Origin of the sequence: Flavobacterium sp. ARAG 55.4, from assembly GCF_051846875.1 — a bacterium.
Classification (GTDB): Bacteria; Bacteroidota; Bacteroidia; order Flavobacteriales; family Flavobacteriaceae; genus Flavobacterium; species Flavobacterium plantiphilum.
On the sequence record NZ_JBPYCT010000004.1, the window covers coordinates 230,686 to 288,356 of the forward strand.

The following is a 57,671-nucleotide window of genomic DNA, read 5'->3' on the forward strand; positions in this document are numbered from 1 at the left end:
GAATGATTAAATAAAATGACCGCAAATTCGCAAATTAAATTATTCAATAAAAATTTGCGAATTTGCGATAAATAACCTGGCTCCTTAATTATTCTTAGAAATGCCTTTCGAATAAAAATTCACAAAACTTTAGCATAATACCAGCTAAACTATCCTCTGGAAAACTTTCGGATTCCTTGAATTTCAAATACTTTTGTAGAGAACCTAAACAGATTAAAAATGGATAAAAAAACAACTGCTACAGCAGCGGTCTTCGGAATGATTGCTATTATTTTAGGCGCTTTTGGTGCTCATGCGCTAAAAAAGGTACTCAGCATTGAACAACTGGCCACATTTGAAACAGGAGTGCGCTACCAGATGTATCATGCTCTTTTTTTATTGTTCATCGGACTTATCCCTGTCTTAACTTCGAAAGCAAAAAAAATTATTTATAATCTGGTGCTTTTTGGCGTGCTGTTGTTTTCAGGTTCAATTTACTTATTGGCTACTAATGAGCTTACACCGTTTTTCGACTTCAAAATCATTGGATTTGTCACACCGATTGGCGGATTGCTGTTAATCAGTGCATGGACTGTTTTGCTCTGTAATATCGCAAAAAAAAACCGCTAAAAATCAGGGATTCAAAACAGGAAGTCAATTTTATGTTTTATCTTTATAAAAAGGCTAAAAAGTCAATAAATTCAGTTGCTCATGAATACGAATCACATACTTTTTCTTGAAAATATCGGAATTAAAAATGCCAACATACATTCTCAGTTAACTCCCGGACAATTACACGATCTGACGCTGCAGCGTCGTGAGGGAACAGAAACTTCCACCGGAGCTTTGGCTATCAACACGGGGAAGTTTTCCGGTCGGTCACCGCAGGATCGCTTTATTGTCAAAGACAGCATAACTGAAAATGAAGTGTGGTGGGGTGATGTCAACATTCCTTTTGAAGCGGCTAAATTTGATGCATTATTCAACAAACTAACCGAATACTTATCCAACAAGGAACTTTTTGTCAGAGATGCCTACGTTTGTGCCGACCCTAATTATAGATTAAATGTTCGCGTGATTACTGAAACACCCTGGGAAAACTTATTTGCCTACAACATGTTTCTGAGACCCGAAGAAAAAGAATTAGCTAATTTCATTGCCGACTGGACTTTAATTTGCGCACCCAGTTTCCAAGCCGATTCTAAAACAGATGGAACCCGTCAGGAAAATTTTGCCATCTTAAATTTCACTCGAAAAACCATTATCATTGGCGGAACAGCTTATACGGGCGAAATGAAAAAAGGCGTTTTTTCGGCTTTAAATTTTATACTGCCTGTTTTTAAAAATGCTTTATCCATGCATTGCAGTGCCAATGTGGGTGAAAATGGTGAAACCGCCATTTTCTTTGGACTTTCCGGGACCGGAAAAACAACACTTTCTGCCGATCCCGACCGAAAATTGATTGGCGATGACGAACACGGATGGACTGCTGAAAACACCGTTTTTAATTTTGAAGGAGGTTGTTATGCCAAGGTCGTTAACTTGAGCGAAGAGAACGAACCTGATATTTTTAATGCCGTAAAAAGAGGCGCACTCTTAGAAAATATTGTTTTTAAAAAAGGTACTAACGAAGTAGATTATACCGATATTTCTGTTACTCCAAATACACGGGTAAGCTATCCAATTGACCACATTCATAACATTCAGCCGGGTTCAATTGGCAGCAATCCTAAAAACATTTTTTTCCTGACAGCGGATTCTTTTGGAATCCTGCCTCCTATTGCCCGATTGACACCTGGTCAGGCGGCTTACCACTTCATTTCGGGATATACGGCAAAGATTGCCGGAACCGAAGCCGGAGTAACCGAACCTCAACCGAATTTCTCTGCTTGTTTTGGAGCGCCATTTATGCCTTTGCATCCTACCAGATATGCCGAAATGCTGAGTCAAAAAATGAAAGATGCCGATGTAAAAGTGTGGCTAATCAACACCGGATGGACCGGAGGCGCTTATGGCACCGGAAGCCGAATGAAATTAAAATATACCCGTGCCATGATTACGGCTGCTTTAAACGGAGAACTGGACAACGTAAACTATCACAATCATGCTGTTTTTAAAATGGCTATTCCGGAAACCTGCCCGGAAGTACCAAGCGAAATTTTGAATCCAAGAAACACCTGGGAAGACAAAGAGCTTTACGACACAAAAGCAATTGAACTAGCAAATAAATTCAAAGCAAATTTTGCACAATTTGAGTCTTATGCTAATGAGGAAATTATGGCTGGCGCTCCGGAAGTGTAAAATCCATTTTTTTATAAATGCAAAACCCGACAATTGATAGTTGTCGGGTTTTGTGTTTAGTATGATTTACCAGGAGCGAACGCGAAAGGATTCGCGCACGAGCAGGGAGACAAACTGTTAATGAATATTAGACCGTAACCACTTAATATGCCTTGCTATACCATCAATATCGGGATAAATACTTCCAGGATGAATCCCAAATCTATTCAAAGCTTTTTTAATTTCTTTTCTAACATCTTTATGGATCAATATTTGAGATAGGTTTTCGTTTTCCCAAGGTTCATATGGATTATTATGCACCGTGAATAACCCACCTTGAGCAATTATTCTCTGATCCCAATGTTTGGGAATATAACGGACAACTTCCGTTACACTAAAAGGATCTAGCACATAATCAAGTTTTACTTTTTTTGAATCTTGATAAATATGAACACAGCTAAAGACATTTTTATCTTTCTCTTCTGTCGAAAATTCTTCTTCGACTGCAAAATACAGAGCCACTAATGGATTTTTTGTCCAATCTAAAAGACGAGTTGGTAATCCATGATGTTGACCAATTGCAAGAATTTCTAAAGCATCATCTTTATAATCCTTTATAAATGGATAAGCTCTGTGTTTAAATACTTTAAGTAATAATTTTTCTTTTACTAAATCTAATTCATAACCGTCCTTATCATAAATTCTACCCAATGATGGCACAAGTTTATAAGATGAATTTTTAACTCCTCGGAAAACAACATTTTCTGGATTTTCTGTTATTTCCCCGAGTATTTTATAAAAATCTTGAAGTGTATTTATCGTCATTTTAAATGCGCTTTAGTAATTATACTAATTATTTTTGAATCCAAAATCAATATTTTCAATTGTGTTTTTAGAATTTTCAATTTTTATTTCTTTTATGTAAATTGAATTATCATAACCATTTTTTATATTGAGTTTGCCTTTGACATCGTTTGGAAATTGTTGAATTATAGAAGAAAAACGACTATTTAACTCTTCATTATTTTTCTCAAATTCTAAAGGTTCATTAGCACTTAATTCAGTTAAAAGTTTTAAGTTTCCAAGTTGATCTACTTGATTAGAATAAACTCGAATATTGAAGTTTAAAAATTCTAATTCTTTTTCATGCGCCTGTAAATTATCAAATATTGTTCTTGGCGATGAAAAAGTATTTTTTGAATTTGCTACAATTATATAAGAGCCTGAACTTATATTGTCTAATTTATAGTTTCCGTCGATATCTGTTGTAATTGAATAGCGTGATTCATTAGACTTATTCTTTACATCGTAAAGTTTTATTATTGTTCCAGCATCAGGCTTATTACCTATGATATCATTATACTTCCAATAAACATTTCCAGATAAACTCCCAGTAGATTCTGCACATGATACCACGAAAAAAAGCACAGTAAATATTAAACTTAATTTCTTTAAATTCATAATTTCCATTTGATGTTAAGATTTTCTAGAATAACCACCAATACTTAAATATATGTAGTTTTATTTCGCATTCTAATTTTACCAAATATATAAATAAATCTTACAAAATTTAAAGTTTTTTATTAATTGCGTCTGGCTTTAGCCAGATGATTATAATTTGCAAAACAAAAAAGGCTTTAGCCGAAATCTAAATCAAGATTTGGCTAAAGCCTTGTTGTAATCGTAATTTTAAAAATGGCTTAAAAGTCATTTCTATTGATTTTATAGAAGCGGATATTCTCTTTTATTTACTTTATACTAGCAATCTATTCTATTTTCCTAAAAAACTAGTGCTAAACACTAATACTATTGGTTCGAACTAGGCGGTCTATTGGTTCGAAGTACATATACTATTGGTTCAAACTGTGTGGTCTATTGGTTCGACCTATCAATACTATTAGTACTTCGTACCAATAAAGCAGGTGTTAAACAGTAATACCGGCAGGGATAACAAAAAAAATCGCCTTTTTATTGCTAAAAGAGGCGATTTAAAGATTTCCAGAACCCTATCGGGGTTTTAAACCCTGATAGGGTTGATTAAACATATTATTTTTTAGCTGCATCAATCAATTGCTGAATACTGTCCCAATTGTAATAATGAAACGTCATTCCGTTGCTCATGGCTACAAAAAGTCCGTTTTGAAACTGACCACCAAGATTTACACTGGTCACGTCAGCTCCATCACACTCAATAGTTGACGTTGGAATTTCTGCTAATAATGGGTATTCATTTGGGTTGCCATTCGCTCCTTCTCTTGGATACACCATAAAGGTATTCGCCTGCTGGTTGGAAACTAAGATATAACCTTCGGTAGCTGATTTTTTATAAATAGCAATTCCTTCGTTATCAGCTTTAAAGTCTTTTTGACCAAAAAGAGCTAATTCATTATCATTTTTAGCGGCCGGATCAGCCACGTATTTTCGGATTCCAAATTGTTCGTCGCAATATAAAATAGTTCCTAACTCATTATCCACCGCAATGGCTTCGATTTCTTTTTTACCGCTGTAATTTCCAAATTTACGGATTACTTTTGCACCGGCTTTTCCGTTACCTGCATCGGTCAGTTCATACTGCCATAAATAACTTCCCGAAGGTCCTTCTTTTCTGCCTACGACAGCAAAAATCTTATGGTCGCTGGCTCTGGTATACAATGCAATTCCCATTGGGGCACGCAATTCTTCACCTTCAAAAACCGGAATTCCGCCATTATCAATAGGCTCTAAATCAGGCAGACTAAAAATACGAATGCTGTTCGTTTCACGCTCCGTTGTTACAGCCACGTCAACTTTTTTCCCATTCAGCACTAATCCGTAAGCAATATCAACATTATTAGGTCTTTGCAACGGAATCGATTTTTTAATGATTTCACCCTCTAAATCAAAAGCATACAATCCACCGTCAGTATCTTTATCAGTACCCACAATAATGCTTTTTGAAGCATCATTGGGGTTAATCCAAATAGACGGATCATCAGTGTCATGAGGCAAAGTCTGGGTAATTATTGTTGGTTTTAAAGCATCTTTTCTAACAGCTGCTAATTTACTTCCACAAGAGACTGCTGCGAATCCTAAAACGGCAATGGCTATATATTTTGTTTTCATCTTATTTCTTTTAAACGAAAAAGTGACAGGATCTAATAATCCTGTCCACTTTATCTTAAATTATTTATTTGTTATCCGTTGGGTGTAATTAGTTTTTGATGATAATTTTTCGTCAGTTCGAGTGATTTTCGATAGAAAATCGTATCGAGAACAAGAAAAATTTCTTTAAAAACGGTTCTCGATACATTTTTTGTTCCGTTATACTCCACAAAAAACACTCGAACTGACGTTTTTAATAATTATATCCAATGTGTTATTTGTTTCTAAAAATCAAATTTTAAACCAAAGTTAAAACGTGCCTGATAGTATTCCACCTGTTTTGTGTTGGCTTCCACACCCTGATAATAACGTAACGGCTGATTGGTTAAGTTATTCGCTTCCGCAAAAAGACGAATGTTCGGAGTGATTTTGTAAGCAGCGTTTGCGTCCAGAAAAAATTGCTTGTCATAATAGCTATCCTGATACCCGTCAGCTCCTAATTCATCTAAATAATCGGCAGCAAAATTAGTAGAAACCCTTGCTGAGAAACGACTATTTTCCCATGATAATGAACCGTTAAACATGTGTGGTGCTGTTCCCGGAAGGCTGATATTTGTTCTTTCATTCCCGTCTTCATCAGCTATTCCTTTGGCTTCCGATTTTGTATAAGTATAGTTCAGATAAACTCCAAATCCTCTTAAAAATTTACTATCAAAGAAATCTAACTGACGTTGTAAAGCTACTTCAAATCCGTAAACATCTACACTTTTACCGTTTCTGGACTGTACAAAAGACCAGTTTTCTCCTGCCGGAACCGGGTTAACCTGATTTGGAAAATCGGCAGCAAATTTTTCGGTTGTATATTGATTGTCACTATAATTATAGATAAAATCATTCAATCTCTTGTAGAAAACACCTCCAGAAATCAAACCTACTGATTTGAAATAATTCTCGGCCATGAAATCATAATTATAAGAATAGGTAACATCCAGATCCGGATTTCCGGCAGTAATCTCCTTATCGGCTGCAATGTTGTTTACATAAGGTGCTAAAGCATAATAATTAGGTCTTGCCAAAGCGGTAGTTGCAGCAGCTCTTAAAATTAAATCTTTAGTAGCATTATATTGAAATGAAATACTTGGCAATACATTGGTATACGTATTGGTAGTCGTGATTTCACCTTCTAATTCTTCTTCGTCTAATACGCGGTTTCCGGTATAATCGATATAAGTAGTTTCTGAACGTAATCCTAAAACCATCGATAATTTATCATTAAAATCCTGATCCCATCTTACATAAGCCGCATAAATATTTTCTTTAGCACTATAATTTACTGCCAGATACTCAGCCGGATCTGCTTCTTTATCAAATAAGGCGGCATTGTTCAGATCTAAATTAGCTAAATAATTAGCAGAAGCAAAAGTTCCGGCTACGTATTTTTCTCCCGGATTAAATCCTTTTCCATCAAAAAAGCTCGTTGGAACATCCGACAGCAAAGCCATATCATCATTAACAGGCTCGTAAGCATAGAAAATATTGTTTCTCGATTTTTCTTTCATGCGCAATCTAAGACCTGTTCTTAATCTTCCCTTTTCAGACGGAATAATAGTAAAAGGCACACGAATGTTTATTTTAGCTCCAAATTCACTCTCGGAAGTATCATCCGTATTTTCAGTAACGGAATCAAATTCCAGTTGATCCAGTTCTTCACCTGATGAAGTCACTAAAGGAAATTTGTTTTCTGAAAAATCCTGAAAAATATCCAGTCCTTTTTGACGGTACTCGATATAACGCTCTCCCGGACGGTATTCTCTTGCCTTAGAATAGTTAGCTGACCAGTCTAAATCCAGTTTAGAATTGATTAAATGTTCTCCGCGAAGGGAATAATTTTGAACTCTTTGATCTTCTAACCTTCTTCCTTTGTTTCGATTATTATCTACTCCGCCTTTAGTCTGACGCTTTACACGACCTTCAAAACCAATGATGTCTTCACCATCATAAATCGCTTCAATATCATCATAAGTAGTTCTGAAACGGTTCTCTCTGTCGTCTCTCCAGTTGTAAATAGCATTCGCAAAAATGGTATTGTTTTCATTGAATTTATAATCCATAGCGACAGAAGCACTACGACGGATACGTTGTACATCATACTTTCTGATTTCGGCAGCCTGTAAAAACTCGTTTCCAAATTCGTCTTTTACCCATTCATTTTCTACGTTATCTGAACCGTAATCCACATTGTTATAAGAACCACTAATTACGGCTCCAAATTTATTATTAAAAAAACGGTTTCCATAAACCAGACCCGCTGTATAAGATGCTTTTTCACGAATAGGCAGATAACCTCCTGCTACTGTAGCCGAAATTCTCTCTCCGTTTGGAGTGGCTCTGGTCACTAAGTTTACCGATCCCCCGATAGCATCAGCATCCATATCAGAAGTCAGGGTTTTATTAACTTCAATAGTCGAAATCATATCAGATGGAATCAGGTCCATTTGTACATTTCTGTTATCTCCTTCAGCAGATGGAATTCGGTCGCCATTCAGAGTAACAGAGTTTAAGGACGGTGCCAAACCTCTGATAATAATATTTCTGGCCTCACCCTGATCATTTTGCATGGTAACACTAGGAACACGTTTTAAAGCGTCTCCGATATTAGCATCCGGAAAACGTCCCACCTGATCTGAGGAAATTACGTTTCCAATATTTTTATTGTGTTTTTGCTGGTTTAAAGCTTTCGCCTGCCCTTTTAAAATATCTCCAACAACAACTTCGTTTAATTGTGTACCAGCAGTTTTTAAAGAAAAATTATAAACAGCATTTGCACCTTTAGTTACGGTAAGAGAAGCTGAACCAGCTTCATATCCTATATAAGTTACTTTTACAGAATAAGAACCTTCTTGTACATTTAAGAATTCATAACGTCCATTATAGTCAGAAATAGTATACTTATTCATACCCTCTAATTGCAGCATTGCTCCGGGTAACGGCATTTTGTCATCAGCATCAAGCACTTTTCCGGATATCACTCCTTTTTGAGCATAACCTGCCAGTGCAAGTAAAAAAAACAGCACGACTAAATAATTTTTCTTCATTGTTCTTGTTTTAATTAATTTTGACGCAAAACTAGATGTCCACCATTAACTAAAACACTGAAAAAAATTAAGCTATTGTTATCAATTTTGACTTTGAAAGGAAATTTAATTACGATAAAATAACATTGGGAATTAAATCATACAAAAATCGACTGACAGAAAATCCAAATAAAGAATATCAAAAAAATCCCAGTATAACAGATAGATTTTTGCACCCAGATTAATTTTTCTAAAACTTGCCGGTGTAAATCCGTAGAAAAATTTAAACGCAGCCGAAAAGTGAGACACATCTTTATACCCGCATTTGTAAGCTACTTCGCTCACATTAGAAACTTCATTTTTAAACAATTTTTTAGCATATTCCATTCTCAGTTGCGTAACATAACTTTTTATGGTCGTTTTAAAATGAGTTTTAAACCCTTTCTTTAGTTTAAATTCATTTAGAGAAATTAATCGGGAAAGCTCCGAAAGAGAAGGAGCATTTGTGAAATTTTTTTCTAAAATTAATTTAGCCTTCAACAACTTACTTAAATATTCTTCATCTGTTATTTGTTCGATTTCATTATTAGGTTTTTCTATTAACGAATCCAATTGAAAAATCAGCAATTCTTTAATCTTAGCTTCTAAGTACATTTTCTTCATGGATTCATTATAGGTACAGTTTTTAATTTCATGAATAACCCATTGTATCCCCGACGTAAAAGGGGCAAACTTAGGTGTCAGATATCCTGTCTTTTTTTGATTAATATTTTTAGAAAACTTTTTATGAAGTCCCCAGTCTTCATGAATTAATTTAGAATAGAAATCAGGAGTTAAAATAATGGAAAAATAATTTATTTCTGTTAAAGCGGGAATTCTGTAAGTAGCTTTCAATTGAGAAGCATACAGGATATTATGGGTATTTTCTATAGAAAACTGTTCTCCTTCCAGTGAATCAATGCAGGTTCCAAGATTATTCGAATAAATAAAATTCATTACGATAGACTCGCCCCGCATTTCTGTCTGAATGATCTGCTCCTTTGAAAAAAACATTTTGATATCCAGAATCATAATTCCTTCAGTGATTTGATTATGAATGGTGATTTCATCAATTTCATCAATTTTCAAAGTGCTTTTATCTTCCGAAAACTGACTTTTCTGATGATAGGCATCCCCCGTTTCAATTGCAATGAAAGGTTGCAGATGTCCTAAAATTTTCGATTTGAATTCCATAATAATAATCCGTTTTTACAAAGTAATAATCCGTTTTTCCCTAACTCTTTTGTTTGTGTTGCGTGTACTTTTGCGCAAATTTATTTATAATAAATCTAATTAAGAATAGTTTTTGAAAAAAAAGCATATTAATCACATAATGAACATAAAATACTTTTTAAATATCATATTTTTCTTCTTTTTAACTGCTGCGTTTGCTCAGGACAGTATTTCTTTGGTAACGGAAGGAAAGAAAGAGAAAGAAGAAAAAACAACTAAAAAAGAAAAAAAAATCAGCACAAAAACTGAAGAAGCCGAAGAATTACACGCTGTAAGTATTCGAGGAAAATCAAAAAAGCAAAAAACAGAAACTTCCGGTTTTGCTGTCGCTATTATTGAAACTAAAGAAGCCTCTTTAAGAAACTTAACCACCAATGAATTACTGGACAGATCTGTTGGTGTACGTGTAAGACAAAATGGAGGAATCGGTTCTAATGTAGAATATAACTTAAATGGAATGTCAGGAAATACAATAGGTATTTTTATTGACGGAATAGAAGCTTCAACCTATGGTTCTTCTTTCAATTTAAATAATATACCTCCTGCGATGATTGAACGCATTGAGGTTTACAAAGGAGTTTTGCCATCACATTTAACTGGTGATTATGTAGGTGGAGCTATCAATGTGGTGTTGAAAAAAGATGTTTCCAAAAATAGCTTAAACATGGCTGCTTCTTATGGTTCGTTCAATACTTTTCAATCAGATTTCGGAGGAACTTATCGAGACAAAAAAACAGGATTATCTGTTAGAGGTTCCGGATTTTATACTTATACCGATAACAGTTATGAAACCTGGGGAAAATCCAGTACTTACGTAAATCCTGGCATGGATATAGTCCGATATTATCGAGCGAAACGTTTTAACAATACCTATAAAAATATTGGTGGGCGAATTGAAGCAGGATTTACCGATACCAAATGGGCTGATCAGTTTTTTATAGGCTATAATGGATCCAGTAATTACACCGAAATTCCGCATGGAATAACAATGTCAACTCCTTATGTAGGCAGATTTAGTAAAACGAAATCAAATGTGCTACTTTTAAATTATAACAAGAAAAATTTCTTAGTAAAGAATTTAGCTTTAAATGTTAATGGTACACGAAGCTACCGTAGTACGTATCTTCAGGATACTGTAGGCTATGCTTACAACTGGGATGGGAAAATTAGACAAACACCAACTTCTGTATTTCTTTATGACGAAAATGGAAATAAAGTACCAAAAAGAGATGCAAATGGTAATATTATTTATAGACCTGGGGAATCAGTTCCTGACTATGAAACAAAAGATATATTTATACCTTTAAAAACACTAAGAGGAGGTCAACAAGGAGTAAAAGTCATATCTAATACCGATAGAAAAATTACTAATATCCGTTATAATTTAGGATACATGATTACCGATGGTCACCGCCTCTCATTCAATCACAAACTAGAAGCCACTGATAGAAAAGATGAAGATTTATTAAATCAATCTATAACGGATTTAGCTACCATTAGCAAGATTACAAAGAATATTTATTCGATGAATTATGAGGCTGAAACCTTCAACAGAAAACTTCGAACTAATATTCTAGGTAAGTACACTAAAAACAGAACCGATCAAACAAAATACGAAATAGCTACTGTCAACGGAACAAACTCCATTGTAAAAAATAAAACCACTTCGATTGAAAATAGTGTTGGATACGGTGCTACAATTTCTTATAATCTGCTATCTAATTTGTATCTAATAGGATCTACTGAAAATTCACCTATCATGCCGTCTGATGAGCAATTTTTTGGAGCTCCTGAACGAAATATTTTGCCAAATCTTGCTTTAAAACCTGAAAAATATATTAACTACAATTTAGGTTTCCGCTGGGGGCCATCTGACTTTGGTAAACACAGAGTTTCATTATATGCCAATGCTTTTTGGCGTAATGGCTACGACAAAATAGTATCACAACCTCTACCAGAAATTGAAGCTGAAAATCCGGAAGACTCTAATCTTCAGGTAACTCAATATATTAATCTAGATCAAACACAGGCCAAAGGTTTTGAAGCCGAGATTATTTACATCTATAATAACCGTTGGAATACATCTTTTAATTTCTCAAAATTCAACAACCTTGATAAAAGCAAATTAAATAGTGATGGTGAATCAAATGATTATTATGGACATCAGGTTCCCAACGAACCTTTCTTTACGATGAATTTGAATACCCAATATAGTTTTAAAGATCTATTTCAAAAAGGCTCGATACTGAATGCTTACTACACCATAGGATTTGTAGGCGAATATTATATTGCCAGAGGACAGGCGGAATGGTCAAAAACTCCCAACCAACTTCCTCAGGATTTAGGACTAAGCTATCGTTTTCCTTCAAAGAAACTGGTTACCAGCTTAGATATAAAAAATGTTTTCAATGCCGAGGTCTATGATAATTTTCAAATTCAAAAACCAGGTCGTGGCATCTATTTCAAATTGAATTACACTTTAAATAATTTTTAATAATCAAATAAATCAATATCATGAAAAAAAATCTATTCAAAATAGGATTGTTTAGTATGGCCTTAGCAGCTCTTACATTAGGAAGCTGTAGCAATGATGACAATAACAACAACGATTCAGGCAATAATTCTGGAGATGACGGAAAACGTTGGATTTCTCTAACAGGATCATTTCCAGATGAAAATGGATCTGCAGGTGATGGTGGTACGCGTGCTTATGCCATTTCTGAAGAAAACGCAGCTGATCCCAACTATGTTGTTGAATTATTTAAAATGGAAAATCAAAAATATGTAAATGGTTTTGCATTAAAATCACAACGTACTGCCCGTGTACAAGCATCAGCTGATGGAAAATATTTATATAACATTCAATACGTTGGAACTGATGGTGGTGTTTTCAACAAATACCAGGTTAATGGTGAAGGAGACTACAAAGAAGTAGGTTCTGAAGTAAACACAGCTACAATCCTTGGCACAGCTCCTCGTTGGGTAAAAGCTGCCGAAGGGATTGGAGTAGGAGTTTATGCTAGTGCTGGCGATATAGAATACGAAGGAACTGCTCCAAATTTTGTTTTCAAAAAGCGAGAAAGTGAAATTAAAATTGCAACAATCAATTTAGATGACACCTATATTGCTAATACAGCTGTATTCAATTTCCCTTTCACCGATGCAGAAAAAGCTGCTGGTTATTATGTAGGACGCGTTGATGTTCCTGTATTGAACGCTGCTAAAGACAGAATCTACATCGGATGTAATGTAAGTAAATATAATCCTGCTGGAACACCTACAATAAATACTTCAGGAATTCCTTCATGGCCAAGTGATGCTGCTAATATTGATGGTACAAAAACATTGGTAGTAGATTATCCTTCTCTAAGAAACCCAAGAGTTCTTACTTCTACCTTAACAAAGGCTAACAATCATGGATATCGTACTATGACACAACATGTGGGAACTGATGGTCATGTTTATCAGGCAACTGCTACTTCCGGTGCTGATATCTTACGTATTAGTAAAACTACCTATGACTATGATGCAAATTACCATTTTAACTTAAACACTGCTTTAGGAATAACTGGTGCTCAAATTAGAGCCTGGAAATATGTTAAAGATGGTATTGCGGTAGTACTTTATACTATTTCAGGAACTGAAGGTGGTTATATTGCTTTAATCAACTTAAATGATAAAACAGCTACTAAATTAGCTACAGAAATTGAAACAAATGCTGGTTTAAATACTACTTTAGGTCAATACCAAAATATTGGTGTAATTGGCGACAATGTATATCTTCCTTTAACTCCTGCAGGTGCAGATGGTAACATTTACATAGTAGATACAAAGGCTAAAACAATCAAAAAAGGAGCTCAGTTAAAAACAGCTACTGGTAGTTTTTATTTAGGTGCTTACTAAAAAATAAATATTTTTTCCAAATACAAAACCCCGACAAGTTTATATTTATCGGGGTTTCGTATTTTAAAAAATGTCCATTTCAACTACATCAAACTCAAAATTTCTTTTTTCAGGGCATCATATTCGCCTTGTAAAATTAATCCGTTATCAAGGAGTTTTTTGTAATTCTGTAGTTTTGCAAAAAGTTCATCCTGAGTCAATTCACTCGTTGTCTTTTCTGTAGTAGGCGTATGATCCTGAACAGCTTCTGCAGAATTAGAAACTGCCGGCATAATCTCAGCATAATGAGTAACCTCTTCAGTTTCTATTTCTTCTACTTCTTCTCCACTATCATTCTTAGCAGTTGTTGCTGTGTTATGAACAGTGTTGTTTTTTAAAAAATCCAATTGCTCTTTAGCATACGTAAATATCTTTCTGGCCTGAGTTTTCGGAATATAATCAATCGATACTGTCATATCTGTTTTTGTAGAAAAGGAAAATTCAGAACCTAAAATATTTTCTTTTACAAAAGTGCCTTCGATCTGATCCCAGGTATAATCGATAAAATCCATTGAAAGTCCTAAATTTTTAGGCTGACAAATAATGATTCGTTTATTGGTCAAAACAATACTGTCGGGAAAAACCGTAAGTGCCGGTTTTTTCTGTACACCTATATAGCCTATTTCTTCATTCTTCATCAATAAATCATTCAGCTTTGAAGTAATTTTTTCGATAGCTTTAGGATCCTGCTCTTCGTTTAAAAATTTTTTGATCTGATCTTTCATGTGAGACTTCTTTTATTTTGCTTTTTATTGAATAGTTAATTTAATTCCTTACAAAAGTAACATCTAATTTCATAAAAATGAGTTAATTATTCAGACTTTAGTTTGTCATTTTATTTGATAAAAATACACAAAAAAGCCTTAGTTTTTTTAAGACAAACTAAGGCTATATATTTTTTTGAAAGAACCGAATTAAATCAATCCTTTTCTTTTTTTCTCTAAATAACCATAATAGGTCAGATTAGTAGGAACATCTGTCTTTGGAAAGAAATAGCTTGCAATCCAGCCTGTAAAAAACAATACAAAATGGCTGTAAACTCCTAACATGTATTTGTGCTGCGTAAAATTATAAGCTCCCATATCCAAAATCAGCTTTTTATCTTCACCTGATCCTGTCGAAGTAGAAGTTAACAAAGCAAAACCGGTAAATAAAATACAGGCAACAATACCCACATTCAAGCCTTGTCTGTTGGCTCTGTTTACAAAAAGCCCCAGCAATAACATACCTGCAATCCCCCCTGAAAAAATAGCATACAACATAAAAACAGTAGATAAGATCCCCTCGTTTTCACCAGAATAAACATATACTGTAGCAACTAAAACAGCTGCTAATCCGGCTAATACTACCAGAATTTTTCCCATCCTAAGCTGATCCATTCCCGAACTGTGAGGTCTGATTCTTTTATAATAATCATCTACTCCAACTGCTGCTAAACAATTCAAATCCGCATCCAAACTCGATATGGCTGCTGCAATCAAAGCCGATAAAATTAAACCTACCAAACCGGGTGGCAATTGTGTGGTAATAAAGTAAGGAAAAACAGCGTCAGAACTAATGCCTGCCGGTAATTCTAGTGGATTTAACGCATAAAAAGAGAATAATGCTGTCCCTATAAACATAAACACAGTCCACACAGGCACTGTAATTGCAATCCCCATTATTGAGGCCCGGATAGCATCTTTATCCGATTTAGCGGTCAGATACCGCTGAACAATCGTTTGATCCGCTCCGTATTTTTGAATAGCATAAAAAATACCATTGATAACCATAACCCAAAAAGTAAGGTTAACAAAATCAAAATCATAAGGACCAAAACCTATTTTGTCATGCGCCACCGCATAACTTACTATTTCGCCAAAACCACCATCTGTTTTAAAAATAATGACAGCTATAGCTACTATACCACCTAAAATTAATAAAAATCCCTGAATAACATCTAACCAGATAACGGCTTCCATCCCGCCAAAAAGTGTGATAAAAATGATTGCTATACCTATTACCCAAATAATCGTTAAGGCATCGAATCCGGTCATGGAAGATAAGGCTAATGCCAATAAAAACAGTACAGAACCCATTTTAGAAAAATGAGCAAATATAAATCCTAAGGAACCATAGACTCTGGCGAGATATCCAAATCGTTTTTCGAAATATTCATAAGCACTTAAACCAATGACATTGCGGTACAAAGGCACAATAAAACGAATAGAAAACAGCAAAACTACAGGAACCATAAATCCCTGAACCAGCAAAATCCAGTTTGATTTAAATCCTTCTCCCGGATAAGCCAGAAAGGTTACACTACTGATTAATGTTGCAAAAATAGACATTCCAACTGCCCAGGCAGGGATATTTCCACTGGCGGCAAAATATTGCTCTGTATTGGTGTTTTTTTTAGAAAATTTAACTCCAACCCAAAAAGTTGCAATCAGAGATAAGACGATAATCAGATAATCAATAAAATGTAACGAAGCTTGATTCATAATTTATTAAAATTAAAATTTCCAGACAGACTCAGTCCATTGATAACTTCCTGGTTTTAGGGTTAAATGCATTTCTTTTTCCTGCTCTATTCTCATTCGTATTACTCCTTGTGCTAATTCCTGTTCCGGGTAAAACTTTTTATATTCTAATTTTTCAATTATAGAATAGGCTGTAGCACCACCTTCTATCAATAATTCTTCCACTTTTACCCTGGCAAGCACTTTTTTTATTACAGTTGAAAAAATTTCCTTAATTCGAGACGGAATATTATCAACATCATCACAATCCAGAGTATCAATAGCAATAATTACTTTATCATTTTTCATTACAGCAAGAATGATTTCGTTTGCCCAGTTTTCAATCGTTTCCTGATAATCCTCTTTACAGAAAATCGTTTTGGGCATATATAAAACGCTTCCTCCGTTTTCTTTCAATTTCCTAACCACTTCTCTGCTTGGCAAATGATTGCTTCCACAAACATACAAAGCTTTTTTCCCAAACAATAATGCCGGTTTTTCTACCTCTTTTTCTTTTTTTATTTTTCCCAGAATAGCATTAAAAAAACTGGCACCACCTGCCGGCAACATGGTATCATCCATTACATTTGCCCATCCCATCAAATCTTCATTAGTGGGTGTATTACCAATTATAAAACCTTCATGAGGAATTTTTTGTCCCAATGAAACAGAAAACGACTGATCTTTATAATCATCGCCAATCATGTCTAAAACATTTGAAGTAGTTCCTTTATCAAATTCATCACCAAAAAAATCAGACTCCATCAATGGAATATTATTGATATAATAAATCCCGTTTACAATAGTCCTGTTCATAGAAGGATTAGCTGGAACTAACAATACTTTTTTCTTTCCGGAAATAGCTAATTGTACTTCCAGTTCGTCTCCAATTTTTCCCCTCAATAAAGAATCAGTCTTTTTATAAATAAAATCGGGACCTAATTTAAGTAATTCTTTTGTAACGTCTTTAATTTGTTTTTGAGCTTCAATTTTACATAAAGACCTCGTATTAGTTGCAATCACTAAAACATCACAGTTATAATCTTTATTCACGCAAGTATCTATCGTAACAGAAAATCCGTTGCGAAGTGCGATTCCGCCGATTTCGGCAGCACCTGTAAAATCATCTGATATAACCGCTATCATCTTCTATTGATTGTCTTGTTTATTTTTATGAAGTTTAGCTGCATATTCGATAGCAAGAACCATAGCATCCGGGCTGGCAATGCCTCTTCCTGCAATTTCCATAGCCGTACCGTGATCTACCGAAGTTCTGATTATGGGTAAACCTAATGTGATATTTACACCTCTTACACTCTTCATTTGTCCTTTAGACTGATCCCAGTTGAATCCAACTGTTTTAAATGGAATATGTCCCTGATCGTGATACATCGCCACACAGCCATCATAAACACCTCCAATAGCTTTTGGAAACAAGGTATCGGCAGGAATTGGACCTTCTACATTAAAACCTCTTTTTAGCGCTTCCTGAACTGCCGGGAGAATTTCCTGTTCTTCTTCCCAACCAAAAAGCCCTCCGTCACTGGCATGCGGATTCAAACCTGCTACTCCAATTTTAGGATTTATAACTCCTAATTTTTTACAGGCATGATCAATAAGCGAAATGGTATCCAGAATTCGGTCTTTTTTAACCAGATCGCAAGCTTGTCGCAATGAAACATGCGTTGAAACGTGAATCACTCTTAAATTTTCTTCTACCAATAACATTCCGTATTTTTTAGTATTGGTAAAATGTGCATAGATTTCGGTATGCCCGGCAAAAACGTGTCCTGCTTTTTGGATGGATTCTTTATTGATTGGTCCTGTAACGGTTCCGTCAATTTCTCCGGCTAAGGCCAATTCGATATTTTTAACTACCGTCCTAAAAGCTACGTCTCCGGCTTCAGCTGTGATTTCGCCCATTTTTAAATCGGCGATATTCATATAATTCAAATCAAAAACATCCGCTATACCTTTTTCGAATTTGGCGTCGGCAATTTTTGATATTCTGTTTATTTTTAAATCCAAACCACAAAAAGCAATCGCCTGTTCAAAAACATCAGCTTCACCTACTAAAACGGGGTTACAAACTTCATAAACTTTAGAATCTAATAAAGCTTTTACAGCTACTTCAGGTCCTATACTTGCGGGATCTCCCATTGTTACCCCTAATACTGGCTTTCTATTCTCCATTATTCAATACTGTTTAAGCTTTTTAAATCGTTTCCGTAGTGGTTTATTTTTTCTGTGGCTATCTTTTCTTCTTCTTCATTTAGGTTTATCATTGGCAGCAAAACTTCTTTTGAACATAGATTATATTTAGCCAATAAAAACTTCAAAATCGGTATAGCATTGCACAAAATTTGGTTTTCCTGATACACTTTAGAAATAGCATCGCTTTTTTCCTGTGCTTTTTGTGCTGCTTCATTATTTCCTGAAAGAACACTTTCGTAAATAGTGCTGTACAATTGCGGGGTTAAATTTCCTGTACTTGGTACTAAACCATCCGCTCCAAGCAACATTCCTTCATATGATTTAGCTGCCCAGCCTAAGAGATAAGAGAAATCTTCGCGATCTTTCCAAAGTCCGATGGCTTTTTCCATACGTTCTTCACCTCTTTCTGACTCTTTGTAACCTACAATGTTTGGGTGCTCACTCAAAACATCTGCAGTTTCTAAATCAATAGACATATTAGTAGTCATAGGCATATTATACACAATTAACGGCAAGGAAACAGCCGAGGCTAACTGCTGATAATAATTTAAAATATGATTTTGATTTAACGGATAATAATAAGGTACATGAGCGACTAAAACATCAACACCTAATGCTGTATATTGATCTGCCTGCTCTAGTGATTCCTGAAAAGAATTCCCTGAAATCCCGGCATATATCATTGCTTTTCCTTTAGCAACTTCAACTGTTTTTTTTACTAATGCTACTTTATTTTCGAAAGTAACTGAACTGGATTCCCCGGTAGTACCTAAAACAAAAGGGTGGCATCCGCCCTGAATTAAGTGATTAACCAAAGTACTTACGGCATCCAAATCAATATTCTTATCTGCGCGCAATGGCGTTACCATTGGCACAACTACTCCACTATATTTTTTACTCTTTTTCATTCTTTATTTTACTAAAAAGCAGCTTTGTAAATGGCTATTGCATCATCAACCGCAATTTCTCTAATATTATTTTTTAATAATCGTTGTACTTTAACAGCTCCTTCGGCTAATTGAGGAATCGATTCTTCTTTAACTCCTGCCTCGCTCAAAGTTAACGGCAGACCACAATCTATAATTAATTGCTTCATGATTTTTACTCCTTCTAAGGCTGTTTCCTTTGAAGAAGCTTTTCTTTCGGCTCCTAAAACCTCCGCAATTCTTTCATATTTACTACAATCAGCTTCTATGTTATATTCCATCACATACGGCAATAGTAAAGCATTCGATAATCCGTGCGGAATATGATATTCTACTCCTAATGGATATGACAAAGCGTGTACAGCAGCCGTATTTACAGGACCAAGACACATTCCTCCATACATACTTCCTAAAGCAACCTGTGTTCTGGCTTCTAAGTCTGTTCCATCGTCACAGGCTCTTTTCAGGTATTTTGCAATAAGCCTGACACCTTCCAAAGCATACAAATCCACAAAGGGATGTGCAAATTTATTGGTATATGCTTCTAAACAATGCGTTAAGGCATCAATTCCTGTTGCAGCTGTTATTTTTTTAGGCAATAAAACTGTCAATACAGGATCGATATAAGCTGCGTCGGGAACTAAATACGGACTAATAACACCTACTTTTTCTCCTTGATTGTTTACAAAAATAGCGTTAGGTGAAACTTCACTTCCTGTTCCGGAAGTTGTAGGAATACAAGCGACATAAGTTTGTCTTTCCTTTAGGTTTCCATTTCCTTTAACTTCTTCTAAGGTTTGAGAATTCTTCAATTGTGCTGCCACTAATTTAGCAACATCCAACACACTTCCTCCACCGATACCTACCACGCTGTCAGCATCAAAATCTTTCGCTTTTAGCAGAATTTTGTCAAAATCATCAAATGTGGGTTCCCCAACAATAGTTTCATCTACATAAACATCAACTCCGTGTGCTTGTAATTGCTGTATAAAAGGAGCCAGAGTGTTATTAAGTTCTGCTATACTTAACAGAAACATTTTTTTAAAGCCCTTTTCAACAAAATCACTAACAAACCGCTGCATACTTCCCTCCCCGAAAACAACGCGATTAGGATTTAAAATTACAATTTCTTTCATTCTTTCTTTTTTAACGCACTCCATTCTCAACACTGCAAAATCCTTTATCATTAAAAATGTAAACGTTTACATTTTTAATGATAAAAAAACTACTCCAATCGAGTAGTTGACTTTCTTAGTATTAATTCTGTTTTTAATATAATATTTTCTTTGTTTTTTTCAGGATTCAAAATTCTTTCATAAATCATTTCAGCAGCTTTTCTTCCCATATCAAAACCCGGCTGACGTACCGCTGATAACGGCGGATTTAGTGAAATAGACCATGGCATATCATCAAAACCGATTATTGAAATTTCTTCCGGTATCTTAATATTATTTGCATGAATAGCCTCTAAAGCTCCCAAAGTCAACAAATTATTTCCGGAAAAAATAGCTGTAGGTCTTTCTTTTAATTCTAAAATCTTATTCGCAATTTCAAATCCACTTTTATAATCGGTGTCTCTGGAAAAAATTAATTTTTCATCAAAAGCTACCCCATAATCACTTAAGGCTCTTTTATACCCGGCCAGACGCTCTATATAAGTAGGAATTTTAAAATTTCCCGAAATAAATGCTATTTTTCTATGACCAATGCTTAACAAATGATCAATTGCATTAAAAGCACCTTGTTCATTATCCACTTTTACTACATCAACATCAATCTCCGTTAGCCCCCTGTCAATACAAACTACAGGAATATTCTTCTTCACCAGATTTTCAACTCCTTTATCTTTTCCGTGAATAGGAGCCACTATAAGACCGTCAATATTTTCAGACTGAAGAATATCCAAATACAACTTTTCTTTCTTTTCATCCTGTCCAAAATTACCTATCATAACTGCAAAATTGTTCTGATATGCATAATCTTCAACACCTCTGACAACATCTACAAAAAAAGGATTTTGGATATCGGGAATAACCAGACCTAACAATTTAGTTTTGTTATTGGTACTTCTTAAACGTTGTGCCACACGATTAGGCTTGTATTCTAAGGCCTCAATGGAAGCCATAACTTTAAGCATAGTAGCTTTGCTTACCTTAGGATCATTGTTGATTACCCTAGATACTGTGGCTATAGAAACCTTAGAATGCTTTGCTACTGACTTTAAATTTGACACAATGTAAACGTTTACATGACAAATATGTAAATTTTAATCTTAAAAAACAAATTTTATAAACTTTTGTTTTTTTATTATCTTAAAAGAATAATAAAACTTCTGATCAACATCTAAAAACCCTAATCAACTCAGCAATTCCTTTTGAATATTCTTCGTTAAACTACTAAAAACCAAACCGTAAGAATGATCTATCATTTCTTTTAAAAATGAATCCGAAACATCGGTATTGATAGCCACTGTATTCCAGTGCTTTTTATTCATATGAAAACCGGGTTCAACCGCTTCAAACTGCAATCTCCACTCGACAGCAACCTCAGGATCACATTTCAAATTAACTGACGGCTGCCCTGACTCCCATTGTTTTAACGACGAAAGGGCAAACATCTTTCCTCCCACCTTAAAAACCAAAGTATCCTGATCAAAAGGAAAATGCTCCGTAACCCCTTTTTTGGAAAGACAATATTCATAAAAAGTTTCTAAATTCATAGTATTATTTTTTCCATTAATTTCTCCGGATGTGCCAATAATTTGAATCCAAATTTCTCATATAAAAAATGAGCATCCGTAGTAGCTAATCGCCAGATTTTTATGTTTTGCAATTCCGGTTCGTTCATCATAGCATCTATTAAAAGTGACGAATAGCCATTTCCCCTATGTTTTTCATCAATAAAAACATCCATCAAATAAGCAAAAACTACATAATCCGTAATCACTCGTGCAAAACCTATTTGTTGATTGTCTGAATAAATCCCAAAACAAAAAGAGTTTTCGACACAAACTTTAATCTCTTCTATAGTCCTTGGTGCTGACCAGTAAATATCCTTCAAAAAATCATGAATAAAAGGAATATCTAATTTATTTTTATCGGTACAAACGGTAATCATATTTTGTATAAAACAGGTTTACTAGGACTGGCATCATTTTCAAAAGAAGCGATTTGCAAATTCAACAAATAACTTCCGTCTTGCACCTCATCAGGCACAAAAATCATTTCCGTAATAGTACAATTCAATCGGGCATCAACATTCAGATTATCCACATCTTTCACATTCCAAAATGCTTTATGCGCCAATAATTTTCCTTCGTCATGCTCTTTGTCCACACTGGGTAAATCAATCAAAAGATGTTGAATTCCGCTTTCGCGAATGAAAACCGCTGCTTCTTCGGACAAATAAGACGGATTGCTATTGGAATAATTTTTATGTTTTTTAAGTCCAGAATTGGGTAAGGTTCGAATAATCAATGCTTCAGTCGTTTTCCCTTTCAAAAGATGCTCAAGCTGATTTTTAGCAATTACCAAATCATCTCCGTGAATTTCCGGTTGAACAGAAATCAATTCACCAAAAAAGAAAAACGTTTTCAAACATTGGTTAATACTAAAAAAATCTTTAGTAATATGACCCAAACACTCGGTATGTGTACCGTGGGCATGCGGATTAAAGAAGATATTATTAAAGTTGGTCGAAGCACCATCTTTCACACTTCCAATCCATTCTCCAAAAAAAACAGGTTTAATTTCCGGTTTATCCAGATACCAGGCAATAGGGTTCTCATCCGTATTCGTTAACGGAATGGAAATATCTATAGGTTTTGATAAATCGACTTGGAAATTATTTATTGTTGCTATCATTTATGCTGAGTTTATTTCAGCATCTCTTATGAGATACATTTATAAACTCAAATATAAATCTTTTAATTCTGGATTTACTAATTTTATCAAATTCAATTTCCAGTCTTTATGCCAGTTTTTTAATCGTTTTTCTCTTTTGAAAGCATCTGAATAATCATCAAACTCTTCAAAATAAACCAATATTATTCGTCAAAATATATACATATCCTTTTTCCATAATCATAGTATTAAAATGCTAAGATCCTGAAATTAATTCAGGATAAACAAATCACTTGCAATCCCATCCGTCAAAAACTTTCCCTTTGAAGTAGGTCTCAAAATATCATTTTCAATAAAAAGCAACTCATCATTCAGGAATTTTTGGGATTGTTTTACCAAATAATCCAAATAATCTTGTCCAAATTCATTCTGAATTCTGTCTAATGAAACGCCCCAAATCGTTCGCAATCCCGTCATAATATATTCGTTATAACGGTCTTCCACAGATAACTTTTCGGTTTCATTGGGCAATTGATTTTCCAAAATAGATTTTATATAAAGCGAATTATTAGCAATATTCCAACTTCTGGAAATCCCATCGTAACTATGTGCCGAAGGACCAATTCCGATGTATTTTTTACCCAACCAATAAGCCGAATTGTTCTTTGAAAAATAATCTGGCTTGCCAAAATTGGACAATTCATAATGCACAAATCCGTTTCGCTCTAATGTTTCTACCAAAAGCATAAAATGTTCCGAGGCTACTTCGTCTTTTGGTTCGTCAATTTTACCGTTTTTAATCAGTTTATTCAAGGCCGTTTTAGGTTCTACTGTCAAAGCATAACTAGAAATGTGTGGAATTCCAAAACCCAAAGCCGTTTCTATATTTTGCAACCATTTTTCGTTACTCATTCCCGGAATTCCATAAATCAAATCCAGAGAAATATTATCGAAATATTGAGTGGCTAGTTCCAGGCATTTTTTCGCTTCTGCCGCATTATGCGCGCGATTCATCATTTTCAAATCCTCTTCATAGAAAGATTGAATCCCAATAGACAGACGATTAATCCCTAATTGTTTCAATGCTACCAAATATTCTTCCGTTAAATCATCCGGGTTGGCTTCTAATGTTATTTCAGGAGTATCGCAAACAGTATAATTCTCATAAATCGAATCCATCAGCAATCTCAAATCTTCAATTTGCAACCTGCTTGGCGTTCCTCCTCCAAAATAAATGGTTTCAATAAGCTCATCTTTGTCACTTCGAGCGCAGTCGAGAAGCTCATTTTTCCGCATTTGAATTTCTTTAGCTAAAGCCAAAACCATTTCATTCTTCTTTTTCATCGAAGTCGAAAAATGGAAGTCACAATAATGACAAGCCTGCTTGCAAAAAGGGATATGGATGTAGATTCCGCTCATTATTATAGTAGTCAGTGGTCAGTAGTCAGTAATCAGTTCTGCAAACTGAATACCGAATACTGAACACTATTTCTTAATTCGTTCTTCGTTTTGTTTTACAAAAGCATCCCAACCGGAATAACTTTTGCCAGCCACCATTTTTCCGGAATTGAAAAAATGACAAACTGCAGCTGCTAATCCATCGGTGGAATCCAGATTTTTAGGTAACTCTTTCAGTCCTAAAAGCTGTTGCAGCATTTTAGCCACCTGTTCTTTACTGGCGTTTCCATTTCCGGTAATCGCCATTTTTATCTTCTTCGGTTCGTATTCTGTAATGGGAATCCCTCTCGAAAGTCCTGCTGCCATAGCCACACCTTGTGCACGACCTAATTTCAGCATCGATTGTACATTTTTACCAAAGAAAGGAGCTTCAATAGCAATTTCGTCCGGACAATGGGTTTCAATTAACTCGATGGTACGCTCAAATATGATTTTTAGTTTTTGATAATGATTGTCATATTTAGATAATTGTAATTCGTTAAGCTGAACGAATTCCATTTTTTTATTGATCACACGTATCAAACCGAAACCCATAATGGTTGTTCCGGGGTCAATTCCTAATATGATGCGTTCGTTAGCCAAAAGATTTATTTAAAGATTAAAGAACAAAAATTAAAGTTTTCGTTTCTTTGCAACAATGATTTCAATTCCTCACAAAACTAAGCAATTCCTCGTACTTCTAATCAAAATTCTGATTATAGGTGGCGCCTTTTATTTTATTTACAACCAACTGGCGAATAACGACCAACTGGACTGGCAAAAATTCATCATTTTATTCAAAAAAAATCAATCGGTTTCAGGGATTCTTTTTATTCTGTCACTGAGTGTTTTGAATCGCTATTTTGAAATTCTAAAATGGCAAAATCTGGCACAGTACATTCGTAAAATTTCAGTATCCGAATCCACTCAGCAAGTGCTGGCAGCCTTAACTGCAGGATTATTTACGCCCAACGGCGTGGGTGAATATGCCGGAAAAGCATTGTTTTTCAAAAAATCAGAGGCTAAAAAAATAGTTTTCCTGAACTTGATTTGCAACGGAATCCAAATGGTTTTAACCGTAATTTTTGGATTATTTGGTTTACTATATTTTAATTCCCTTTTTAATGTGATTACTCCAAGAACTGTTGTGCTACTTTTTGGAATATTGCTTGCTGTTATCGCTTTGCTTTTTTCGATAAAAAAAATAACAATTAAAGGCTATTCGATAGAAAAACTCATTCATAAAATTAACGAAATTCCGAAAAGCATTCATCAAAAAAACACCCTTCTAGGGACTTGCCGCTATCTTGTTTTTTCGCATCAATACTATTTCCTGTTTTTAGCTTTTGATGTTCATTTGCCTTATCTCACGCTTATAGCTACCATTGCCAGCGTTTACTTTTTAGCTTCCTCTTTGCCTACTTTTCAGTTTTTAGACTTTGCCGTAAAAGGAAGTGTTGCGATTTATTTCTTTGGAATTTTAGGAGTAAACGAATGGATAGTGGTTTTTATTTCCACCTTGATGTGGTTTCTTAATGTCGTTATTCCTGTTATTATTGGGAGTTACTATGTATTGAATTTCAAATCCGAAAAAATTGCATGATGTTTCTGCTAACCATCATATTGAGTGTATATCTAGCGAGCATTTTGCTTTTAATTTATGGTTTTACCAAAGTAAAAAACTATGATACTATTAGTTTAAAACCAAAAACCACTTTTACAATTGTAGTTCCTTTCCGGAATGAGGCTGAGAATTTACCCCTACTCTTAGAAAGTATTTCGAGACTGAATTATCCAATGGATTTGTTTGAAGTGGTTTTAGTAGATGATGATTCAGATTTCAGCTTTCAGCTTTCAGACTTCAAATTTCAGATTTCCATAATCGACAATATTCGAGTTTCCAATTCTCCTAAAAAAGATGCTATAACAACAGCCATGCAAATTGCTAAAAACGAATGGATTATTACCACCGATGCAGATTGTGTAGTTCCCGAAAACTGGCTTTTAAGCTTAGACAATTACATACAAACGCATCAAGTTGCTATGATTGCTGGAGCGGTGACTTATGAATGCAATAATTCTTTTTTACATCATTTTCAGCAACTAGACTTAGCTAGTTTGCAAGGAGCAACTATTGGCAGTTTTGGGATAGGAAAAGCTTTTATGTGTAATGGGGCTAATCTTGCTTACACCAAATCACTATTTAAAGCCCTTAACGGTTTTGAAGGAAACAACAACATTGCCAGCGGAGATGATGTTTTTCTGCTTCAAAAAGCTATTAAACAATTTCCGGAAAAAGTGCATTATCTAAAATCTGAAAATAATATTGTGAGTACAAAACCTTTGGATGATTGGAAATCTTTATTTTACCAAAGAATCCGTTGGGCTTCTAAAACGAGTTCATATCAGAGTAATTTCGGAATTACTTTAGGGTTAGTTGTATTTACAGGGAATTTTATTTTGGTTTTGAGTTATGCGTTATGGTTTATGGGTTTTATTCCATTTCTTAATATTTTTATATTATTCTGTTTAAAATTTACTGTTGATAGTATTTTGATTTATAAAACCCATCAATTTTTAACACAAAAGAAAATGCACTATTTGGTTTTAAGCAGTTTGTTGTATCCTTTTTTTAGTGCCGGAGTCGCTTTGTACTCCTTATTTGGAAAATATGAATGGAAAGGAAGACGGTTTTAGCCCTGATGGGAAACGGCATCCTTTTATGCCGGTGTTCGGTATAAAAGATACAGTGGACAGCAGGAATAGCTTCTAAAACAACTATTCTACTTTAATAATAACAGGAAGAATAAATTGGGTTTTTACAGGAATCCCTTGTTTGATAGCCGGATTTACTTTAGGAAAATCTACTAATTTCACGTGCAAAATGCTGTCAATTTTTATCGTATCATAAGCAGCAGAATCTTTAGGAAACTGTGGTTCAAATTGCATTCTGGAATCCGGAAAAACAGTTACTTTGACTTCAATTGTATCCAATTCAGGATACAAAACAGAAAGTGTGTCTACTTGTAATTTTTCCTGTATTAATTGAGTCAAATATTCAAAAAAACATTGTTTGCGTTGTATTTTATCTTCTAATTTATCGCAATCTGCAAATGAAGGGTACTCATCTACTTCTTTCCAATTAATGGCTTTCAGTTCCTTTTGCAATAATTCTTTTTCTGACGGCACTTGCTTCTCGAAGTATTGACAGGAAGTAACTATAATGAAAAGTAAAAAAAAGTAATAGTGCTTCAAGGTTTAGAATTTGAATTGGAACAATATTTTATAAAAATACAATTATTTTTTTTGAGATGCTTTGGAAAGCAAATAATCTTTAACTTTCTGTAATTTATTTTTCAAAATTACTAAAAATTTAATTTATGGATATTTTTCTTTTCATACTTAGTCTAGCCTGTATGCTTGTTGGGATATTAGGCAGTTTTTTACCTGTGCTTCCTGGCATAAGCATTAGCTGGCTGGGAATTGTGTTACTTTATTTTACAAATGTAATCCCGGCTAATTACTGGGTTTTAGGAATTACCTTGTTAGTAGTAATACTTTTCTCGATTGCTAATTATATTTTACCTGCCAAAGGAACTCAGCGATTTGGTGGCAGTAAGGCGGGAATTTGGGGAACAAATATTGGACTTATAATTGGTTTATTAGCTCCTATTCCATTAGGATTTATAATTGGACCATTTATAGGTGCGCTAATTGGGGAGTTATTTTTTGATTCAAAAAATGCAAAAGAGGCACTAAGAGCTGCAACCGGATCTGTTTTAGCTATTTTAGCCTCAGGTTTTATTCAGTTTATGTTGTGCGTGATTTACTTTGGAATATTTATTTCCATTGTCTGGCGCTATAAAGAGATTCTTTTCTGACTAAAAATTTCAGCTGTAAAAAAGCCTTTCCGTTAAGAAAGGCTTCTTGCAAAATTTGCGGTCTGGACGGGACTCGAACCCGTCTCGTCCCAAAGACGAGATGACAAGCATATCTTCTAACCTTGTATTAATTTTTGGATTGATGTTCTATTTAATTTTTTTAGTCGCTTTTCTTCAATTAAAGCTAGTTGTTTGGTTTCATATTCGTTTATGTAAACTAATGTCCAGTCATTAGCCCTCGATGTAAATTCACTTTTGCCTAATAAATGCGATTCTAATCTTCCTTTAACATTGGAAGTAAAACCTTTGTAGTAAACATCAAGACTTGCGGAGTATAAAATATAGACATAAAACATAATGCAATATAATAAAAAAAGCCTTTCCGTTAAGAAAGGCTTTTTGCAAAATTTGCGGTCTGGACGGGACTCGAACCCGCGACCCCATGCGTGACAGGCATGTATTCTAACCAACTGAACTACCAAACCTCTGCTTTATTGCGGTGGCAAAGATACAATAGATTTCTGTTTACACAAGTGTTTTTATTAAAAATAATAATATTTTTTTTCACCCATTACCCAAAGTTATGTTTTTCAGTTAAATAGGTTAATATTATTTTTTCAAAATCCTCTCTTACATTTGCAGGAACGTACATAATTTTGTTTTGAGCACAACTCATATCAAGCTTTTTAAAGTATAATGCTACTTGGTGTTCATATGCTGACTTGACATTTTCGGCAAAAACTGAAATTTCATCCCCTGTTTCAACATCAATAAATTTTCGGGGCGCATTGTCAAAATCAAAACTGAATTCTGTCTTCCCGTCAAAAACATGAAACAAAATTACTTTATGTTTGTTGTGTTTTAAATGCTGCAAAGCACTTAACAACTTATCCTCATCCGCTGTTTGAAACATATCTGTAAACAGAATAATCATCGAACGACGATGCATTTTCTCTGCTATCTGATGCAAATAAGTAATTGTATCAGTACTTTTTTTGACAACTGATTCTTTTAAAACATTTTCAAGTGCATTTAAAATCATCCGATGATGCCTGTCACTTCCCTTTTCAGGAGCATAATATTCGTAAGTATCCGAAAAAACACTTAGGCCTACTGCATCTCTTTGTTTCTTTAAAAGATTCATCAAAACAGCCGAAGCCAAAACCGAAAAACCAATTTTATTTTCATAAAAATGCTGACTCCCTTTTAATTTGGGAAAATGCATGGAAGAGGAGTTATCGATGATAATATGACAACGCAGGTTAGTTTCTTCCTCAAATTGTTTGGTATACAATCGATCTGTTTTTGCAAAAAGCTTCCAGTCAATATGCTTGGTGCTTTCGCCCACATTATAAACTTTATGTTCTGCAAACTCAGCTGAAAATCCGTGAAACGGACTCTTATGCATACCCGAAATAAAACCTTCCACAACCTGATTAGCCAACAATTCTAAATGTTGGAAACTGGATATTTTTTCTATTTGTGATTCTATCTTCATCTCTCAAATGTATTAAAAAGATAATAGATAACAGAGAAAAGAAGGAAGAGAAAAGATGACAGATTCTCTAAACTCTTCCAAACAAAAAAAAGGCTTGACTTTCGTCAAACCTTTTTCTCATATAAATTATAATCTCTCGATTACAACAAAGCGTCTAAACTATCTGCGTAAGTTTGTTTCGGAGCAACTCCTACTTGTTTCCCTACGACTTCTCCGTTATGAAAAACCAATACTGTAGGTATGTTTCTCACTCCGTATTTTGCAGCAAATTCCTGGTTTGCATCAACGTCTACTTTCCCTACCACAACTTTTCCGTCGTATTCAGTACTCAATTCGTCAATGATTGGACCAACCATTCTACATGGTCCACACCATGCTGCCCAAAAATCTACCATTACAGGTTTATCTGATTTTAAAACTACTTCTTCAAAAGTAGCGTCTGTTATTGCTAATGCCATATTTCTTTATTTAAAGTTTATAAATCTAACGTCTAATTCCTTAAACACTATGCAAATTTAGAAATTAAAAACCAACAAAACACCATTCCAAAATTAGTTTTGGCTATTAATGTATTGTTAATTATTATTAGCAGCTATTCCTGCTGTTCACTATATCTTTCCGGCCGAACCCCGGCCAGAAAGGATGCCGTTTCCATCAGGGCTAGGATTTAGCGGTTTAATTCAACTTAAAATTCACCTGCATTTTCTCTAATTCCTGCAACAATTCATTAGATATTTTAATTTTCAACCTTCGGCTTGGCATACTTAATTTGGTTACAACCTTTACTTCTTCAACCTCAGTAACCTGAACGGCTTTATTTTCGGAAATATCCGAAACCTCCATATCTTCACTTTCATCTTCAAAAACAACTTCTTCGTTTTCCTCAGCACTGGTGGTTTCAATCAGTTTTTTGATTTTCTCTATTTCCATCACCTCAAAAGTCACCTGATTATCTCCTTTATTTTCACTAAAAAGACGGCTTAGTTTATGAATAAATTCCGGTTGCAAATCCTTAATATTGAGCAATACAATTAATTTTTTAGCCAGAGCCTCTAACACATCCTGCAATTGTTTTATCTCGACAAATTGAATTCTCGGATCTCCTTTTTTTCCTGTATCCTGATTCATCCAGCCTTCCTTGACCGTTAGTTTTATAAATGTAAAATTGTTCTGAATTAAGAAATGACGAAATTTTAAATATTCTTCACCAAAAATCCTAAACTCATAACTCTCATCATAACCTTCCAGTGAAAACATCCCCCAACCCTTACCATTTTTAGCCACTCGATGCTGGACATCATTAATGATTCCGCCAAAAGTGAGTGTTTTACCCACATAAGCTTCCAGATTCTTAAGTGCTTCCAGCTTTGCATTACAAAAATATTTCATCTCAAATCTAAAATCATCCAGCGGATGACCGGAGATATAAATCCCAACCACCTCCTTCTCTTTAGCCAGTTTTTCCATCGTACTCCAGTCTTCACAAGGCGGAACAACAGGCTCGGCAATTTGCACTTCACTGGTTTCACCAAACAAACTCACCTGAGACGAATTTTCATTTTCCTGAAACTTAGAACCGTACCGGATTGCTTTCTCATAAAAAGTCACTCCATCACCTTCATCATGAAAATATTGGGCTCTGGTAGTTCCTTCAAAAGCATCAAAACCACCGGCTAAAGCCAGATTTTCAATCGCTTTCTTATTGGCTGCACGCAAATCTATTCGTTTAGCTAAATCAAAAATTGATTTGTATTTGCCGTTTTTTCTGTTCTCCACTATCGTTTCCACCGCACCAGCTCCTACTCCTTTAATCGCTCCCATTCCAAAACGAACCGCATAATCATCATTTACAGTAAATTTATAATAGGATTCATTCACACAAGGTCCTAGAACCTGCAATCCCATTCGCTTACATTCTTCCATAAAAAAGGAAACCTGCTTGATATCATTCATATTATTTGAAAGTACCGCTGCCATATATTCTGCCGGATAATGAGCTTTTAAATAAGCGGTTTGATAAGCAATCCAGGCATAACAGGTAGAGTGCGATTTATTAAAAGCATAACTCGCAAAAGCTTCCCAGTCTTTCCAGATTTTCTCCAGAATTTTGGCATCATGCCCTTTTTCCGAAGCCTGTTCAACGAATTTAGGCTTCATTTTATCCAGTACATCCTTCTGTTTTTTACCCATCGCCTTACGCAATACGTCGGCTTCACCTTTAGTAAATCCGGCTAACGATTGGGACAAAAGCATTACCTGCTCCTGATACACCGTAATTCCGTAAGTTTCTCCTAAATATTCTTCGCAGGCATCTAAATCGTATTTAATTTCCTCTTCTCCGTTTTTTCTTCTGACAAAAGAAGGAATATATTCTAAAGGTCCCGGTCGGTATAAAGCGTTCATCGCAATCAAATCCCCAAAAACTGTTGGTTTTAGGTCCTTCATGTATTTCTGCATTCCGGGTGACTCGTATTGAAAAATTCCGACTGTTTCTCCTCTTTGGAAAAGCGCATAAGTTGCTTCATCATCAATGGGAAAAGTATCCGGATTTAATTCAATTCCTGTTCTATACTTAACCAGTTTTACAGTATCTTTTATCAAAGTTAGGGTCTTCAGACCCAGGAAGTCCATTTTCAGTAATCCAGCACTTTCCGCAACCGAGTTATCAAACTGGGTAACATATAAATCGGAATCTTTAGCTGTAGTTACCGGAACATAATTGGTAATATCCGAAGGCGTAATAATTACTCCACAGGCATGAATACCCGTATTTCGCATCGAACCTTCCAAAATCTTCGCCTGCTGAATCGTCTCTCCAGCCAAATCATCTTCATTGGCAATTCCGATTAATTGTTTTACAAGTTCAAATTCATCGGCACCTTTTAATGCTTTTTTAACCTCATCTTCTGATTCAGAAAGGAAACGAGCCAGATTCCACTTACCCGGCATCATAGCCGGAATCAATTTGGCAATTCTATCCGCTTCAAAAAGTGGTAAATCCAGCACACGTGCCGTATCACGAATAGCTGATTTGGTTGCCATTTTACCATAAGTGATAATCTGCGCCACCTGATTGGCCCCGTATTTTTTAATTACATAATCCATTACACGACCACGACCTTCATCATCAAAATCAATATCGATATCGGGCATGGACACACGATCCGGATTCAGGAAACGCTCAAAAAGCAAATCATACTTAATAGGGTCAATATTTGTAATTCCGAGACAATAAGCAACCGCCGAACCCGCTGCCGATCCACGACCCGGACCTACCGAAACATCCATTTTTCGGGCTTCGGCAATGAAATCCTGTACAATCAGGAAATAACCCGGATAACCAGAATTGGAAATTGTAAGTAATTCAAAATCCAATCGTTCCTGAATATCGGGAGTAATATCGCCATAGCGTCTTTTAGCTCCTTCCATGGTTAAATGCCTCAAATAAGCATTTTCTCCTCGTACACCATTATCTTTTTCATCTTCAGGATCCACAAACTCCTGAGGAATATCATATTTAGGAAGCAATACATCCCGGTAAAGAGAGTAAATTTTGACCTTATCCACAATATCCTGAATATTAATCACAGCCTCAGGTAAATCGGCAAAGAGGTTTTTCATCTCATCACCCGACTTATAATAATATTCCTGATTAGGCAATCCGTAGCGATAACCACGTCCACGACCAATTGGCGTTGCCTGTTTTTCACCATCTTTTACACACAATAAAATATCGTGCGCATTAGCATCCTCTTTATTTAAATAATAGGTATTATTAGTTGCAATTAACTTTACGTCATGTTTTTTAGCAAATTCAATCAAGGTTTTATTCACCCTGTTTTCATCTTCCTGATTGTGGCGCATGATTTCAAGATAGAAATCATCTCCAAACTGCTCTTTCCACCAAATTAAGGCTTCTTCGGCTTGGTTTTCTCCAATATTTAGAATTTTACTCGGAATTTCTCCGTATAAATTCCCCGACAAAACCATAATATCTTCCTTGTACTTTTCAACTACTGTTCTGTCAATTCGAGGAACATAATAAAAACCATCTACATAAGCAATGGATGCCATTTTAGCCAAATTATGGTAGCCTTTTTTATTTTTTGCCAACAAAACCACTTGATATCCATTATCTTTTTTGGACTTATCGGTATGGTTTTCACAAATATTAAACTCGCAGCCTACAATAGGTTTTATTTCAGTTTCTGTTGGCTCTTCTCCGGCTTCCACCAAAGCTTTATTTTTAGCAGAAGCTCCTTTGTTGTGATTCATCACTGCACTCACAAAATGAAAAGCCCCCATCATGTTTCCAGTATCGGTCATTGCAACGGCTGGAAAACCATTTTTAGCGGTAGCTGAAACTAACGGCCCTATTCCAATTGTGGATTGTAAAACCGAAAACTGCGTATGATTGTGCAAATGAGCAAACTTAGCCGCTGAAAAATCTCTTTTATCCGCTGCCGAAATAGTAGTTTGCGAAACGTTTTGTTGCGTTTTTTTCAGCTGCTCCCGAATTTTATCCGAAGCCGCTTTTAAATTGATATGTTTTAATCCGATGAGCTGAATCTCTTTCGGATTATTATTTTGAAAATCCTGAAAATAAGAAGCCGGAACGTCCAGTTCTTCCTTAGTAAAAACTTCTCTTTTAATTAATTCTAAGAAACAACGCGTAGTTGCCTCCACATCGGCAGTGGCATTATGCGCTTCCGCAAAAGGAACGTTGAATAAATATTCGTGTAACTCTGTTAAAGTGGGAAGCTTAAATTTTCCCCCACGACCTCCGGGCAATTTCAATAAATTAGCTGTTACCTCTGTACAGGTATCCAAAACCGGCATCGAATCCATAGGCGAATCGACTCCCATTCTGTAAAACTCCGCTCCCATAATATTAACATCAAAACCTAAGTTCTGACCCACAATAAATTTGGCTTTACCTAATGCAATATTAAATTTTTCTAAAACTTCACTCAAAGAAATCCCATCAGTTTCTGCTAATTCAGTTGAAATTCCGTGAATACGTTCGGCATCATAAGGAATATTAAATCCTTCTGGTTTGACCAAATAATCCTGATGTTCGATAAGATTTCCCATCTCATCATGCAACTGCCAGGCAATTTGTATACATCTTGGCCAGTTATCAGAATCGGTTATCGGAGCATTCCAGTTTTTTGGTAATCCGGTTGTTTCTGTATCGAATATTAAATACATAGCTGTAAATGAAGGAATTAAAATTCTGTAATATCACAAAATAAGAATTCCAAATTTAGTTATTTTTTTAGAGGTAAATAAGGGGAAGTTATCAACAAAAAATACAAAACTAAAATTATTCAACCAGCTGATTGAATTTTTCAACCATAGCATTACCTCTTTCAGTTTTTCCGGTTTTTAGCAATGCATTACCAAATCGATAATAGTACATTGCTTCTAAATCACTGCTCAGCGCAAACAACTCTTCATACCATTTGACAGCTTTGTCCATCTGATCTTTAAAATAATAATAATCAGCTACTTTTTTCACCATAAAAGCTGATTTATACCCTTTTTCGAGTACCCGTTCATAGACATCAGCAACATTTATCAGGATAAAATCTCTGTTCTCTGCCTTCGTTTCCGTTTTAACAGGTACAGTTTCTATTTTAGCAATTTTCCCAATCACCAACGCTAGGGATTCCTGGTCTATTTCGGCATTATTCGAAATTTCAATATTTCTGCTTTCAATACTAATTTCAAGAAGACTGGTAGGCTCCCTGTTTTTATCAGAAACTGAACTCATGTTTCTTGTTTCTATATAGTAACGCCTCTTATAACTTTTATCTTTATAGACCGGAGTAATAATTCTAATATTATCAGGACCTAAATCAACCTTATTAATCAAACTTAAATCAGATACTGTATAACGGGTAGTAGTTCCGCCAAAAGTCATTTTTACAATCTCTTCCACCTTATAATACAAGACATTTTTAGTTTCAATGGTACTGTAAACAGTACGTATCTGACTAGAAATCTGAAAAGAATTCAGGATACTTACGACCATCAATGAAAATTTAGCCGTCTTTAGTAAAAATTGATAATTATGAAAGATATTCCCGAACATTTTTAAAGTTTTAAACTACAAAGATAAACCTTATGAAACACATAGCTGTTTATAATTTAACCACAAAAGAATATTAAAATGAACTACTTAATTAACTTTTATGTTTTTTTGGTTGTCGTAATATTTTATCGAAATAATTTCAGAAATAAAAAAGATAATCGACTGATTTATTTTCAAATATAAAAAACACTACAGCTAACGTCTTCCTTCTCCAAACATTAATTATTTCTACGTTTTCAGTTCTATATTTAACATTTTATTAAACATAAACAAACATTTCTTTATAAAAACCTAAAAATTCACAAAACATAATCCCGTTCAAAATTGTTACAAACACAACTTAATAAATAAAAACAGAACTAAAAAAAAACTAACCCTCTAATACCCAAGCAGGCAAAACAAAAGCCTATAATCTTATTAATAAAGTTTGGGTATCGTATATAATCAATAATATTAATTGAAAACATGATTTCATTTTTATACTTTTGCGTTCTTGTTACCACCCTCTTCAAAAACAGGGCAGTACAAAACACAGAAATACACTAAAAAAAATTAAAAAATGAGTAAGACATTATTTGACAAAGTATGGGATTCGCATGTTGTGCGTAAAATTGAAGACGGACCAGATGTGTTTTTTATTGATCGTCATTTCATCCATGAAGTTACCAGCCCGGTAGCTTTTCTGGGGCTAAAATCAAGAGGCGTTTCAGTTTTATATCCTGAACGTACATTTGCAACTGCCGATCACAATACACCTACCATTAACCAGCACTTACCTGTTGAAGATGCTTTATCTGCTAATCAATTAAAAGCTTTAGAGACAAACGCAGCTGAATACGGAATTTCTCACTGGGGGTTAGGTCATCAAAAAAATGGAATTGTACACGTGGTAGGTCCTGAAAACGGAATTACTTTACCAGGCGCTACAATTGTATGTGGAGATTCACATACTTCTACTCATGGTGCTTTTGGTGCTATTGCTTTCGGTATTGGTACTTCAGAAGTAGAAATGGTTCTTTCTACTCAATGTATCATGCAGCCAAAGCCTAAAAAAATGCGTATTAACGTAAATGGCAAACTAAGTAAAGGTGTTGAACCAAAAGACGTTGCGCTTTACATCATCTCTCAATTAACTACTTCAGGAGGTACAGGTTATTTTGTTGAGTACGCTGGAAATGTTTTTGAAGAAATGACAATGGAAGGACGTATGACCGTTTGTAACCTTTCTATCGAAATGGGTGCTCGTGGAGGTATGATTGCTCCTGACCAAAAAACATTTGATTACTTAGAAGGCAGACTACACGCTCCTAAAGGTGAAGCCTGGACGAAAGCCGTAGAATACTGGAAAACTTTAAAGACCGATGATAATGCAGTATTTGATGCTGAATTAAATATCAATGCTGAAGATATTGAACCAATGATTACTTATGGTACTAATCCTGGTATGGGAATTGGTATTTCTAAACATATTCCAGCTGCCAATCAAGTTGAAGGTGGTGAAGAAACTTATAAAAAATCATTAGCTTACATGGGCTTTGAAGAAGATGATGTAATGATTGGAAAACCAATTGATTATGTTTTCTTAGGAAGCTGTACTAATGGTCGTATTGAAGATTTCAGGGCTTTTGCTGAAATTGTAAAAGGTCGTAAAAAAGCAGATAACGTTACGGCTTGGTTAGTTCCTGGTTCTCACGTTGTGGAAGCTCAAATTAAAGAAGAAGGAATCTTAGATATCCTTACCGAAGCCGGATTCGTATTGCGTCAACCAGGTTGTTCAGCTTGTCTAGCTATGAATGATGATAAAGTACCAGCTGGAAAATATGCAGTAAGTACTTCTAACAGAAACTTCGAAGGTCGTCAGGGTCCAGGTTCCAGAACTTTGTTAGCTTCTCCAATTATGGCAGCAGCAGCAGCAGTTACCGGAAAATTAACCGATCCAAGAGATTTATTGTAATTGAATTTCAATAGCAATAACAATTTCAAAAAAGAATTAAAAATAAAAAGGTTTTAATTATTCATGGTTTATTTTCTTAACAGAAAATCGGAATTCTAAAATCTAAAATCTAATAAAATGGCATACGATAAATTTAATATACTTACCAGTAGTGCAGTGCCACTACCGATAGAAAACGTAGATACTGATCAAATCATTCCGGCTCGTTTCCTGAAAGCTACAAAACGTGAAGGTTTTGGAGACAATCTTTTTAGAGACTGGAGATACAATGGAGACGGAACCCCTAAAGCTGATTTCGTATTAAACAATCCAACTTACAGCGGAAAAATCCTTGTAGGCGGAAAAAACTTTGGTTCGGGTTCTTCTCGTGAGCACGCTGCCTGGGCAGTTTATGATTACGGATTCCGTGCAGTAGTTTCTTCTTTCTTTGCTGATATTTTCAAAGGAAACTGTTTAAATATTGGGGTTTTACCAGTACAGGTTTCTCCTGAATTTTCTGCAAAAATCTTTGCTGCTATCGAAGCTGATCCTAATACTGAATTAGAAATCAATTTACCGGAGCAAACAATTACATTAAAAGCTACAGGTGAAAAAGAATCTTTTGATATCAACGGATACAAAAAGAACAATATGTTAAACGGATTTGATGATATTGATTATTTACAAAACATCAAAGAAGAGATTGTAAGCTTTGCTGACAAATTGCCTTACTAAAACAAAAAGTATTCTATAAAAATGCAGCTGCTAAAGCAACCTTTCCAGGATTGTGACTAGCAGCTGCTTTTAGCGTTTTATTAAAACACACCATAATAATGATTTCAACATTAATGAAATCAAAACCTTTTTTAGCATCAAATTTATAATGGGAAAAAGAAAAATTGAAATAATGGATACGACACTTCGTGATGGCGAACAAACCTCAGGAGTATCATTTTCTGCTGCAGAAAAACTAACCATTGCCCAATTATTACTGGAAGAATTACATGTTGACCGTATCGAAATTGCTTCGGCTCGCGTAAGCGAAGGAGAATTTGAAGGCGTTAAAGGAATTATGACCTGGGCAGAAACCAAAGGATATGCCAATAAAATTGAAGTTTTAACATTTGTTGACAAAGGGCTTTCAATCGAATGGATGAAAAAATCAGGTGCTAAAGTTCAAAATCTTTTAACTAAAGGTTCTTTGAATCACCTTACACACCAATTAAAAAAAACTCCTGAGCAACATTTTGAAGAAATATCCGAAAGCATTGCCTTAGCTCATAAAAACGGAATTGAAACCAATGTTTATTTAGAAGACTGGAGTAACGGCATGCGTAATTCCCCGGAATATGTGTATCAATATTTAGATTTCATCAGCACTCAGCCGGTAAAAAGAATATTACTTCCCGACACTTTGGGAGTACTTATCCCTTCGGAAACTTTTGAATTTATTTCTAAAATTACTCAGAAGTATCCAGATATACATTTTGATTTTCATGCGCATAACGATTATGATTTAAGTGTAGCAAATGTAATGGAAGCGCTGAAAGCAGGTATTCACGGATTACACGTTACAGTGAACGGAATGGGAGAACGCGCCGGAAACGCACCTTTAGCCAGCACCATTGCTGTAATCAACGATTTTATGCCTGAGATTGAAATTGGAGTAAAAGAAACCTCTTTATATTCAGTCAGTAAACTAGTCGAAACTTTTACAGGATACAGAATCCCGGCCAACAAACCTATTGTAGGAGACAACGTTTTTACCCAAACTGCAGGAATTCATGCGGATGGAGACAATAAAAATAATTTATATTTTAATGATTTATTGCCCGAGCGTTTTGGAAGAAAAAGAAAATATGCTTTAGGAAAGACTTCCGGAAAAGCTAATATTGAAAAAAATCTTCAGGAATTAGGATTGCAATTAAATCAGGAAGATTTAAAACTGGTTACCCAAAGAATCATCGAATTAGGTGACAAAAAAGAAACAGTTACCAAAGAAGATTTACCATATATCATTTCTGATGTTTTAGATAGCCACACTTATCAAGAAAAAATCACGGTAGAATCCTATTTATTATCTCACGCCAAAGGAATGCGCCCTTCAACAACTATTTGCCTCAAAATTGACGGACAAATTATAGAAGAACATGCTCAAGGCGATGGTCAGTTTGATGCTTTTATGAATGCTTTAGCCAAAGTATATAAAACAAAAAAAATGACTTTACCTAAACTGGTTGATTACGCAGTCAGAATCCCACCCGGAAGTAGTTCGGATGCTTTATGCGAAACCATCATCACATGGTTAAACGACGGAAAAGAATTCAAAACCAGAGGATTAGACTCGGATCAAACCGTTGCTGCTATCATTGCCACTCAAAAAATGCTTAATGTAGTAGCTGTTTAAAATAAAAAAAACAATTAAATTAATATAAATACAAAATAATGAAGTTAAATATCGCACTTTTAGCAGGGGACGGAATCGGACCGGAAGTAATTGATCAGGCAGTTAAAGTATCAGATGCAATTGCACAAAAATTTGGACATGAAATCACATGGAAACCAGCTTTAACCGGTGCCGCAGCTATTGACGCTGTAGGCGAACCTTACCCTGATGAAACACACGAAGTTTGTAAAAATGCTGATGCTGTTTTATTTGGAGCAATTGGACATCCTAAATACGATAATGATCCTTCTGCGCCTGTACGTCCGGAACAGGGATTATTAAAAATGCGTAAAAAATTAGGTCTTTTTGCTAATGTACGTCCTACATTTACTTTCCCTTCTTTATTAGATAAATCCCCATTAAAAAGAGAAAGAATCGAAGGAACTGACTTAGTTTTCTTAAGAGAATTAACAGGTGGTATTTACTTTGGTGAAAAAGGAAGAAGAGACAACGGAGATACTGCTTTTGACAACTGTGTTTACACAAGAGAAGAAGTGCAGCGTTTAGCTAAAAAGGGATTTGAATTAGCAATGACTCGTTCTAAAAAATTATGCTGTGTAGATAAAGCTAACGTATTAGAAACATCTCGTTTATGGAGAGAAACAGTTCAGGCAATGGAGAAAGATTATCCGGAAATAACGGTTTCTTATGAATTTGTTGATGCAGTTGCGATGCGTTTGGTACAATGGCCTAACTCTTATGATGTATTGATTACTGAAAACTTATTTGGAGACATCTTAACTGATGAAGCTTCTGTAATTTCAGGATCGATGGGATTAATGCCTTCTGCATCTATGGGAGCTGAAGTATCTTTGTTTGAGCCAATTCACGGATCTTACCCACAAGCAACCGGTTTAAACATTGCTAACCCAATGGCGACTGTTTTATCTGCTGCTATGATGTTTGAAAACTTCGGATTAATGGAAGAAGGAAAAGCAATGAGAGACGCTGTTAACAAAGCTTTAGAAGCTGGAGTTGTTACTGAAGACTTAGCTAATGGCGGAAAAGCTTACGGTACAAAAGAAGTTGGAGATTGGTTAGCTGCTAATATCTAATTCACTTCACAATACAATAAAAAAGGGGACAATTTACATTGTCCCCTTTTTTTATATAAAGAAAAAAATATTAATATCCTCCTCTGTTTCCTCCGCGAGAATCACCTCCACGGTTGTTTCCGTAACCTCCGCGAGAATCACCTCCGCGGTTGTTGTTAAAACTTCTTCTTTCACCTTCTGGTTTTGGCTCAGATTTATTAACAACAATTGCACGCCCCTGAACAGTAGCTCCGTTCAATTCATCAATTGCTTTTTGAGCTTCAGCATCAACTGGCATCTCAACAAAACCAAATCCTTTACTTCTTCCAGTAAATTTATCAGTAATAATCTTAACAGAATCAACTGCTCCATAAGCCTCAAAAGACTCTCTTAAATCTGCTTCCTCAATACTGAATGGAAGGCTTCCAACAAAAATATTCATATATACTTATTTATAATAATCTCACAAATGTAGTCTTATTTTTTTATAACCCACTATAAATAAGCTTATTTATATTTTTATTTGATTTTTTAAACAAAAGAAAATCAGACAAAACACAGAAGAAAGTAAAAACCAACAAAGTAGCTATAAATTATTGTACTGTTACCGGAACTTTATAAAACACCCCATATTGAAAGTTCAAAGTAGGCCCTGCCAAAGGATTATCAAAAGTATTTTCTAAATTAAACTTGAAAGTTCCCGAAATAGTCTTATTCACATCATCATATTCTGTTATCTCGATTTGACCATTTCCAGTATCAGAACCAGGTGAACCAAGTGAACCGGACGAAAACATAATATCTTCTTTAGTTACCGGATCAGTCATAACATAGGTCGCTGTACTTGTAGGAGTCGTGCCAATAAAATATGTTCCTACAGCCACCGAATTTGTTTTCAGAGTAATAACTTCAGTTGCCGTGTAAGCTTCAATAATCAATAAACCTCCTGAATTTACTCTGGCTGTAGTCTGAACAGCTCTCCAGAAAACATTATCTTTCACCCCCTGAAACGCCGGATTATTGAATTTCACATCTTCCTGACAGGAAATTAATGAAAAGAATACAAACAAAAATTGTTTTTTCATAAAACAAAAAATTTACCCACAAAAATAAACTATTAAAGCTAAATTCAGTCAACTAAAAATAAAAAAAAGCAGCAAAATAAATCACTAAATAATTATATATCAAAATGATAAATTAAATATTTGCAATATAAAAAAATAATGTATCTTTGCAGCCTTAATTAATCGGGGTCGAGTACCTCAAAATTTAATCATTATAGATTATGTCAGTAAAAATTAGATTACAAAGACACGGTAAAAAAGGAAAACCTTTTTACTGGGTAGTAGCTGCAGATGCACGCTCAAAAAGAGATGGTAAATACTTAGAAAAAATTGGTACTTACAATCCAAACACTAACCCGGCAACTATCGAATTAAACCTGGATAGTGCAGTGAAATGGTTACACAATGGTGCACAACCAACTGATACTGCAAAAGCAATTCTTTCTTACAAAGGAGCTTTATTGAAACACCACCTTGACGGAGGAGTTCGTAAAGGAGCCTTAACTCAAGAGCAGGCTGATGCTAAATTAGCTACTTGGTTAGAAGCTAAAACTGGTAAAGTTGACGCTAAAAAAGATGGTTTATCAAAAGCACAGGCTGATGCTAAAGCCAAAGCTTTGAAAGCAGAACAAGAAGTAAACGCAAAACGTATTGCTGCAGCTGCTCAGGCTGAAGCTGATGCAATTGCTGCTGCAACTCCTGCTGTAGAAGAAGAAACAGAAGCTATTGCTGAAGAAGCTGCTGCCGAAGAAAACAATGAAGAAACTCAAGCATAATTTAGCAAGCGAAAATGCGTAAAGAAGATTGTTTCTATTTAGGTAAAATCGCTAAAAAATTTAGTTTCAAAGGTGAAGTCCTCGTCTATCTTGACACCGACGAACCTGAGTTATACGAAAATCTGGAATCAGTGTTTGTTCAACAAAACAAACACCTGGTTCCTTTTTTTATTGAAAGCAGTTCATTACATAAAAATGACTTCCTAAGAGTTCATTTTGAAGACATCAACACAGAAGCAGACGCAGAAAATCTTTTAGGCAACGAAATCTACCTTCCTTTAAACATGCTGCCCAAACTTTCCGGTAACAAATTCTATTTCCACGAAGTAATTGGCTTTGAAGTAGAAGATAAACGCTTAGGAAATGTCGGAGAAATTCAGTCTATAAACGACACTACTGCCCAGCCCCTTTTTGAAGTCTTAAAAGACGGAGCTGAAATTCTCATTCCGATGATTGATCATTTTTTAGTTAAAGTTGATCGCGACAACAAGAAAATCATCATGGATTTACCGGAAGGATTGATTGAGATGTACCTTTAAAAGGTTTAATCGGTAATTTACTTCGTCAATTCGCTTTACTCGTGTGTTTATTCGGTTAATTCGAAAACAATCTGAAATCATAAATCGTTAATTTCCAATCTGAAATCTTATGTTTTCATTCAAACAATTTTCTGTAGAACAAGACCGTACGGCAATGAAAATTGGAACCGATGGAGTTTTACTGGGTGCCTGGACTCCCATAGAAAATTATCCGTTTAATATTTTAGACATTGGAGCCGGAACCGGAATAATTGCTTTAATGTTAGCACAACGCAGTACCGCAGAACAAATTGATGCATTAGAAATTGATGAAGACGCCTACGAACAAGCCACAGACAATTTTGAAAATTCCCCTTGGAACGACCGACTGTTTTGTTTCCATGCCGGTTTAGACGAATTTGTCGAAGAACCCGAAGAGGAATACGATTTAATAGTTTCCAATCCTCCTTTTTACAGCGAAGATTATAAATCCAGTAATGAACAACGCGATTTAGCCCGCTTTCAGGACGCCATGCCTTTTGAAGATTTGGTAGAAGCCGCCGCATTATTACTTTCTGAAAACGGAATCTTCTCCGTTATTATTCCTTTTAAAGAAGAAGAAAAATTCCTGGCTCTTGCCCATGAATACGAATTACATCCCCTAAAAATCACTCACGTAAAAGGAACACCAACCTCCGAAATCAAGCGCAGTCTTTTGGCTTTTAGCCGAAATGAAGTCCCTAACTTTCCAATTGATGAATTAATCATCGAAACTGCACGTCATCAATACACTCCTGAATATATTGAATTGACAAAAGATTTTTATTTGAAGATGTAAAACTACATTTTCTTTAATCAAAATTTAACTACTTAATTCATGTTTGATTAAAATCCTTTATGTAAATTTATAACACACCATTAAATCCAGTTTTCAAAAAAACTAAAAACACTTGAAGATTTAATAAATATAAATTTTACACTAAGTCATCATGAAACCAGACTTATTCCAAGCACCGGATTATTACAACCTTGACGAATTATTGACAGACGAACACAAACTGGTACGTGATGCCGCACGCGAATGGGTCAAGCGAGAAGTTTCTCCTATCATTGAAGATTATGCCCAAAAAGCAACATTCCCTACAGAAATCATTAAAGGTCTGGCAAGCATTGGTGCTTTTGGACCTTATATTCCTCAGGAATATGGCGGAGCCGGATTAGATCAAATTTCCTATGGCTTAATCATGCAGGAAATAGAGCGTGGTGACTCCGGCATACGTTCTACAGCTTCCGTTCAATCGTCTTTGGTAATGTATCCCATTTGGAAATACGGCAGCGAAGAACAAAAATTAAAGTACCTTCCCAAATTAGCTACCGGCGAATTCATGGGGTGTTTTGGTCTGACTGAACCCAATCACGGTTCCGACCCCGGGAGCATGACCACTCACTTTAAAGACAAAGACGATCATTATCTATTAAATGGAGCCAAAATGTGGATTTCCAACGCACCTTTTGCAGACATCGCCATTGTTTGGGCAAAGGATGAATCAGGAAGAATTCATGGCTTAATTGCAGAACGCGGAATGGAAGGTTTTTCTACTCCCGAAACACACAACAAATGGTCACTTCGTGCATCAGCTACCGGAGAGCTAATTTTTGATAATGTCAAAATCCCAAAAGAAAATATTTTACCCCATAAATCAGGATTAAGCGCTCCGCTGGGCTGTCTGGATTCAGCACGTTATGGTATTGCCTGGGGGGCTATTGGCGCAGCTATGGATTGTTACGACACCGCTTTACGCTATGCAAAAGAAAGAATTCAATTTGACAAACCTATTGCAGGAATGCAACTGCAACAAAAAAAATTGGCCGAAATGATTACTGAAATCACAAAAGCACAATTACTTACCTGGCGTTTGGGCGTTTTACGAAATGAAGGCAAAGCCTCTTCAGCACAAATATCGATGGCAAAAAGAAACAATGTAAATATGGCTATCGAAATTGCCCGTGAGGCGCGTCAGATTTTGGGAGCGATGGGAATAACAGGTGAGTATTCGATTATGCGACATATGATGAATTTAGAATCAGTAGTCACTTATGAAGGAACACACGATATCCATTTATTAATTACCGGAATGGATATTACCGGAATTTCGGCATTTAAATAAACCTTCATTTTTAACATATAAAGAAAACCTATTTCGGAATAAATTCGTAAATAATATTAGATAAACATTTATTAAAGTATTGATAAAATCGATGCATAATACTTTTGATAAGTGGCAGCTTTTTTATCTTTACACAAAATTATTTTACAATGAACATTCAGCATATCAACAACAGTATTGAATCCCAGAAAAGCGCTTTATTACAACATTCGCTTTATAACAAGGTAAAAACTATCGAAGACTTACACACGTTTTTAGAAAGCCATGTGTATGCTGTATGGGATTTTATGTCACTGTTAAAAGCATTACAATCCCGACTAACCTGTACTACTACCCCGTGGTTTGCTACCAAAAATCCGGAAACACGATATTTAATCAATGAAATTGTTTTAGCAGAAGAAACGGATTTAACACTTGATGGCAAACGTCAGAGTCATTACGAGATGTATGTGGAGGCAATGGAAGCCTGTGGAGCTGACACTAATAAAATTAAAATTTTTCTGTCTGAAATTCAATCCTTACAAAACATATTTGTTGCTATTAAAAAAAGCGACTTACACCCTCATATTAAAGCTTTTTTAGACTTCACTTTCCGTGTGATTGAGGAAGGAAAACCACATGAAATTGCAGCAGCATTCACCTTTGGAAGAGAGGATTTAATTCCGAGTATGTTTCATGCTATTTTAAAAAATTTTCAGGAACAGTTTCCGGAAACCGACCTCAGCAAATTAGTATATTACTTTGAAAGACATATCGAATTAGATGCTGACGAGCACGGACCAATGGCTATGCAAATGATTACAGAACTTTGCGAGGAAGATCCTCAAAAATGGAAAGAAGTAGAAGAAGTTTCAATTATAGCACTGGAAAAAAGGATTGATTTGTGGGATGCAATCGAAGAAATCATCACCATGAAAGTTGAAATGGCTTAATTTTCAATCCGGGATTAGAAAAAAAACGTAACTATTATTAAAATCAATTTCATTACCATGAGAACGACCTTAAAAATAATAGTTACGTTTTTTAGTTATATGCTAACAACAGCCTGTAGCAGTGAAAATCCTAATATGCAATCAAGCGCTCCGCCACCACCTGTAAATAATTCTTCTTTAGAACTTCCTACACAATCCGGAACCATAAATTATCTTGCATTGGGTGATAGCTACACCATCGGTCAAAGTGTATGTACCACTTGCCGGTTTCCCGAACAATTAAAACAGTCTTTAAGAAATATTAATCTGCAAAATAATTTTTCATTAGAAATAATTGCTCAGACCGGATGGACAACAAACGACCTAATCTCAGCAATTGAATCTAAAAAACCAACAACCAAATACGATTTAGTTACTCTATTGATAGGGGTAAACAATCAATACCAACGAAAGAATTTTAGCCTTTATGAAAAAGAATTTCCTGAATTAGTAACTAAAGCTATTAGTCTTGCCAAGGGAGACAAAACCAATGTAATTGTGATTTCTATACCTGATTATGCCTATACACCCTTTGGACAAAGCTATGGCAATCCCGCTACTATTTCAACTGAAATTGATCGTTATAATGCTTTTGCAAAATCCTATTGTGAAAGTAATGGAATTCTGTTCCTTAATATTACCGATATTAGCCGTCAAGGGTTAAATAATACTAGTTTAGTAGCCAATGATGGCTTACACCCATCAGAATCTGCATATCATTTATTTACTGAGCGACTGCTTCCAAAAGCTGTTGCTGTATTAAAAAACTAAAATCGGCTGTTTCTCATTAGAAAAACAGCCGATTTTAATTTATTGGAACGATTTTTTTAACTCTCAGGAGCTAATTCCAGTTCAAGACCTTCTAAGTCAACCGTAATTGGAATTTGACAACCTAAACGACTATTTGACTTCACATAAAATGCTTCAGAAAGCATTGCTTCTTCATCTTCACCCATTTCCGGCAAACTCACATCATTTAGAACATAACACTGACAGGATGCACACATTGCCATTCCTCCGCAGGTACCTTCTACAGGTAATTCATAAGCTTTACAAAGTTCCATGACATTCATTGCCATATCAGTAGGAGCTTGTAATTCATGAACAACTCCTTCTCTATCTTTGATTTTTATTAATACATCCATTTTTACTATTTGGAATTGATTGATTTAATATATAACAGTCTTAGCAAATAATTCGTTACGGCAAAACCAGCCTTTTTTACAAGATATTTACAACAGTTTCTATTTGCGGAGCATACTTTTTAATTGTAGTTTCCACACCCGCCTTAAGCGTCATTTGATTGACACTACAATTAGTACACGCTCCTTCAAGACGCACTTTTACATGCTTATCATCTTCAATAGAAATAAGACTGATATTACCTCCGTCTGACTCTAAAAAAGGTCGGATTTCATCAAGCGCCTTTTGAACTTCAATTGTTAATTCTTCTGTTGTCATTTTCTTCTATTAAATTATTTTTTAACTGCTGAACAACCAGCCATTGTAGTAATCTTTATTGCTTCTGTAGCCGGCAGACTTTCGTTTCTTGCTACAGTTTCTTCAACCACATTTCGTGTTATATTTTCAAAAACAGTTTCGATTACCGAACCTGTTTGTAATGCTGCAGGACGACCATAATCCCCGGCTTCACGAATAGACTGAACAATCGGAACTTCTCCTAAGAAAGGAACATTTAAATCCTCAGCAAGATTTTTAGCACCTTCCTGCCCAAAAATATAATACTTATTGTTTGGCAATTCTTCAGGTGTAAAATAAGCCATATTTTCGATAATTCCCAATACAGGTACATTGATAGCCTCCGACATAAACATCGAAACTCCTTTTTTGGCATCAGCCAAAGCAACTGCCTGCGGCGTACTCACTACAACAGCTCCGGTTACCGGAAGAGACTGCATAATCGAAAGGTGAATATCACCTGTTCCAGGCGGCAAATCAATTAACATAAAATCTAATTCGCCCCAGTCAGCATCAAAAATCATCTGATTCAAAGCTTTAGAAGCCATAGGACCTCTCCAGATTACGGCCTGACTAGGAGATGTAAAAAATCCTATTGAGAGCATCTTTATCTCATAACTCTCAATCGGCTTCATTTTTGATTTCCCATCTACCTGAATCGAAATAGGCTTTTCATTTTCAACATCAAACATAATTGGCATTGAAGGACCGTAGATATCGGCATCAAGTACACCAACACTAAATCCCATTTTAGCCAGACTTACTGCTAAATTAGCGGTAACAGTAGATTTCCCTACTCCTCCTTTTCCGGAAGCAACAGCAATGATATTTTTAATTCCGGGAATGGCTTTCCCCTTGATTTCCGGTTTTTCCGGAACTTCTACTTTTATATTGACTTTAATCCTGGCTTCAGCAGCAACAAGGTTATGAATTGTTTTTTTAATATCGTCCTCTGCACGTTTCTTAATATGCATCGCCGGGGTATTTAGCACCAAATCAACTACTACCTCATCTCCAAAAGTGATTACATTGCTAACAGCACCGCTTTCTACCATGTTTTTTCCTTCTCCGGCAATAGTAATGGTTTCTAATGCTTTAAGAATTTCTTTTCTGTCTAATTTCATTACTAAGTATACTGTTTTTCAATTGCTGTTTTCAGTTAAACAGCTTATTTTATTTAAACTGATTTGAGATTGCAAAGATAAGAGATTAAGTTCTTAATTTAAAGTATTTAAATTGTAATTATTGATACAGAAATTAGTTCTAACTATAAACCGCTTAACTGTGATTTTATGCTTTTTATTCAGTTGTTTAATTCTTCAGGATTCCAGAATACTTTTTCAAAATCAATAATTTGATTATCAGCGACTTTTACCCCTTCGTTTTCCAGTAATTGCTGCATCAAATTTGTCCCGTCAAAATGGAATTTGCCTGTCAGCAATCCTCTGCGGTTTACCACCCGATGTGCAGGAACATCTTCCATAGAATGTGACGCATTCATTGCCCAGCCTACCATCCTTGCCGAACGTGCTGCTCCAAGAAATTTTGCTATAGCTCCATAAGACGTTACTCTTCCGTGAGGTATTTGTTTAACTACTTCATACACTCTCTCAAAAAAATTTGTATTCTCTGAATTTTTCATGTTTTTTGAACGATTGTGTTATATTCCTGAGGACTAACATCTGTTATTTCTTTAAAACTAATCAAAAACGCACTGTAAGAAGGAAAACCTGTTTTTTCAGACAAAGATTCTATTGTATTCAAATTTAAATATCCTGATTCAATTAAACTAATCGTATCATAAACCCGGACTGTCTTTTTAAATTCAATAAAATTGATACTGCAGTGGTATTTAAAAAGATATATCAAATGGCTTTTAGGAATTTCTAAACGAATAGCAAAATCCCGCATTGAAACACAAGGATTTCTAAAACAAAAATGCTCTAAAGCCATTATTTCAACTTTGCGTATATACGCCGGTAAATTATTCTCCACACGTTCTTTTAGCTGCCAATCCTCATTATTAATCATTGCACCCTCATGAGAAATGATCCAAAAATCATCAAAAACCAATTCAAAATTATCTTTGGCTTCTTCTTTATCCAGGTGCTTATAAGTTATAAACAAAACCTCGTCTGTCAATAGAATTTTAAAGAACAAAACACAACTGATAACAGCCGAAATCCACAAATAACTTGTTCCATGAGAAAAACCCGAAATAAAGACATCAATCAAAAGCGAAACTTCTAAACGAAGGATAAATAAAAAACTAACTGTAAAAAAAAAGAAGGTCCAGTTTCTGATCAATATTTTTTGCCTGTCAACAATGAGAACTTTAGCTTTTCTGAACCATACTTTATTTTTCAATTCAATATAACTCAAAAGCAAATAATAAAAAGGAATTAGTAAGAACAGAAGATAAAAATAGAATTTCAAAAAAGGAGCATACAGATGAATCAGAATATTAGAAAAACCAAACAGTACAGGAATAATAAAATAACGCAAATCTTCAACAGAAAAATTTTTCTTATTGACAACCAGATTCTTAAAATACAAATAAATACACGGAAATACAATACAACCAAAAGAGCGAACAGCACAGGCAATTCTGTCGTCGAAAGAGAAAGGCATTAAATTATAAATTCCGGAGATAAGAAAGCGTACAGAGATAAATAAAAATAAAACTAAAAGATAAAAATTTACTTTTCTATTCAGCTTATACTGTGTTACTATAACAGTAAATGTCAGAACTCCTAACAAACCTGTTACAAAAAACACAAGACTTAAAAACATATTCGATCAGAATTTCTTAGGATAAAAAATTAAAGATATAAAATAATCCAACTTTCCTGTTAACCTAAAAAAAACATTCGCCATAAAACCAAAAAAACCGTCAATACGATAATATTAACTTTATTTTAAATACGTAAATTCTTAAAAAGGCTTAGTTTAAATAATGTTCTAAAATATTAATTAAAGTGATTACTGAAATAATTCCTGTAATACATCCAATAATAGTATTCATGTTTTTAAGCAGATAATCCGCTTTTCTTTCTATCTTTTCAAAAAAGATAATATAAAAATAAAAGACCAGGGCTGAGCCTAAAACCGCTCCGCTGACAAAAAGAAAAACAGATGTAACATCAAATGAAAAAAGTGCATACGAAGACAATGATATACTCACAAAAACATAATACGGAACCGGAAAAAAGTTGAGCGCAGAAAGCAGCATTCCAAGAAAAAAGCGCTTTTTCTCGCTATACTTTTTTATTTTAGGTTGCTTGATCTTAGGTTTTTTGGCTATCCATAAAAAATAAACCGTTAGTGTCCCAAATATTCCAAACCCTACTTCCCGTAATAATAAAATAATATCCGGACGTGTATTTATAATCCGTGCAAACAATACTGCCAGATATACCTGCACAAAAATAACAACAATAGCACCAGAAACAAACCAGAAAGCATTCCGCCTCCCTTCTTTCATTCCTACTTTAGCAGCTGTCATGTTTAGCAAACCCGGAGGAGTAATTCCTATAAAAGCCGAAATAAAACCAGAAAACAAGGATATAATTAAATTCATAAGCCTATTTATAGGAAGTCTGAAAGAAACAGAGCAATTAATCTTTTATTTTAAAACGAATATAAGTAATTGCTTTATTAATTTCCAGATATTGTTTTTCATAAAATGTCTGAAAAGCGGTTACTTCCTCTGGACTGCCTGAGTTCACATAAACATTATGATTGGCATATAAAACTTCGTGACCTTCACCATGAAGCAATCCCAAAGTATAACCGTGCATAAATTCGCTATCGGTTTTCAGATTGACCACTCCTTCTTTTTTAAGGATTTTTTTATACAGTTGTAAAAACTGTGAATTAGTCATTCGGTGTTTTGTACGTTTGTATTTTATTTGAGGATCCGGAAAAGTAATCCAGATTTCATCTACTTCATTTTCAGCAAAAATATGATTGATCAATTCAATCTGTGTACGAACAAAGGCCACATTATGTAAACCGGTTTCAACAGCAGTTTTAGCTCCACGCCAAAAACGAGCACCTTTAATATCAATTCCGATAAAATTTTTATCAGGATACCTTTCGGCCAGACCCACAGAATATTCTCCTTTGCCACAACCTAATTCCAACACTAAAGGATTGTCATTCTTGAAAAAATCAGCATTCCATTTCCCTCGTAAAGGAAAAGCATTACTGACAACTTCTTCTCTTGTTGGCTGAAAAACATTATTGAATGTTTCGTTCTCTTTGAATCGTTTTAACTTATTTTTACTTCCCACTGTTTTTTAAATATTTGAGCAAAATTAAACAAATAAATAAGACCTGGGGCAAGCTTTTATAAATAAAAACCTGCCCCAGCTTAATAAGGTATTTAAACAACTTTATTCAGCGCATTCAATTGGGAAAAGCGTTTCATCATGTTGTGATAAATCCAAACCTATAATTTCGTTTTCCTCTGACACACGCATCGGAATAATTTTATTAGTAATTTTAAAAAGAATATAAGCTCCAAAAAAAGTATAAATTGAAACCAGTAACAAAGCAGTCATGTGATGCCCAAAAACTCCCCAACCTCCATGTAACAAGCTTGCATCTTCACCATGAGCAAAAATTGCGGTCAGAATCATCCCCATAATCCCTCCTACTCCGTGACAGGCAAAAACGTCCAGTGTATCATCAATTCCTTTTAAATATTTAGAATATACAACTAAATTAGAAACTAATGCTGCCACAAAACCAAAAAACATACTCTCAGGAACCGAAACAAAACCCGCAGCAGGTGTAATAGATACCAGTCCTACTACAGCACCAATACAAGCACCAAGAGCGGAAACCTTTCTACCATTGATTCTGTCAAAAAAGATCCAGGTAAGCATAGCCGCCGCCGAAGCGGTAGTTGTTGTCCCAAAAGCCATTGCGGCAACACCATTTGCTTCCATAGAGGAACCGGCATTAAAACCAATCCATCCAAACCAAAGCATTCCCGTTCCTAATAAAACAAAAGGAATATTTGTGGGTACATGATTGCTGTTTTTTCTTTTTCCCAGAACAATAACCCCAGCTAATGCCGCAAAACCGGCACTCATATGCACTACTGTTCCTCCGGCAAAATCCTTAACTCCAAAGAAAGAACCTAAAATCCCTGTTGGGTACCAGACAGCGTGACATAATGGAGAATATATAAAAATACTGAACAGGCAAATAAACAATAAATACGAAATAAAACGCACACGCTCTGCAAAAGAACCTGTTATAATTGCCGGAGCAATAACTGCAAATTTCATTTGAAATAAGGCAAAAAGCATAAAAGGAACTGTTTTTGCAATTTCTTTATGAGGCAAAACCCCAACATAATCCATGAAAGTAAAAGTAGACGGATCACCCACAAAACTGTAAAAACCATCTCCTATCTGAATTCCAAGAGGTTCTCCAAAAGCCATACTAAAACCCACCACAACCCAGATTAAAGTTACTACGCCCATACAGATGAAACTTTGCAACATGGTTGAAATGACGTTTTTCTTTCCTACCATTCCTCCATAAAAAAAGGCTAAACCAGGTGTCATAATCAAAACCAGACAGCAGGAAGTAAGCATCCAGGCCACATCAGCCGGTATAATCTGATCGATAGTTCCAAATTGTGAATGAACATTTTCAGGTTCCAAAGGTACCTGCCAAAAAAGTCCTGAAATACAAACAATACTAATAACGACAAAAGAAATGATCCAACGTTTCTCTATTTTCATATTTTTTTAACTTTAACCCATTAATTTTGGGGGCAAATTTAAAAATATTTTACATTTCAGCCTAAATAGGGCAGAAAATAAGAAACTCTACAACAAACAACCCCTTTTCAACTTTCCAGAGAAAATTTTAATATAAAAAATTATCAATTTTAAGGATTTTTTATGTTTTCAATGCGAAAAACATTTTTACAAATTGTAAAATTTAAGTAAAAACGAACTCAGCGTTTAAAAAATATAAAAAAAAGTTGTAAATTTTCATTATCTATATTTCATCTATTATAAAAGCCTCAAAATAATTCCTGCATGACAAAAAAAATTACTCTGTTTCCAATTATCATTCTGCTCATCTTAATTACATTGTTCTCATGCAAGAAAAAACCGGAGGTAAAACCATCCAGTGTTGCAGCTGAAGTGGAAGAATACCAAAGAACTTTTGACAGTACAGCGGTTGATTCTTTCTTTGATTCCTATCCATTATTAAAAAAATATCAAGCCGATGTAAAACAGCTATACAGGAAACATCAATACCATTATGTATGGTTTGACAAAAAAGGTATCAATGAATTTGCCTATCTCTTATATGATAAAACCAATAATCTAAAAGAGGAAGGGGTAGAAACCAATGTACCTTATAAAGAAACATTTGAAGAAATTCATAACAAACCGGTCGAAAAGCAGAAGCCCAGCATTGAAACTGAACTGCTACATTCCTGTTTGTATTTTTTTTATACCATGAATGTATATGAAGGTTTAGATTCTGAAAAATCAAAAGAAGTAGAATGGTATATACCCCGAAAAAAACAATCGTATATTAGTTATCTGGATTCCCTTTTAACCAATCCTTCATTGATTAATAAAGAAGAAAAAAATCTTATTGGTCAGTATTTTTTATTAAAAAAAGCACTTCAGCAATACCGAAAATTAGAAAAACAAGGCGGCTGGAATGCTATTGACACAGATACCAGCTTTAACTCTTACCAGATAGGAGACAGTGCTCAGGCAATTGCAGCAATTAGAAAACGACTATTTATATCTAATGATATTTCAAACAATTCCGGCAGTGCCGTGTATGACAAGGAATTATCCGAAGGAATAAAAAGCTATAAACAAAGGAGAGGTTATCTGGTTAACAGTAAAATCACTAAAAGTCTAATTGCAGATTTGAATATTCCTGTAAGCGAGCGCATTAAAACTATTATAATCAATATGGAACGTTGCCGCTGGGTTTCAGGCGACATCCCTAAATCAAAAGAATTAATTGCTATTAATATTCCTGCTTTTCAATTATCATATTTCAAAAATCAGAAAGTAGTTTTACGTTCAAAAGTTGTAGTGGGAAAAACCATGAATAAAACGGTTATTTTTAGCGCTCCCATGAAATATATTGTTTTTAGTCCGTACTGGAATATCCCTTCCAGTATTAAGAAAAATGAAATTCTTCCCGGAATAGCAAAAAATCCAAATTATCTTGCTGAACACAATATGGAATGGAACGGAAATAATATCAGACAAAAACCAGGTCCAAAAAATTCACTGGGATTAATTAAGTTTTTATTTCCGAATTCTAATGACATTTACCTGCATGACACGCCAGCGAAGAGTCTTTTTGAAAGAGAAACCCGCGCTTTTAGTCATGGCTGTATCCGTCTTGCCAAACCTAAAGAATTAGCTGTCGAAATCCTGAAAGATAATCCGGACTGGACTCCTGAAAAAATTGAAGAGGCTATGAATAGCGGCAAGGAAACCTGGTATACGCTAAAAAGAAAAATTCCGGTTTACATTGGCTATTTCACTGCCTGGGTAGATAATGAAAATCAGATTCACTTTTATGATGATATTTATAAAAGAGATGAAAAACTGGCTTCTCTATTATTTGAAAAATAAGAAAGGCAGCTACATTATGTAACTGCCTTTTGTTGCTCTCTAAATGAAAACTAATATTTAATGTACTTTTTGTTTATCAAAAGTAGTCGTAAGCGTCTTCTTTATTTTTGCCAATGCACCGCTAAAAGCTTTTTCAACTGTATCCGCATGCTCTGTAACCACAATAGGCTGCAGCTTTGCAGGTCTGACTTCAATTAAACAACGCTTATCATTAACGCCAAACTTATCGCTATTTTCATCTCCTACATGCACTTCAATACGGGTGATTTTTTCTTCAAAACGGGCTAATTCTTTTTCTAATTCAGCAGAAAAATAAGCTTCTGCTCTCTGATGTCCTTCTACGTTTTTATCTGTATTAAATTGTATTTTCATAGTATAATTTATTTTATGATTGTCTCTCAAAGTTAACTAACCCTAATTCAAAAAGCGAATATATTAATAAAACATTATGAATAAATATACAGGCAACTCCAACTACAGCTATTCTGGATTTCTTTATTTTGGCAGCGAATTAAATCCCATATTAAATAGTGTAAAAGCCTGAATGTCGACATTTTCCTGTATCGTTGCCGCAACTGATTTTCCGGCTCCATGCCCCGCTTTAACATCAATCCGAATTAAAACAGGATTGTTTCCGGATTGTTTCGATTGCAATTCGGCAGCAAATTTAAAACTGTGTGCCGGCACTACTCTGTCATCATGATCCCCGGTTGTAATCATCGTAGCGGGATAGCTAACACCTTTTTTAATATTATGCAAAGGCGAATAGGCTTTTAGATATTCGAACATTGCTTCGCTGTCCTGAGCGGTTCCGTAATCATAAGCCCAGCCCGCTCCTGCGGTAAACGTATGGTAACGCAACATATCCAAAACACCAACAGCAGGCAAAGCCACCTTAGCCAAATCAGGTCGCTGTGTCATTACAGCTCCCACCAGCAAACCGCCATTCGAACCTCCGCGAAGAGCCAGAAAATCAGAAGACGTATATTTTTCAGCAATCAGGTATTCGGCGGCAGCGATGAAATCGTCAAAAACATTTTGTTTTTGCATCTTGGTTCCCGCATCGTGCCATTCCTTTCCGTATTCTCCACCGCCACGTAAATTTGGAATAGCTAAGATCCCTCCGTTTTCCATCCATACCGCATTTGCTATGCTAAAAGTTGGGGTCAGACTAATATTAAATCCACCGTAACCGTACAAAATAGTTGGATTTTTTCCGTCTAATTTCAATCCTTTTTTATGTGTAATGAGCATTGGAATTCGGGTTCCGTCTTTCGAAGTATAAAAAACCTGATTGGACTCGTACTCTTCCGATTTGAATTCAGCTTTCGATTTTTGATATATAACTGACTCACCAGAGTTTGGCTCTAAAGCAATAATAGTCCCTGGCGTAATATAATTGGTAAAAGTATAATACACTTTTTTATCCTTTTTCTTTCCGCTAAAACCGTCAGCCGTTCCCAATCCCGGAAGTTGAATTTCGTGCACTAATTTCCCTGAATAATCATATTGTTTCACTACCGAAACCGCATCTTTCATATAATGTGCAAAAATGTATCCGCTACAGGTAGTCGGTTCCAGAACCTGAGTAGTTTCCGGAATTAAATTTTTC

The 57,671-nt window shown here is 35.1% G+C and carries 53 protein-coding genes and 1 tRNA gene (1 of these 54 running past the window's edge); 18 read left to right on the forward strand and 36 right to left on the reverse strand.

What is annotated here, in order from left to right:
* Nucleotides 1-219 precede the first annotated feature (219 nt).
* Both ACSV4D_RS06660 and pckA read left to right on the forward strand, forming a co-directional pair.
* Nucleotides 220-609, forward strand: a complete 390-nt coding sequence (locus ACSV4D_RS06660) for a DUF423 domain-containing protein (protein ID WP_439227596.1) — start codon at nucleotides 220-222, stop codon at nucleotides 607-609.
* An 81-nt stretch (nucleotides 610-690) separates the two neighbouring features.
* A complete protein-coding gene (pckA, locus tag ACSV4D_RS06665; protein ID WP_439227597.1) occupies nucleotides 691-2,280 on the forward strand; it encodes a phosphoenolpyruvate carboxykinase (ATP) in 1,590 nt (529 codons plus the stop codon).
* A gap of 117 nt (nucleotides 2,281-2,397) precedes the next feature.
* Here pckA and ACSV4D_RS06670 read toward each other — a convergent pair whose 3' ends face one another.
* The 5 genes from ACSV4D_RS06670 to ACSV4D_RS06690 all read right to left on the reverse strand — a co-directional run bounded on the left by ACSV4D_RS06670 (nucleotide 2,398) and on the right by ACSV4D_RS06690 (nucleotide 9,647).
* The gene (locus ACSV4D_RS06670) at nucleotides 2,398-3,084 is read right to left on the reverse strand and encodes an FRG domain-containing protein (RefSeq protein ID WP_439227598.1); all 687 of its coding nucleotides are present in this window, start codon (nucleotides 3,082-3,084) and stop codon (nucleotides 2,398-2,400) included.
* Nucleotides 3,085-3,108: 24 nt separating this feature from the next.
* Complete coding sequence (locus ACSV4D_RS06675) at nucleotides 3,109-3,720, reverse strand: carboxypeptidase-like regulatory domain-containing protein (RefSeq protein ID WP_439227599.1); 612 nt, start codon at nucleotides 3,718-3,720, stop codon at nucleotides 3,109-3,111.
* A gap of 585 nt (nucleotides 3,721-4,305) precedes the next feature.
* Nucleotides 4,306-5,361, reverse strand: coding sequence for a phytase (locus ACSV4D_RS06680; RefSeq protein WP_408081677.1), 1,056 nt, complete (start codon nucleotides 5,359-5,361; stop codon nucleotides 4,306-4,308).
* A gap of 263 nt (nucleotides 5,362-5,624) precedes the next feature.
* The gene (locus tag ACSV4D_RS06685) at nucleotides 5,625-8,435 is read right to left on the reverse strand and encodes a TonB-dependent receptor (RefSeq protein WP_439227600.1); all 2,811 of its coding nucleotides are present in this window, start codon (nucleotides 8,433-8,435) and stop codon (nucleotides 5,625-5,627) included.
* A gap of 132 nt (nucleotides 8,436-8,567) precedes the next feature.
* The gene (locus ACSV4D_RS06690) at nucleotides 8,568-9,647 is read right to left on the reverse strand and encodes a helix-turn-helix domain-containing protein (RefSeq protein ID WP_439227601.1); all 1,080 of its coding nucleotides are present in this window, start codon (nucleotides 9,645-9,647) and stop codon (nucleotides 8,568-8,570) included.
* Between the two features lie 139 nt (nucleotides 9,648-9,786).
* Here ACSV4D_RS06690 and ACSV4D_RS06695 point away from each other — a divergent pair, with 139 nt between their 5' ends.
* Nucleotides 9,787-12,180 carry a TonB-dependent receptor plug domain-containing protein gene (locus ACSV4D_RS06695; protein ID WP_439227602.1) on the forward strand — a complete coding sequence of 798 codons (2,394 nt, stop codon included), beginning with the start codon at nucleotides 9,787-9,789 and terminating at the stop codon, nucleotides 12,178-12,180.
* A gap of 20 nt (nucleotides 12,181-12,200) precedes the next feature.
* Nucleotides 12,201-13,589: a hypothetical protein gene (locus tag ACSV4D_RS06700; RefSeq protein WP_408081673.1), complete on the forward strand. Its 1,389-nt coding sequence runs from the start codon at nucleotides 12,201-12,203 to the stop codon at nucleotides 13,587-13,589.
* An 83-nt stretch (nucleotides 13,590-13,672) separates the two neighbouring features.
* Here the strand turns inward: ACSV4D_RS06700 and ACSV4D_RS06705 are convergent, their stop codons facing one another.
* The 12 genes from ACSV4D_RS06705 to ruvC all read right to left on the reverse strand — a co-directional run bounded on the left by ACSV4D_RS06705 (nucleotide 13,673) and on the right by ruvC (nucleotide 25,151).
* Nucleotides 13,673-14,353: a PH domain-containing protein gene (locus ACSV4D_RS06705; protein WP_439227603.1), complete on the reverse strand. Its 681-nt coding sequence runs from the start codon at nucleotides 14,351-14,353 to the stop codon at nucleotides 13,673-13,675.
* Between the two features lie 189 nt (nucleotides 14,354-14,542).
* Nucleotides 14,543-16,111 carry a sodium:solute symporter gene (locus ACSV4D_RS06710; protein WP_408081671.1) on the reverse strand — a complete coding sequence of 523 codons (1,569 nt, stop codon included), beginning with the start codon at nucleotides 16,109-16,111 and terminating at the stop codon, nucleotides 14,543-14,545.
* Between the two features lie 12 nt (nucleotides 16,112-16,123).
* Complete coding sequence (locus ACSV4D_RS06715) at nucleotides 16,124-17,275, reverse strand: four-carbon acid sugar kinase family protein (RefSeq protein WP_439227604.1); 1,152 nt, start codon at nucleotides 17,273-17,275, stop codon at nucleotides 16,124-16,126.
* A 3-nt stretch (nucleotides 17,276-17,278) separates the two neighbouring features.
* The gene (pdxA, locus tag ACSV4D_RS06720; protein ID WP_439227605.1) at nucleotides 17,279-18,322 is read right to left on the reverse strand and encodes a 4-hydroxythreonine-4-phosphate dehydrogenase PdxA; all 1,044 of its coding nucleotides are present in this window, start codon (nucleotides 18,320-18,322) and stop codon (nucleotides 17,279-17,281) included.
* Nucleotides 18,322-19,251, reverse strand: coding sequence for a dihydrodipicolinate synthase family protein (locus tag ACSV4D_RS06725; protein WP_439227606.1), 930 nt, complete (start codon nucleotides 19,249-19,251; stop codon nucleotides 18,322-18,324). The genes pdxA and ACSV4D_RS06725 overlap by 1 nt, the downstream gene beginning before the upstream one ends.
* Nucleotides 19,252-19,262: 11 nt before the next feature.
* Nucleotides 19,263-20,405: an iron-containing alcohol dehydrogenase gene (locus ACSV4D_RS06730; protein WP_439227607.1), complete on the reverse strand. Its 1,143-nt coding sequence runs from the start codon at nucleotides 20,403-20,405 to the stop codon at nucleotides 19,263-19,265.
* An 89-nt stretch (nucleotides 20,406-20,494) separates the two neighbouring features.
* A complete protein-coding gene (locus ACSV4D_RS06735) occupies nucleotides 20,495-21,502 on the reverse strand; it encodes a LacI family DNA-binding transcriptional regulator (RefSeq protein WP_439227608.1) in 1,008 nt (335 codons plus the stop codon).
* A 123-nt stretch (nucleotides 21,503-21,625) separates the two neighbouring features.
* Nucleotides 21,626-21,988, reverse strand: a complete 363-nt coding sequence (locus tag ACSV4D_RS06740; RefSeq protein ID WP_439227609.1) for an MmcQ/YjbR family DNA-binding protein — start codon at nucleotides 21,986-21,988, stop codon at nucleotides 21,626-21,628.
* Nucleotides 21,985-22,386, reverse strand: coding sequence for a GNAT family N-acetyltransferase (locus ACSV4D_RS06745; RefSeq protein ID WP_439227610.1), 402 nt, complete (start codon nucleotides 22,384-22,386; stop codon nucleotides 21,985-21,987). Before ACSV4D_RS06745 ends, ACSV4D_RS06740 begins: the two co-directional genes overlap by 4 nt.
* Nucleotides 22,383-23,132 (reverse strand): cyclase family protein, encoded by a 750-nt coding sequence (locus tag ACSV4D_RS06750; protein WP_439227611.1) that lies wholly within the window; start codon nucleotides 23,130-23,132, stop codon nucleotides 22,383-22,385. The genes ACSV4D_RS06745 and ACSV4D_RS06750 overlap by 4 nt, the downstream gene beginning before the upstream one ends.
* A gap of 249 nt (nucleotides 23,133-23,381) precedes the next feature.
* The gene (gene hemW / locus ACSV4D_RS06755) at nucleotides 23,382-24,530 is read right to left on the reverse strand and encodes a radical SAM family heme chaperone HemW (protein WP_439227612.1); all 1,149 of its coding nucleotides are present in this window, start codon (nucleotides 24,528-24,530) and stop codon (nucleotides 23,382-23,384) included.
* 66 nt (nucleotides 24,531-24,596) lie between these two features.
* Nucleotides 24,597-25,151, reverse strand: coding sequence for a crossover junction endodeoxyribonuclease RuvC (ruvC, locus tag ACSV4D_RS06760; protein WP_439227613.1), 555 nt, complete (start codon nucleotides 25,149-25,151; stop codon nucleotides 24,597-24,599).
* A 55-nt stretch (nucleotides 25,152-25,206) separates the two neighbouring features.
* Between ruvC and ACSV4D_RS06765 the strand changes: the two genes are divergently transcribed.
* Together ACSV4D_RS06765 and ACSV4D_RS06770 are read left to right on the forward strand one after the other, a co-directional pair.
* Entirely contained in the window at nucleotides 25,207-26,151 is a 945-nt protein-coding gene (locus ACSV4D_RS06765; protein WP_439227614.1) for a hypothetical protein, read from the forward strand.
* The gene (locus ACSV4D_RS06770) at nucleotides 26,148-27,245 is read left to right on the forward strand and encodes a glycosyltransferase family 2 protein (protein ID WP_439227615.1); all 1,098 of its coding nucleotides are present in this window, start codon (nucleotides 26,148-26,150) and stop codon (nucleotides 27,243-27,245) included. The genes ACSV4D_RS06765 and ACSV4D_RS06770 overlap by 4 nt, the downstream gene beginning before the upstream one ends.
* An 81-nt stretch (nucleotides 27,246-27,326) precedes the next feature.
* On the opposite strand, the gene ACSV4D_RS06775 is transcribed toward ACSV4D_RS06770, so the two are convergent.
* Nucleotides 27,327-27,803 carry a hypothetical protein gene (locus ACSV4D_RS06775; RefSeq protein ID WP_439227616.1) on the reverse strand — a complete coding sequence of 159 codons (477 nt, stop codon included), beginning with the start codon at nucleotides 27,801-27,803 and terminating at the stop codon, nucleotides 27,327-27,329.
* Nucleotides 27,804-27,928: 125 nt separating this feature from the next.
* Here ACSV4D_RS06775 and ACSV4D_RS06780 point away from each other — a divergent pair, with 125 nt between their 5' ends.
* On the forward strand, nucleotides 27,929-28,429 hold the full coding sequence (locus tag ACSV4D_RS06780; protein WP_439227617.1) for a DUF456 domain-containing protein: 501 nt from the start codon (nucleotides 27,929-27,931) through the stop codon (nucleotides 28,427-28,429).
* 116 nt (nucleotides 28,430-28,545) lie between these two features.
* Here ACSV4D_RS06780 and ACSV4D_RS06785 read toward each other — a convergent pair whose 3' ends face one another.
* The 6 genes from ACSV4D_RS06785 to ACSV4D_RS06810 form a co-directional block, all read right to left on the reverse strand.
* The gene (locus ACSV4D_RS06785) at nucleotides 28,546-28,785 is read right to left on the reverse strand and encodes a GIY-YIG nuclease family protein (protein WP_408081656.1); all 240 of its coding nucleotides are present in this window, start codon (nucleotides 28,783-28,785) and stop codon (nucleotides 28,546-28,548) included.
* Between the two features lie 55 nt (nucleotides 28,786-28,840).
* Nucleotides 28,841-28,914, reverse strand: a tRNA-Asp gene (locus ACSV4D_RS06790).
* A gap of 86 nt (nucleotides 28,915-29,000) precedes the next feature.
* Nucleotides 29,001-29,927 (reverse strand): DUF58 domain-containing protein, encoded by a 927-nt coding sequence (locus tag ACSV4D_RS06795; RefSeq protein ID WP_439227618.1) that lies wholly within the window; start codon nucleotides 29,925-29,927, stop codon nucleotides 29,001-29,003.
* Nucleotides 29,928-30,067: 140 nt separating this feature from the next.
* Nucleotides 30,068-30,385: a thioredoxin gene (gene trxA / locus ACSV4D_RS06800; protein WP_026708908.1), complete on the reverse strand. Its 318-nt coding sequence runs from the start codon at nucleotides 30,383-30,385 to the stop codon at nucleotides 30,068-30,070.
* Nucleotides 30,386-30,602: 217 nt separating this feature from the next.
* Entirely contained in the window at nucleotides 30,603-35,138 is a 4,536-nt protein-coding gene (gene dnaE, locus ACSV4D_RS06805) for a DNA polymerase III subunit alpha (RefSeq protein ID WP_439227619.1), read from the reverse strand.
* A 115-nt stretch (nucleotides 35,139-35,253) separates the two neighbouring features.
* A complete protein-coding gene (locus tag ACSV4D_RS06810; protein ID WP_408081653.1) occupies nucleotides 35,254-36,024 on the reverse strand; it encodes a tetratricopeptide repeat protein in 771 nt (256 codons plus the stop codon).
* A 559-nt stretch (nucleotides 36,025-36,583) separates the two neighbouring features.
* On the opposite strand from ACSV4D_RS06810, the gene leuC reads away from it, so the two are divergent.
* From leuC to leuB, 4 genes are all read left to right on the forward strand, one after another.
* Entirely contained in the window at nucleotides 36,584-37,978 is a 1,395-nt protein-coding gene (gene leuC, locus ACSV4D_RS06815) for a 3-isopropylmalate dehydratase large subunit (RefSeq protein ID WP_439227620.1), read from the forward strand.
* 117 nt (nucleotides 37,979-38,095) lie between these two features.
* On the forward strand, nucleotides 38,096-38,692 hold the full coding sequence (gene leuD / locus ACSV4D_RS06820) for a 3-isopropylmalate dehydratase small subunit (protein WP_408081651.1): 597 nt from the start codon (nucleotides 38,096-38,098) through the stop codon (nucleotides 38,690-38,692).
* A 148-nt stretch (nucleotides 38,693-38,840) separates the two neighbouring features.
* Entirely contained in the window at nucleotides 38,841-40,364 is a 1,524-nt protein-coding gene (locus tag ACSV4D_RS06825) for an alpha-isopropylmalate synthase regulatory domain-containing protein (protein WP_408081650.1), read from the forward strand.
* Nucleotides 40,365-40,402: 38 nt separating this feature from the next.
* Entirely contained in the window at nucleotides 40,403-41,458 is a 1,056-nt protein-coding gene (gene leuB, locus ACSV4D_RS06830) for a 3-isopropylmalate dehydrogenase (RefSeq protein ID WP_439227621.1), read from the forward strand.
* A 70-nt stretch (nucleotides 41,459-41,528) separates the two neighbouring features.
* Here leuB and ACSV4D_RS06835 read toward each other — a convergent pair whose 3' ends face one another.
* The gene (locus ACSV4D_RS06835; protein WP_408081648.1) at nucleotides 41,529-41,879 is read right to left on the reverse strand and encodes an RNA recognition motif domain-containing protein; all 351 of its coding nucleotides are present in this window, start codon (nucleotides 41,877-41,879) and stop codon (nucleotides 41,529-41,531) included.
* 151 nt (nucleotides 41,880-42,030) lie between these two features.
* Nucleotides 42,031-42,522, reverse strand: coding sequence for a DUF6252 family protein (locus ACSV4D_RS06840; RefSeq protein WP_439227622.1), 492 nt, complete (start codon nucleotides 42,520-42,522; stop codon nucleotides 42,031-42,033).
* Between the two features lie 200 nt (nucleotides 42,523-42,722).
* Here ACSV4D_RS06840 and ACSV4D_RS06845 point away from each other — a divergent pair, with 200 nt between their 5' ends.
* From ACSV4D_RS06845 to ACSV4D_RS06870, 6 genes are all read left to right on the forward strand, one after another.
* Nucleotides 42,723-43,277, forward strand: coding sequence for a 30S ribosomal protein S16 (locus ACSV4D_RS06845; protein WP_439227623.1), 555 nt, complete (start codon nucleotides 42,723-42,725; stop codon nucleotides 43,275-43,277).
* A gap of 14 nt (nucleotides 43,278-43,291) precedes the next feature.
* Nucleotides 43,292-43,816 carry a ribosome maturation factor RimM gene (gene rimM / locus ACSV4D_RS06850; RefSeq protein WP_439227624.1) on the forward strand — a complete coding sequence of 175 codons (525 nt, stop codon included), beginning with the start codon at nucleotides 43,292-43,294 and terminating at the stop codon, nucleotides 43,814-43,816.
* 109 nt (nucleotides 43,817-43,925) lie between these two features.
* A complete protein-coding gene (locus ACSV4D_RS06855; RefSeq protein ID WP_439227625.1) occupies nucleotides 43,926-44,633 on the forward strand; it encodes a tRNA1(Val) (adenine(37)-N6)-methyltransferase in 708 nt (235 codons plus the stop codon).
* Between the two features lie 151 nt (nucleotides 44,634-44,784).
* The gene (locus ACSV4D_RS06860; RefSeq protein WP_439227626.1) at nucleotides 44,785-45,963 is read left to right on the forward strand and encodes an acyl-CoA dehydrogenase family protein; all 1,179 of its coding nucleotides are present in this window, start codon (nucleotides 44,785-44,787) and stop codon (nucleotides 45,961-45,963) included.
* Between the two features lie 149 nt (nucleotides 45,964-46,112).
* Complete coding sequence (locus ACSV4D_RS06865; protein WP_439227627.1) at nucleotides 46,113-46,895, forward strand: DUF3050 domain-containing protein; 783 nt, start codon at nucleotides 46,113-46,115, stop codon at nucleotides 46,893-46,895.
* 57 nt (nucleotides 46,896-46,952) lie between these two features.
* Nucleotides 46,953-47,705 carry an SGNH/GDSL hydrolase family protein gene (locus tag ACSV4D_RS06870; RefSeq protein ID WP_439227628.1) on the forward strand — a complete coding sequence of 251 codons (753 nt, stop codon included), beginning with the start codon at nucleotides 46,953-46,955 and terminating at the stop codon, nucleotides 47,703-47,705.
* A gap of 56 nt (nucleotides 47,706-47,761) precedes the next feature.
* Here ACSV4D_RS06870 and ACSV4D_RS06875 read toward each other — a convergent pair whose 3' ends face one another.
* The 8 genes from ACSV4D_RS06875 to ACSV4D_RS06910 all read right to left on the reverse strand — a co-directional run bounded on the left by ACSV4D_RS06875 (nucleotide 47,762) and on the right by ACSV4D_RS06910 (nucleotide 54,175).
* A complete protein-coding gene (locus tag ACSV4D_RS06875; protein WP_408081640.1) occupies nucleotides 47,762-48,079 on the reverse strand; it encodes a ferredoxin in 318 nt (105 codons plus the stop codon).
* Between the two features lie 76 nt (nucleotides 48,080-48,155).
* Complete coding sequence (locus tag ACSV4D_RS06880) at nucleotides 48,156-48,395, reverse strand: NifU family protein (protein ID WP_408081639.1); 240 nt, start codon at nucleotides 48,393-48,395, stop codon at nucleotides 48,156-48,158.
* A gap of 14 nt (nucleotides 48,396-48,409) precedes the next feature.
* The gene (locus tag ACSV4D_RS06885) at nucleotides 48,410-49,537 is read right to left on the reverse strand and encodes a P-loop NTPase (RefSeq protein WP_408081638.1); all 1,128 of its coding nucleotides are present in this window, start codon (nucleotides 49,535-49,537) and stop codon (nucleotides 48,410-48,412) included.
* Between the two features lie 179 nt (nucleotides 49,538-49,716).
* Nucleotides 49,717-50,055, reverse strand: coding sequence for an MGMT family protein (locus ACSV4D_RS06890; RefSeq protein WP_439227629.1), 339 nt, complete (start codon nucleotides 50,053-50,055; stop codon nucleotides 49,717-49,719).
* Nucleotides 50,052-51,206 (reverse strand): hypothetical protein, encoded by a 1,155-nt coding sequence (locus ACSV4D_RS06895; RefSeq protein WP_439227630.1) that lies wholly within the window; start codon nucleotides 51,204-51,206, stop codon nucleotides 50,052-50,054. Before ACSV4D_RS06895 ends, ACSV4D_RS06890 begins: the two co-directional genes overlap by 4 nt.
* Nucleotides 51,207-51,357: 151 nt before the next feature.
* Nucleotides 51,358-51,993 carry a LysE family transporter gene (locus ACSV4D_RS06900; RefSeq protein ID WP_408081635.1) on the reverse strand — a complete coding sequence of 212 codons (636 nt, stop codon included), beginning with the start codon at nucleotides 51,991-51,993 and terminating at the stop codon, nucleotides 51,358-51,360.
* Nucleotides 51,994-52,030: 37 nt separating this feature from the next.
* Nucleotides 52,031-52,708: a tRNA (guanosine(46)-N7)-methyltransferase TrmB gene (gene trmB / locus ACSV4D_RS06905; RefSeq protein ID WP_408081634.1), complete on the reverse strand. Its 678-nt coding sequence runs from the start codon at nucleotides 52,706-52,708 to the stop codon at nucleotides 52,031-52,033.
* A 102-nt stretch (nucleotides 52,709-52,810) separates the two neighbouring features.
* The gene (locus ACSV4D_RS06910) at nucleotides 52,811-54,175 is read right to left on the reverse strand and encodes an ammonium transporter (protein WP_408081633.1); all 1,365 of its coding nucleotides are present in this window, start codon (nucleotides 54,173-54,175) and stop codon (nucleotides 52,811-52,813) included.
* 303 nt (nucleotides 54,176-54,478) lie between these two features.
* On the opposite strand from ACSV4D_RS06910, the gene ACSV4D_RS06915 reads away from it, so the two are divergent.
* The gene (locus tag ACSV4D_RS06915; RefSeq protein WP_439227631.1) at nucleotides 54,479-56,059 is read left to right on the forward strand and encodes a L,D-transpeptidase family protein; all 1,581 of its coding nucleotides are present in this window, start codon (nucleotides 54,479-54,481) and stop codon (nucleotides 56,057-56,059) included.
* Between the two features lie 57 nt (nucleotides 56,060-56,116).
* On the opposite strand, the gene ACSV4D_RS06920 is transcribed toward ACSV4D_RS06915, so the two are convergent.
* On the reverse strand, nucleotides 56,117-56,431 hold the full coding sequence (locus ACSV4D_RS06920; RefSeq protein ID WP_408081631.1) for an HPF/RaiA family ribosome-associated protein: 315 nt from the start codon (nucleotides 56,429-56,431) through the stop codon (nucleotides 56,117-56,119).
* A gap of 123 nt (nucleotides 56,432-56,554) precedes the next feature.
* A protein-coding gene (locus ACSV4D_RS06925; protein WP_439227632.1) for a prolyl oligopeptidase family serine peptidase crosses the window boundary here: on the reverse strand, nucleotides 56,555-57,671 show its 3' portion. Its footprint extends 956 nt past the window's final position; the window shows 1,117 of its 2,073 coding nt (coding positions 957-2,073); the start codon falls outside the window, past its right edge; the stop codon is at nucleotides 56,555-56,557.

Bases quoted from the DNA above. Each gene is read 5' to 3' on its own strand.
- ACSV4D_RS06835 (WP_408081648.1), bottom strand. From the start codon at position 41,879: ATGAATATTTTTGTTGGAAGCCTTCCATTCAGTATTGAGGAAGCAGAT.
- pdxA (WP_439227605.1), bottom strand. From the start codon at position 18,322: ATGGAGAATAGAAAGCCAGTATTAGGGGTAACAATGGGAGATCCCGCA.
- ACSV4D_RS06685 (WP_439227600.1), bottom strand. From the start codon at position 8,435: ATGAAGAAAAATTATTTAGTCGTGCTGTTTTTTTTACTTGCACTGGCA.
- ACSV4D_RS06725 (WP_439227606.1), bottom strand. From the start codon at position 19,251: ATGAAAAAGAGTAAAAAATATAGTGGAGTAGTTGTGCCAATGGTAACG.
- ACSV4D_RS06890 (WP_439227629.1), bottom strand. From the start codon at position 50,055: ATGAAAAATTCAGAGAATACAAATTTTTTTGAGAGAGTGTATGAAGTA.
- hemW (WP_439227612.1), bottom strand. From the start codon at position 24,530: ATGAGCGGAATCTACATCCATATCCCTTTTTGCAAGCAGGCTTGTCAT.
- ACSV4D_RS06900 (WP_408081635.1), bottom strand. From the start codon at position 51,993: ATGAATTTAATTATATCCTTGTTTTCTGGTTTTATTTCGGCTTTTATA.
- pckA (WP_439227597.1), top strand. From the start codon at position 691: ATGAATACGAATCACATACTTTTTCTTGAAAATATCGGAATTAAAAAT.
- ACSV4D_RS06745 (WP_439227610.1), bottom strand. From the start codon at position 22,386: ATGATTACCGTTTGTACCGATAAAAATAAATTAGATATTCCTTTTATT.
- ACSV4D_RS06785 (WP_408081656.1), bottom strand. From the start codon at position 28,785: ATGTTTTATGTCTATATTTTATACTCCGCAAGTCTTGATGTTTACTAC.
- ACSV4D_RS06875 (WP_408081640.1), bottom strand. From the start codon at position 48,079: ATGGATGTATTAATAAAAATCAAAGATAGAGAAGGAGTTGTTCATGAA.
- leuC (WP_439227620.1), top strand. From the start codon at position 36,584: ATGAGTAAGACATTATTTGACAAAGTATGGGATTCGCATGTTGTGCGT.
- ACSV4D_RS06670 (WP_439227598.1), bottom strand. From the start codon at position 3,084: ATGACGATAAATACACTTCAAGATTTTTATAAAATACTCGGGGAAATA.
- leuD (WP_408081651.1), top strand. From the start codon at position 38,096: ATGGCATACGATAAATTTAATATACTTACCAGTAGTGCAGTGCCACTA.
- ACSV4D_RS06825 (WP_408081650.1), top strand. From the start codon at position 38,841: ATGGGAAAAAGAAAAATTGAAATAATGGATACGACACTTCGTGATGGC.
- ACSV4D_RS06750 (WP_439227611.1), bottom strand. From the start codon at position 23,132: ATGATAGCAACAATAAATAATTTCCAAGTCGATTTATCAAAACCTATA.
- ACSV4D_RS06740 (WP_439227609.1), bottom strand. From the start codon at position 21,988: ATGAATTTAGAAACTTTTTATGAATATTGTCTTTCCAAAAAAGGGGTT.
- ACSV4D_RS06695 (WP_439227602.1), top strand. From the start codon at position 9,787: ATGAACATAAAATACTTTTTAAATATCATATTTTTCTTCTTTTTAACT.
- ACSV4D_RS06765 (WP_439227614.1), top strand. From the start codon at position 25,207: ATGATTTCAATTCCTCACAAAACTAAGCAATTCCTCGTACTTCTAATC.
- ACSV4D_RS06860 (WP_439227626.1), top strand. From the start codon at position 44,785: ATGAAACCAGACTTATTCCAAGCACCGGATTATTACAACCTTGACGAA.
- ACSV4D_RS06690 (WP_439227601.1), bottom strand. From the start codon at position 9,647: ATGGAATTCAAATCGAAAATTTTAGGACATCTGCAACCTTTCATTGCA.
- ACSV4D_RS06660 (WP_439227596.1), top strand. From the start codon at position 220: ATGGATAAAAAAACAACTGCTACAGCAGCGGTCTTCGGAATGATTGCT.
- ACSV4D_RS06795 (WP_439227618.1), bottom strand. From the start codon at position 29,927: ATGAAGATAGAATCACAAATAGAAAAAATATCCAGTTTCCAACATTTA.
- ACSV4D_RS06885 (WP_408081638.1), bottom strand. From the start codon at position 49,537: ATGAAATTAGACAGAAAAGAAATTCTTAAAGCATTAGAAACCATTACT.
- ACSV4D_RS06710 (WP_408081671.1), bottom strand. From the start codon at position 16,111: ATGAATCAAGCTTCGTTACATTTTATTGATTATCTGATTATCGTCTTA.
- ACSV4D_RS06865 (WP_439227627.1), top strand. From the start codon at position 46,113: ATGAACATTCAGCATATCAACAACAGTATTGAATCCCAGAAAAGCGCT.
- ACSV4D_RS06675 (WP_439227599.1), bottom strand. From the start codon at position 3,720: ATGAATTTAAAGAAATTAAGTTTAATATTTACTGTGCTTTTTTTCGTG.
- ACSV4D_RS06895 (WP_439227630.1), bottom strand. From the start codon at position 51,206: ATGTTTTTAAGTCTTGTGTTTTTTGTAACAGGTTTGTTAGGAGTTCTG.
- ACSV4D_RS06680 (WP_408081677.1), bottom strand. From the start codon at position 5,361: ATGAAAACAAAATATATAGCCATTGCCGTTTTAGGATTCGCAGCAGTC.
- leuB (WP_439227621.1), top strand. From the start codon at position 40,403: ATGAAGTTAAATATCGCACTTTTAGCAGGGGACGGAATCGGACCGGAA.
- ACSV4D_RS06840 (WP_439227622.1), bottom strand. From the start codon at position 42,522: ATGAAAAAACAATTTTTGTTTGTATTCTTTTCATTAATTTCCTGTCAG.
- rimM (WP_439227624.1), top strand. From the start codon at position 43,292: ATGCGTAAAGAAGATTGTTTCTATTTAGGTAAAATCGCTAAAAAATTT.
- ACSV4D_RS06855 (WP_439227625.1), top strand. From the start codon at position 43,926: ATGTTTTCATTCAAACAATTTTCTGTAGAACAAGACCGTACGGCAATG.
- trxA (WP_026708908.1), bottom strand. From the start codon at position 30,385: ATGGCATTAGCAATAACAGACGCTACTTTTGAAGAAGTAGTTTTAAAA.
- ACSV4D_RS06705 (WP_439227603.1), bottom strand. From the start codon at position 14,353: ATGAAAGATCAGATCAAAAAATTTTTAAACGAAGAGCAGGATCCTAAA.
- ACSV4D_RS06915 (WP_439227631.1), top strand. From the start codon at position 54,479: ATGACAAAAAAAATTACTCTGTTTCCAATTATCATTCTGCTCATCTTA.
- ACSV4D_RS06810 (WP_408081653.1), bottom strand. From the start codon at position 36,024: ATGTTCGGGAATATCTTTCATAATTATCAATTTTTACTAAAGACGGCT.
- ACSV4D_RS06700 (WP_408081673.1), top strand. From the start codon at position 12,201: ATGAAAAAAAATCTATTCAAAATAGGATTGTTTAGTATGGCCTTAGCA.
- ACSV4D_RS06715 (WP_439227604.1), bottom strand. From the start codon at position 17,275: ATGATAGCGGTTATATCAGATGATTTTACAGGTGCTGCCGAAATCGGC.
- ACSV4D_RS06780 (WP_439227617.1), top strand. From the start codon at position 27,929: ATGGATATTTTTCTTTTCATACTTAGTCTAGCCTGTATGCTTGTTGGG.
- ACSV4D_RS06730 (WP_439227607.1), bottom strand. From the start codon at position 20,405: ATGAAAGAAATTGTAATTTTAAATCCTAATCGCGTTGTTTTCGGGGAG.
- ACSV4D_RS06920 (WP_408081631.1), bottom strand. From the start codon at position 56,431: ATGAAAATACAATTTAATACAGATAAAAACGTAGAAGGACATCAGAGA.
- dnaE (WP_439227619.1), bottom strand. From the start codon at position 35,138: ATGTATTTAATATTCGATACAGAAACAACCGGATTACCAAAAAACTGG.
- ACSV4D_RS06770 (WP_439227615.1), top strand. From the start codon at position 26,148: ATGATGTTTCTGCTAACCATCATATTGAGTGTATATCTAGCGAGCATT.
- ACSV4D_RS06910 (WP_408081633.1), bottom strand. From the start codon at position 54,175: ATGAAAATAGAGAAACGTTGGATCATTTCTTTTGTCGTTATTAGTATT.
- ACSV4D_RS06870 (WP_439227628.1), top strand. From the start codon at position 46,953: ATGAGAACGACCTTAAAAATAATAGTTACGTTTTTTAGTTATATGCTA.
- ACSV4D_RS06880 (WP_408081639.1), bottom strand. From the start codon at position 48,395: ATGACAACAGAAGAATTAACAATTGAAGTTCAAAAGGCGCTTGATGAA.
- ACSV4D_RS06845 (WP_439227623.1), top strand. From the start codon at position 42,723: ATGTCAGTAAAAATTAGATTACAAAGACACGGTAAAAAAGGAAAACCT.